Consider the following 57,671-nt stretch of genomic DNA (forward strand, 5'->3'; position numbering starts at 1 on the left):
ATTAAAATTGTGCGAAGTCGTAATATTCCCTACTGCCCCACTTGGAAATTTGAATTGTGCCGTAATAGTCTCGTCGGTATCCTTAAAATAGTCAGGTCTCGTACTAAATTCCTGAGCGGCCACCGAAATCGGATTTTCACCTGTACCATAAATGGTACTTTGCACGGCATAAACGCCCATGTTCATTAAAGCACCACCTCCTGACATTTCTTTGTTCAATCGCCACTGGTCTGGATTGCCCGTTGAGCGGTAGGCCGCATCAGCAGAAACGAAGAGAATATCCCCAAAGGTTTTTTCTTTTACATATTCCTTTACCTGCTGGGTGTAGGGTTCGGAATGTAAGCGATAGCCCATCCCCAATTTTACCCCGGCTTCATTGCACGCTTCGATTATGGCTGTACACTCCTCAACACTTATTCCCATAGGTTTTTCGCAGATCACATGCTTGCCCGCTTTTGCGGCACGAATACTGAATTCGGCATGCATACTATTGGGAAGCACCACGTACACTACATCGATATCCTCATTATTGGCGATATCATCAAAATTTTGATAATTGTAGATATTCTTCTCCGGGATTCCGTATTTATCAGCCCATATCTTCTCCTTTTCAGGCGTTCCGGTCACAATTCCGGCCAAATAGCAATATTGGGTATCCTGCAAGGCTGGCGCCAACTGGTAGGTGCTATAACTCCCCAATCCCACTAAGGCTATCCCAAGTTTCTTTTTATCCTGATTTGCTCCCATGGCACAGGCGAAAGGAGCAGATGACAATAAAGCTGCTCCGCCAAGTCCTTTTGCGGTGAGACTATTAAAATTTCTTCGAGAAATGATTTTCATAGCTTATGGATTTAGTATTGGAACTAAATTTAATAAATATAGCTCAAATACAGGTTTTACGATTGTTTTAACAAGGCAGGAACTTTCAAATTCCCTATTTTTATGCACTAGACTAATTCAACCAAATAATAATGAAAAAACTCTTCCTTTTAGGTATGGCGTTGTGTGCGTCATTGACCTTTGCCCAAGAACGAAAAATTCCTGTTGACACAACTGTTGCCACGCAACATGCAGTGACTATCGGCGGAAATCGTATCAACTACACTGCTACCACAGGCACACAGCCCGTTTGGGACGAAATGGGTGAGCCCATTGCAACCCTTCACTACACGTATTACACCAAGAACGATGTAAAAGATAGAGCCTCTAGGCCCCTTTTGATTTCATTTAACGGAGGTCCAGGTTCTGGTTCTGTATGGATGCACTTGGCCTACACAGGTCCACGTATCCTTAAAATTGATGATGAAGGATATCCTGTCCAGCCCTATGGTGTTAAGGAGAATCCATACTCTGTATTGGATGTGACCGATATTGTTTACGTAAACCCTGTGAATACTGGTTATTCCCGAACTATTCCTGAAACAGGAAAAGATGTAGATCGTGATAAGTTCTTCGGAATCAATGCGGACACCAAGTATTTGGCCGAATGGTTGAACACCTTCGTATCCCGAAACAATCGTTGGAACTCACCAAAATATATTGTGGGTGAAAGCTATGGAGGAACCCGCGTTATGGGCCTTTCGTTAGCGTTACAAAATCAACAATGGATGTATTTGAACGGCGTGATCATGGTTTCCCCTGCCGATTATAAGGTATTCCGAGACAACGACCCTGTTTCAAGTGCACTCAATATGCCATATTTTGCCGCAACTGCTTGGCATCACAAAGCATTGCCTTCGGACTTACAAAGCAAAGACTTATTGGACGTATTGCCAGAGGTAGAGGAATTTACCATTAACGAACTATTGCCTGCCATTGCAAAAGGTGGTTTTATTGCTGATTCCGAACGTAAATCAATTGCCGATAAAATGGCACGTTACTCAGGTTTGGATGTTCAGGATATTTTAGACCATAATTTAGATGTACCTACGCAGTTCTTTTGGAAAGCTTTGCTAAGAGAAAAAGGAGGATACACTATCGGGCGTTTGGATAGTCGTTATTTGGGAATCGATAAAATGTTGGCCGGAACCCGACCAGATTATTCTCCAGAGCTGACCTCGTGGTTGCACAGCTTCACCCCTGCCATAAATTATTACTTGCAGGAAGAGTTGGATTTCAAAACCGACATCAAATACAACATGTTTGGACCGGTTCACCCTTGGAACAACGACGACGACAGTGTTCGTGACGACTTGCGCCAAGCCATGGCACAGAACCCTTACCTGAATGTTTTGGTTCAATCTGGGTATTATGATGGTGCTTGTACTTATTTTGCAGCCAAATACACCATGTCACAAGTTGACCCTAGTGGTAAAATGAAAGACCGGTTCGATTGGAAAGGTTACCGCTCTGGACACATGATGTACCTGAGAAAAGAAGACCTAAAAACAGCCAACGATGACATTAGGGATTTTATCATTAGGACTCAGGCCAATGGAAAAAGTGCGAAATACTAATTCACAGCACATAAAATAATTAAAGCGGTATGACTTTATAAGTTGTACCGCTTTTTTATTCAACTAGGTTTGGTTGAATTTTTATACTTTTAACAAAAACCGCACATAGTGAAAAAACAAACTGTACTTTGGTTCATGATATCGTTTCTAGGATTATCTATCACCTCAAAAGTAAACGCCCAAGATTGGCCTAATTTGGAAAAGTATAAAATGGCAAATGCAGAACTGGAAGCTCCCGCAGACGGTGAAAACCGTGTAGTGTTCATGGGGAATTCCATCACCGAAATGTGGATTGGGACCCATCCCGAGTTCTTCTCCGAAAATCCTTATGTAAATCGTGGAATCGGTGGACAGACCACACCACAAATGCTGCTGCGTTTTCGTCAGGATGTGATTGACCTCGACCCCAAAGTTGTTGTTATTTTGGCAGGAACCAACGATATAGCTGGAAACACAGGCCCAGTGACATTAGAACAGATTCATGATAATATTTTATCAATGGTCGAATTGGCAAAAGCAAACGGAATCAAACCTATTGTTTGTTCGGTTCTTCCCGCTTATGATTACCCATGGCGTCCCGGATTGAACCCAAATATTAAAATCCCGAAGCTCAACAAAATGCTCAAAGATATGGCCAAAGCCCAGAACGTAATGTACTTGGACTATTTCTCCGAAATGGCCGATGACAGAAATGGAATGCAGTCCAAATTAACCACGGACGAGGTGCACGTCACCAAAGCCGGATACGATGTTATGGAAAAAATGGTCACGGAAGCCATTGCAAAAGCATTAAAAAGTTAAGTTATCTCCCTATCCCGGTACCAAATCATCCGCCTGAACCTGAATAATTAATGGTATGCAAAACGACAAGGTTAGCATCATCATTCCCTTCAAGGATACGGCAGATTTTTTACCAGAATGCCTGGATTCCATTGTAAACCAAACTTATATCGATTGGGAAGTATTGGCTGTAAACGACCACTCTACCGATACAAGCCTTGAGCTCCTCTCCTCCTATTCCCAGAGAGATAAACGCATTAAGGTATTTCAAAATAACGGAAATGGAATAATTCCTGCGCTTCAAACAGCATTTGCACAAAGTAGTGGAGGATTTGTGACGCGAATGGATTCGGATGACATTATGGAACCAAATCGTTTGGAAGTCATGGTCAATTCTTTGATAAAATATGGAAAAGAACATGTTGCCGTAGGAAAGGTGAAATATTTTTCGAACAGAGGCATCAGCAATGGTTATCAACGTTATGAAGAATGGCTGAATCAATTAACATCCACCGGAAACAATTTTGAAGAGATTTATAAAGAATGCGTCATCCCCTCACCCTGTTGGATGGTCTATCGAAGCGATTTTGAACAATCCAAAGGGTTTGAACCAAAACGATACCCCGAAGATTACGATCTAACATTTCGATTTTACGAACATGGCTTCAAAATTATTCCCTGCGACCAAGTATTGCATCTCTGGCGTGATTACGACACCCGAACTTCACGCACCCACGAGCACTACGCCCAAAACTATTTTTTGGACATCAAACTGCACTATTTTCTAAAACTAGATTATGATAAAAACCGCCCTTTAGTGGTTTGGGGCGCAGGATTCAAAGGGAAAAAGATTGCCAAAGGATTAAAAAAACAGGGGTTGGATTTTATCTGGTTGTGCGACAACACAAAAAAAATAGGCAAAAAAATCTACGGAAAAGAACTTGTCCATTTTGAAGCTTTGCAGAGTTTGAAGAACCCGCAGAGCATCATAACGGTGGCCAACGAGAATGCACAGCACGAAATCCGCAGTTATTTTTCAGAATTGGGCCAACTCCCAATGCAAGATTACTTCTTCTTTTGTTAGACTTTGCGTGTCCAATGATTGCTGAAGTTTGAAATCAGAATGTTTTAATGCCTATCTTTGACCAAGAAATGTTGGGAATGCAGTTTAAACATCCAGAAATTCTTTGGGCACTTTTTCTTCTAGTCATACCCATTTTAATCCATTTATTTCAGTTACGGCGCTTTACCAAAACCCCGTTTACCAATGTGGCCATGTTGCAAAAGGTGGTTTCGGAATCCAGAAAAAGTAATACCCTGAAAAAGTGGTTGTTGCTGATTACCAGATTGTTGTTGTTTGCTGCCATCATTATAGCATTTGCCCAACCTTTTATCGCCACAAACACTGCGCTTCAGAAAAAGGAGACCGTAGTGTATCTCGACGATTCCTTTAGTATGCAGGCCAAAAACAATGGTATTTCACTTTTGGAAAAAGCTGTACAGGACTTCATTAAAAATATTGGAGCAGATACAGAATTCAGTCTGTTTACCAACGAAAAAACCTTTAGCAATGTAAGGGTTTCCGATATCCAGAACTCATTGTTATCATTGACTTTCTCGCACAAGCAATTGAATCTGAACGAAATTGGTCTTAAGGCCAATACTTTATTTTCACAAAATCAGGGTACGGTAAAAAACCTGATTGTAATCTCCGATTTTCAAGAAAGAATATCCGTAGCAAACCCCGAATTGGATTCTAGGCTGCAAGTTCATTTTGTTCCTCTGCAAGCGCGGGAGCTCCAAAATATATCCATTGATTCCGTTTTTGTTGATGATGCCCTGAACGACCAATCCACATTAAAGGTATTTTTAACGGGTGGTAACGAGGATGAGGCCCTGCCCATTTCTCTTTATAATGACGATGAACTGATTGCTAAAACGGCAGCAAAATTTAAATCGAACGGGGACGGTGAAGTCGAATTTACCATTCCAACCAATGAGGCGCTGAACGGACGCTTGAGTATTATTGATAATTCTTTGGGGTACGACAATCGTTTTTATTTTAATATCAATTCCAAAGAGAAAATAAAAGTGCTGGCCATCAGCGCATCGGATAGTGATTATTTGAACCGCTTATTCCGTGGCAATGAGTTCGATTTCCAGAAATATCGACTGAATCAATTGGACTATAGTAGTTTGGGAGATCAGAATGTAGTGATTTTAGATGCTCAATTGTCAATCCCGACCAGTCTTCAGAATATACTGCGTACATTTAAAAATGATGGGGGTACTTTGATTATTGTTCCATCAAAAAACAGTGACATTTCATCGTACAACAGTTTATTGTCAAGTTTATCCAGCACGCAATTTCAAGAAAAAGTAGTGGCCGATGTGCAATTGACCTCGATAACCTTTGAACATCCATTGTACCGCAATGTTTTTGAGAAGGAAGTTACCAATTTTCAATACCCATCGGTAAAGGAATATTTCAAAATACAGACCAGTCTACCTACTGCGTTGTCCTTGAGCGGTGGAGATTCATTTTTGGTCGGGAACAATGGATTGTATGTGTTTACAGTGCCGTTGGAGTTAGAAAATTCAAATTTTATCAACTCACCATTGATTGTGCCCACCTTTTACAATATGGCACAATCCAGTTTGCAAATGCCACAGACATATCAAACCCTTGGCAAACCCAACACAGTGGATATTTCGGCGGAAATCGGAAACGATGACATCTTGAAGGTAGCTAAAGATGGTTATGAGTTTATCCCTCTGCAGCAGACATTCCCACATCGGGTCCGTGTTTCTTTTGATCAAAACCCTACGGAAGATGGAATTTACTCCGTACTCCAAAATCAACAAGTTTTACAAAATATAAGTTTTAATTATCCACGGACGGAAAGCCAGCTCAAATATCTGGATATCGGTTCGTTGGAAAATATGAATTCCATGGATTCCATTCCGGAGCTGTTCGAATATCTAGAAGCGGAGAACAACATTACAGCTTATTGGAAATGGTTTGTTATTTTAGCGTTGCTTCTGGCGCTGATAGAGGTACTCATTCAAAAAATTGTTACATGAACATTCTGCTGAAGTCTGCAAAAATTGTATGCCCAGAGAACAAGGACCTACACTTAAAAAAACGCGATATCCTTATAAAAAAAGGAGTAATCGATAAAATTGGTGCTACTATTGAAGCCCCTGGCAGTGTAAAAGTGTTGGAAAAGGAGAACCTTCACGTCTCATTGGGTTGGTTCGATAGCAGTGTGGCGTTCGGTGAGCCGGGTTTTGAAGAAAGGGAGACCATTACCAACGGATTGTTTACAGCGGGCAAAAGTGGTTTTACAGATATTGTGCTCAACCCCAATACGCATCCCGTCCCCGATACAAGCTCTGACGTTGTGTTTTTTAAAGAACGTGGACAGGGTAAGGCAACCAAAATCCACCCATTGGGAACTCTGACCAAAAATGCAGAGGGGATTGATTTGGCCGAGCTTTTTGATATGAGAAACGCTGGTGCAGTTGCTTTCTTTGATTTCAAAAAACAAATCTCGAATCCCAATTTGCTCAAAATAGCTTTGCTATATGCCCAAAACTTTGATGGGTTGGTCTATTCGTTCCCACAAGATGGTGACATCAAAGGAAAAGGTGTGGCCAATGAAGGGGAAGTGTCCACAAAACTTGGCTTAAAGGGAATTCCTGCATTAGCGGAGGAATTACAGATTGCACGTGACCTTTTTATCCTAGAATATACTGGGGGAAAACTGCATATCCCTACAATTTCGTCGGCAGGTTCGGTAAAACTTATTGCCGAAGCCAAGAAAAAAGGGCTGGACGTTTCTTGTAGTGTAGCGGTACACAATCTATTTTTTTCAGATGAAACTTTAGTGGAGTTTGATACGCATTTTAAGGTTTCCCCCCCCCTGCGCACAAAATCAGATTGCAAAGCTTTGATCAAAGGGGTGAAGAATGGAACTATAGATTTTGTGACTTCGGACCACACACCTATTGATGTAGAGCACAAACGCGTAGAATTTGACAACGCAAAAAATGGTAGCCTAGGTCTGGAGTCTGCATTTGGTTGTTTGAATACCATTTTTGAACTGGACGAAACCATCACATTGTTGACCAAGGGAAGGTCTCGATATCAAATAGAGTCTCCAAAACTGGAAGAAGGCGCCAAGGCTTGCTTAACACTCTTCAATCCGGAGGGAGAACATCTTTTTGGAACAGGGGACATTCTTTCTACATCAAAAAACAGTATGTTCGTAGGTGCTACCTTAAAGGGTAAGGTTTACGGAATCATCAATAACGACCTAAGTACTTTGTAATGAGCGACCCATCTGCCCCAGGGAAAACTGCTGCCGTAGTAGCTTATATTACCATTGTTGGCTGCTTGATTGCCATCACCATGAACATTGAAGAAAAAAATGAATATGCCCGTTTCCATATTCGGCAAGCATTTGGCATACATGTCCTTTTTCATGCCCTGGCCATTTTAATGACCTATGCGGGCTATGCATATTTGGCCATACCGGTTTATCTTTTTTATTTTGTGATTTGGATTTTTGGCTTTTTACAAGCCCTTAACGATAAACTTAAACCATTGCCAATAGTGGGTAAGTATTTTCAAAAGTGGTTCACATTCATATCCTAAACTAACATCATGTCCCTTAAAACCCTATCACTAGAATATCTGCTAAGACCTTCGGCCAAAGTTTCTGGTAAAATTCCGGCACTTTTTATGTTCCATGGTTACGGCAGCAACGAAGAGGACCTATTCTCTTTCGCCTCTGAACTTCCAGAGGAATTAATGGTGATTTCGGTTAGGGCACCATATAACCTTGAACCTTTTGGACACGCGTGGTATGCCATCAATTTTGATGCTGAACAGGGTAAGTGGAGCGATGATGAGCAGGCCAAGGAATCTAGGGGAAAAATTGTTCAATTTATAGATGAGGCCATTGAAGCTTACAACCTTGATAAAGAAAATATAACCCTTTTAGGATTCAGCCAAGGAACCATTTTGAGTTATTCCGTAGCATTGTCCTACCCTGAAAAGGTGAAAAATGTTATCGCGTTGAGCGGATACATCAATGAAAATATTTTGGTTGATGATTATGCCAAAAAAGACCATAGCAAGTTGAATTTTTATGCTTCACACGGTCAGGTGGACCAAGTAATTCCTTTGGAATGGGCCCAAAAATCACCAGATTTCTTGAAAAAATTGAATATTTCAACAACTTATGAGGAGTTTCCTGTGGGACATGGTGTTTCCCAGCAGAATTTTTTCTCGTTCAAAAAATGGTTGGAGGGACATATTTAAAAGTGAATCCTCTAAATCTAATATTCCTGCGGGGCGTAGAGCAAATGCTCTGCCAACGTAAAGTCTACGCTCAAATCATCCTTTAGTTCATACTTAATAATAAGGTCTCCCCAATATTTACCATCGGAAAAATCGGCCAGAATCCATTTGTGGTTCAATACTTTGATTTTGTTGATTTTAAAATCACTTTCCATGCCTTCGTAAGGAATCAAAGGATTGTCGCCTTTTCGTTCGTTGGTTTCCAATAACTTATCCTGGATATAGAGTGAAGGGTTTTCCAGGTTCAGGTGGTCATAATACGCCAAAGCATCGTCATTGTTCTCCAAGGTAAAGTATTGCATGTCCAATACCTTTAAATGCATGGTCTGCAAAGAATCCTCTAGCTTCACCACCTCTTGTTCTAGTTGTTTTACATCTGATATCAATGCTTTTTGCATATTATTTCCCGTCACAAACTGGAAAAGTGCCAATAATGCGGCGAAAACGAATAGGTATAGGAATATATTTCTCTTCATCAAATCTAAATTTTGATCTTTAGGTTATCGTAGGCCAAATGTATGTTTTTGGGGAGACTTTTTTCTACTTCTTCATGAAATCCCAACAAAGCGCTTATGTGCGTAAAATAGGTCTGCTCCGCCCCTACTTTTTTGGCAAAATCCAAAGCTTCTTCCAAATTAAAATGAGAATGATGTGGCTCGATACGCAGTGCGTTTATTACCAATACTTTGGCTCCCTTCATTTTTTTTATCTCCTCCTCTTCTACCCGTTTCACATCCGTCATATAGATAAATTCTCCAAAACGGTAACCAAAAACCTGTAGTCTGTTGTGAAAGGCTTCAATGGGCACCACATCCAAATTCCCTAATGGGATTTTCATATTTTTATCGACTTCATTTACCTGAACAGCTGGAGCACCGGGATATCGGTCTTCGTCCGCAAAAATATAGTCGAACCGTTTTTTTAAGGATTGAATTACCCTAGGATGGGCATAAATTGGAATATCTCCCTGTCTAAAGAAAAAAGGACGTATATCATCCATACCTGCCGTATGGTCCGCATGTTCATGGGTGAACAGAATGCCATCCAACTGATCTATGGGATTGGCAAGCATTTGTTGTCTAAAATCCGGCCCGCAATCAATTACATAATTGTAGTTGTTCCATGAAATCAATACAGAAACACGTAGTCTTTTATCCCTCGGGTCCTTGCTCAGGCATACGGGATGATTGCTCCCGATTACAGGAATCCCCTGCGAAGTTCCCGTACCCAAAAAAGTAATGGTCATCTGATCATCCATTAATTTCAAAATTATAACTTATTTATTTAATAGATTGATTGAAGAGTGTAACTTTGTTTCATCTTAAAATTTGGATATGCCTACCGTACCAAGCAAAGAAAATGCTTTTGAAAATATTCCTTCCATAAAGGCCAAAACCCTTAGGATAAACTTAAATCGTGATATTTACGGAACCTTTGCCGAAATTGGTGCAGGACAGGAAACCGCTAGGCATTTTTTTAGGGCCGGTGGAGCCTCTGGGACCATTGCAAAAGCGATGAGTGCTTACGACAAATCCTTTAGTGATGCTATTTACGGTATTGAGGAAGACGGGCGCTACGTGACCCAATCCCGATTAAAGAAAATGCTGGACCACGAAATGCGTTTGGTCGAGGAACGGATAAGCAGGGACAGCAATCCGGATTATCTATTTTTTAGCTACGCCAATACGGTAGCCACCATAGATTTTTCCAAGAGATATAAAGGACATGGATGGGTTGGACTACGTTTTCAATTAGACCCCGACCAAAAGGAGTATGATGAGATTGTACTCCATATCCGTTTTAAGCAAAATGAAGCAAGATTACAGCAAGAAACACTTGGAATACTTGGTGTTAACCTGATTTATGGGGCATTTTTCAAATTCCACAAACCAAGAAAACTTTTAAAATACCTATATGATCATATTGACCAAGATACGTTGGAAATTGATATGATCAACTTTACCGGGCCCAATTTTGCCGATGTCGATAACCGTTTGATGAGCCTTCAGCTTATTAAAAACGATATGACGGATGCTGTAATGTTTGGACCTGATGGCAACAACTTGTTGCCAGCTGCCGTCCTTTACAAGAAAAATATCTTGGCCCTTCGCGGTAGTTTCAGGCCTGTTACCAAGGTGAATATGGATATGTTCCAGAAATCGTACGATATTTTCATCAGGGAACAAACGGTGGACATGGAAAATGCCATCGTTGTGTTTGAGATAACATTATCCAACCTCAAGGCCTCGGGCGAAATTGACGAACAAGATTTTATGGATCGGGCCGAACTGCTCTGCTCCCTTGGCCATACCGTATTGATATCCAAGTTCCAGGAATACTATAAACTTGTAGAATACTTTAATAACTACACCAAGGCTAAAATTGGTTTAACAATGGGCGTCAATAACTTGGTGGATGTATTCGATGAAAAATATTACCGTCACTTGAGTGGTGGTATTTTGGAGGCATTCGGTAAATTGTTCTTCAAGGATTTGAAGGTTTACCTATACCCAATGAAGGATCCCGAAACTGGACAAGTGTTGACCAGTAACAACGTAAAGGTCCACCCAAGGATGAAGGAATTATACAAGTTCTTCAAGTACAACGGTAAGGTGATGGATATTATCGACTACGATCCTGATGTGTTGCATATTTTCTCAAGGGATGTTCTCAAGAAAATCATCAATAAAGATGAAGGCTGGGAAAAGGAATTACCGGAGGGTATTGCTGAAATAATAAAAGAAAAGAACCTATTCACTAGAAAAGTTCTGGAAGAGAAAGAATAAGAAAAGGCGCTAATGTAGCGCCTTTTTAGTTTTTAAAATATGAATTCGAGCGCAGTCGAAAATTTTAAATTTTCTGTTTCAAGACATCTCGACTGCGCTCGATGTGACAGATGGTTCGTTTTTTAGGCCAATATCTGTGCTGCGTGATCTTTGGTCTTCACTTTTTCGATAACATTTTCCACCACACCCTCTCCATCAATAACAAAAGTGGTTCGGTGAATGCCATCATATTCCCTACCCATAAATTTTTTGGGACCCCAAACACCAAAGGTGTTGATCACGGTATGGTCCTCATCGGCCAATAACGGGAAGGGAAATTCGTACTTGTTCTTAAAATTGGATTGTTTCTTTTCCGAATCTGCGCTTACACCCAAGAGTTCATAGCCTTGTGCTTGTAATTCCTTATAATTGTCACGGAGATTACAGGCTTCTGCCGTACAACCAGGAGTGTTTGCTTTGGGGTAGAAAAAAACGACCAATTTTTTTCCTTTGTAATCACTTAGATTAATTGTGTTGCCATCTTGGTCTTTTGCTGAAAAATCAGGTACTTTATCTCCTACTTTTAACATATTCATGTGCGTTGCTCTTGAATTAATTGTTTAATATTTACACAATCAAAGTTAAACAAATATGACCAAACAAGAAAAGGTTGATTTTACCATTAAAACCTTGGATGATTTATATCCTACCATTCCCATTCCCTTAGATCATAAAGACCCTTATACTCTATTGATTGCTGTATTGTTATCTGCCCAAAGCACTGATGTTCGGGTCAATCAAATCACACCCTTATTGTTTGAAAGAGCGGATAACCCCTTTGACATGGTAAAACTTTCAGAGGAGGAAATCAGGGAAATCATCAAGCCAGTAGGCCTGTCCCCTATGAAATCAAAGGGAATTTATGGACTTTCCAAAATTTTGATAGAAAAGTATAATGGTGAAGTTCCAAGGAATATTTCCCTATTGGAAGAATTGCCTGCCGTGGGACATAAGACCGCCAGTGTTGTGGTATCCCAAGCCTTTGGAATTCCTGCCTTTCCTGTAGACACCCATATTCATAGGTTGATGTACCGTTGGGGGTTCAGTAATGGAAAAAATGTGGTCCAAACAGAGCGCGATGCCAAGCGATTGTTCCCGGAGGAAATCTGGAACAGATTGCACCTTCAAATAATTTGGTACGGCCGTGAATACTCGCCTGCCAGGGGTTGGGATTTGGAAAAGGACATTATCACCAAGACGATTGGGAGAAAAACCGTGATCAACGAATATTACAAAAACAAAAAGAGCCGCTAATTGCGGCTCTTTTCGTCAGTTTGATCCTTAAATTAATTCAATGTTACTTCAAACTGGTGTTTTTTGTAGTCAACTACATGAATCGATTTTGAAAAGCTAAGCAAGAAATCAACAGTTTTCTGGCTCGCTTTTACCGTTTTTACGGATTTTTGTTCTTCAGAGTAAATGTTTTCCATATTCTAGCGTAAGTAATTGTTTCCATTATATAACGGCGCTAGATTGGAATTATTGCGGACTTCGACGTAATGCTCGATTAATTCGTTAAAACGATATTCTTGCGCTCAACAATCTTTCTTAGGTTGATAAGGGCATATCGCATTCTTCCCAAAGCTGTATTGATGCTTACGTTGGTGTTCTCGGATATTTCCTTAAAGCTCATATCCTTGTAAATACGCATGATCAATACCTCTCTTTGGTCATCTGGCAACTCATCTATCAAAAGGGTAAGATCGCTTTCTATTTGATCTTTGATGATTTGCTTTTCGGCGTTCAACTTCTCATCGTGTATAACCGAAAAGATATTGAAATCGTCGCTGCCCTCGAATTTGGGCATTCTTTTGTTTTTACGGAAGTGGTCTATCACCAAATTGTGTGCAATACGCATCACCCAAGGTAAAAATTTACCTTCCTCGCTATATCTTCCTTTCTTCAAGGTTTTGATAACCTTTATAAAGGTGTCCTGGAAGATGTCCTCTGCGACATCTCTGTCCAAAACTTTGCTATAAATAAAGCTGGTGATTCTTTGGTTGTGCCTGTTGATAAGAATTTCAAGAGCCTTCTCGTCTCCGTCAATGTAGTTCTTTACTAAAATCGAGTCATTAATCTGTAGCTGTTCCATACAAATTACTTTTTTTGGGTTAAAATCACAGTCCTCCCTTTACCAAGAAAGACATTAGTTATTCAGTTTTTAATCTTTAAAAAAGTAATTATTCTGTATAGGCCTATCAGGATTTTAATTACACTTCAAATATAGATAAATAGCTAGGCGATCTAAAAATCTATGTTGTGAGTTGACGATTTTTATATGTTAACTGATGCAATATACGTATTAAGTGTGGCGTATCGTATCTTTGAGACCCTAATTTTAACGAATGGCAATCAATATAAACGTAGATCCCAAGCAGAATATTATCATAAAGGGTGCCAAACTGCATAACCTTAAAAACATAGATGTGGTCATCCCAAGGAATAAATTGGTGGTTATCACAGGTTTATCAGGTTCAGGGAAGTCCAGTTTAGCTTTTGATACTTTGTATGCCGAAGGCCAGCGTAGGTACGTGGAGAGTCTTTCCTCCTATGCTCGCCAGTTTTTGGGCAAACTGGATAAACCGAAGGTAGACTATATTAAAGGTATAGCCCCCGCCATTGCCATTGAACAAAAAGTAAACTCCACCAATCCAAGGTCTACTGTTGGGACGACTACCGAAATATACGACTACTTAAAGTTGTTGTATGCAAGAATCGGGAAGACCATATCCCCTATTTCTGGCAAGGAAGTAAAAAAACATACCGTTACCGATGTCATTAATTATATAAAGGAACTTAACGAAAGGGACAAACTCCTATTGTTGGCGCCTATCGTTATTACTGAAGAACGGGAACCTTTGAAATCGTTGGAGCTGTTCTCCAAGCAAGGATATGCGCGTATCAAATACAACGGAGAAGTTATTAGAATCGACCAAGTTCCCGAAGATATCGGTAGGGAATTCGACCTTGTTGTGGATCGTATTATTGTAAAGGATGATGAAGACTTTTACAACCGTTTGGCCAATGCAGTTGACAATGCCTTTTTTGAAGGAAAGGGCCAGTGCGCCATTGAAAACCTTCAAACGGGTGAAATAAAAACGTTCAGTAACCAATTTGAGCTGGATGGAATGAAGTTTTTGGAGCCGAACGTTCATTTGTTCAGTTTCAACAATCCATACGGAGCTTGCCCCAAGTGTGAAGGATACGGTGATGTTATCGGTATTGATGAAGATTTGGTGATTCCTAACACGGCCCTATCCGTTTATGAAAATGCAATTTTTCCATGGCGTGGCGAAAGTATGGCCTGGTACCGAGATCAGTTGGTGAATGCTGCTTATAAATTTGATTTTCCAATTCACAAGCCTTGGTTTGAACTTTCCGAAGAGCAAAAACAATTGGTCTGGGACGGGAACGAACATTTTATAGGAATCACTAAATTTTTTGAGCAGCTAGAAGAAAAAAGCTATAAGATACAGAACAGGGTGATGCTTTCCCGTTACCGAGGCAAAACAAAATGTACTGTCTGTAAAGGAAAACGACTGCGCAAAGAAGCTGATTATGTTAAAGTAGGTGGCAAATCCATTTCAGATTTGATCGAACTGCCCATCAACCAGATAATGCCGTTTTTTGAAGCATTGCAGCTTTCCGAACACGATACCTCTATTGCCAAAAGATTATTGACCGAAATCACAACGCGGTTGGACTTTTTGGAGAAGGTAGGCCTCAGTTACCTTACTCTAAACAGAAAATCCAACACACTTTCAGGAGGGGAAAGCCAACGTATCAATTTGGCGACTTCTTTAGGTAGTAGCTTGGTAGGTTCCATGTATATTTTGGACGAACCCAGTATTGGATTGCACCCACGCGACACCGAAAATTTGATTGAGGTCTTAAAATCGCTTCGGGACTTGGGCAACACCGTTATTGTGGTAGAGCATGACGAGGATATAATGAAGGCTGCTGATGAAATCATCGATATTGGACCAGAAGCAGGAACCTTGGGCGGAAACGTAGTGGCCACGGGAAATTGGGAAACTATCCTTCAATCGGATTCATTAACGGCTTCCTATCTTAATGGAACCATGGAGATTCCAGTCCCTAAAGAGCGTAGGAATTCCAAACATTATATTCAGATTAAGGGTGCACGCGAAAACAACCTAAAAAATATAGATGTTACCTTTCCATTGAATGTGCTTACGGTAATCACCGGAGTATCAGGAAGCGGAAAAAGTACCTTGGTCAGAAAAATACTTTATCCTTCTATATTGAAGGAAACAGGCGGATACGGAGAAAAAGCAGGTCAATTCTCTGCAATGGAAGGCAAGTTTTCCCATATTAAACACGTGGAGTTTGTGGACCAGAATCCTATTGGCCGTTCCTCACGGTCCAACCCTGTCACCTATATCAAGGCCTACGATGACATCCGAAGTCTGTTCGCTTCACAAAAGCTAAGTAAACTACGAGGCTATCAAGCCAAACATTTCTCGTTTAATGTTGATGGTGGCCGCTGCGAAAAATGCAAGGGCGAAGGCGAGATTACAGTAGAGATGCAATTTATGGCCGATGTACACTTGGAGTGTGATGCTTGTGATGGAAAACGTTTCAAAAAGGATATCCTAGAAGTACAGTTTGAAGGAAAGAACATTGACGACATCCTTAACATGACCATTGATGATGCCGTTGAGCATTTTTCAATCCACCAACAAGACAAAATCGTAAACAAGTTAAAACCTTTGCAAGATGTCGGATTAGGTTATGTTGCTTTGGGGCAGTCCTCCTCTACCCTTTCTGGTGGTGAGGCACAGCGGATAAAACTTGCTTCGTTTTTGGTAAAAGGACACACTAAGGAAAAGGCATTGTTCATTTTTGATGAGCCAACGACCGGACTTCACTTCCACGACATTAAAAAACTACTTAAATCCTTTGATGAACTGATAGACAAAGGACATTCTGTAATTGTGATCGAACATAATATGGAACTCGTAAAATGTGCCGATTACATCATCGACCTTGGTCTTGAAGGAGGCGATAAAGGTGGAACTTTAGTGGTTGAAGGAACTCCCGAGGAAATTATAAAAAATAAAGAATCGTACACAGCTAAATATGTAAAGGAAAAGTTATAGGGATAGTTCTATTTTTTCAAAAAACATACAATCAATTCCTATCCAAAAATTGGTGTTTTATACCAAGGTGTATAAAAATCGATTAGTTCATAACGTGCATATATCAATTCATTTGGGGCATCCGTCAATTGACCTAGTAAATAATTAGGTCGATTCCTTAATATTGTGGGTTAGAACTCAACTCATATAGCCATGCTCTTTTCCAAATCATCCCCCGTAAAGAAACACGACTTCCTACTTGTGTTTTTTATTCTAGTTGGTATTATCTCGGTTTTGTTTGATAATGCAGCCAAAAAATACCAATTTCAAGAATCCACGGATTTTAAAGCAGGTATTTCGGATGAAGAATCTCTGAATACCATAACAAGGTCTTTGGGGGCTGAAAACGCCTTTGTTCCGAGAATTGCTATAACATTGGGAAGCAGCACCTTGACGCCCTACAACGATTCTCCAGGTTGTACCACCATACGATATGCGATATGAGTGTTCAATACAAGTACAAATAATGAATCCTTTGATGGAAACAATATTGTAATAGACATGGGGCCGGATATTGTTTACACGGAACAATTATATCAATGGTAAAAAGAAAAGAGGGGAAAAGAGATTGGTGAGCTTAAAAATTTACAAGGCCACCAAAAAGGATGATGGTACATAGGGCAATGTCGTGGTACTTCCCTTTAACGATGATTCTTATTCAACAGCACAACCAGCACTGAACAATGAAGAAACAAAGCTCTACTTTTCTTCCAACATGGAAGGTACTTTGGGCGGATCGGATATCTGGTATGTGGATATTCTAGAGAATGGAAGCTTATGGCAAACCAGTGAACATAGGGCCGGAAATAAATACACAAGAGCGTGAAACGTTTCCTTTTATAAGCGATAAAAATAAACTCTTCTTTTCCAGTGATGGTCATATTGAACTTAGGGGCTTGGATATTTTCATGGCATCTTTTAATGATGGGATGGGCTATTGGAACATTCAAAACCTAGGTCAATCGATAAACTCCAATTAGAATGATTTTGGATTTATTGTTCACGAAGAAGAAAAAACAGGTTACTTTTCCTCCAACAGAGGAGGTAGTGGCAGCAGTAGTTTTGATGATATAAAACTGTAAACCTGTTGTATATGGTGCCGTTACGGATGCCAAAACAGGAAAGCCTTTGGAAGGTCCAATAGTATATTTAATAGACAAGGGCAATAAAATCGTATCACAACAAATCACCGAACAGAATGGCAATTATGCATTTGAAGAAAGCATAGCTTGCGAAAATCAATATGTAGTAAGGGCTTCCAATGATGAAAAGGAATATCAACCCTTGGAAAAAGTGATAAGCACACCCTCAGGTTCAATGTCTTTACAAGTTGATCTAACCCTTGTTCCGCCCGATTGTCCTGTGAATGATCTAGGATGCAGATTGGATCTACAACCTATTTATTTTGACTTTGACAAACACAATATAGGTTCAGATGCTGAGGTAGAATTGGCCAAAATACTGCAGGCCATGAAACAATATACTCAATTAAAGATGCACATAGAATCACATACTGATTCGAGGGGCGATGACAGTTACAACATGCAACTGTCGGAAAGAAGGGCAAAATCTACTCTTGAATGGTATGTAGAAAAGGGTATTGACCGAAATAGATTGACTTCAAAGGGATATGGGTAAAACACAACTGATCAATGAATGCGACAATGACGCAAATTGTACGCAAGAGGCACACCAATTAAACCGAAGGTCAATGTTTATTATTCAGAAATAAGTCTTAATACACTAATTTTTTACTGATAATCAGCATGTTACATTTTTTGGCACGCTGATTGCTTTATACAGGGTGGATGTAAATAGTTGCATCTAGAACTTAAAACCTTGTAGTATGAAAAAGTTAGTACTCATTATAGCAGCAGTGGTTTTCGGAATACCAAGTATTCAAGCAGAAACAACCAATTCAATGGTTGATGCCACAAATTACAATTATGGAAACTCCTTCATTTTTGTGGAAGATGGTGTTACATTTTCCGTATACCCAGATGGTGAGTTTGATTTTTATATCGACAACAGGGTTAATGTAGGGGTTGGAGCCCAGATTGGAAATGTTGGAATCACCTTCAATTCAGGATACAACTATAACCCATTTGTACAGTACGATGATTATGGGGCCGTAATCCAAGTAGAGAACACACCTATTTTTTATGATTATTATGGACGTGTATCTCAAATCGGAAACGTAGATATCTGGTATAACAATGGTAGGGTTCGCAGAATCGGTGGATTGCATGTTTACTACAATGGTGGCGTTTTTAGTCACTATACAGGATATATCAACATTTACAACAGAGGATATGTGTACAGACCGTTCCATAGATATTTTGCAAGACCTTCAATAGGGTTCTGTAATGTATATGCAAGGCCCTATAGAAGATATTATAGACCTGTTAGATATACCTATTATGCTCCGTACAGACATAACACAAGACGTGCTTATGCCAGATTGGGTAAGGTTTACAGAAAGAATAATACCTATAGAAGGGAAAATATCTATAGAAATGACAGAAGAGTTGCTGTTAGGGACAACAGCGTTAGAAGAGCTGATTACGGTAGAAGCAATGCTACGGTTTCCAATAATTCTTCTTGGAGAGGAAATAGCAATGTGAATCGCTCCAGTAATTCTGTGCAGAGACAAAAAGTTGCCACTAGAGATTCTAGGAGCAATGCAAATAGAAAGTCGAATAATGTAACAAGATCATCTGGAAGAACAACGGCTTCCAATAATAAAGCTACAAGAGCGTCCAATAATAGGAGCTCAAGTGCAAGAAAGGTAACCTCTGGTACAAGCAGTAGAACCGTGAATCGTTCTGCCCAGAGTACTTATAGAAAGCCTCAGACCACATCGAGAACACCAAATAGGTCTGAGATTAGCAGAGGGAACTCTTCTTCAAGGAAAGCCGTTTCCAGAAGTTCCAGCCCTAGTGTTAGAAAAAGCTCTGTAAGTAGAAAGAGCAGCTCTAGGCCCAGTGTGAGCAGAAGTTCAAGTGCAAGGAAAAGTAGTGCGAGAACAAGTAGCTCCAGAGGTTCTTCCAGAAGAAACAATTAAAAATAAGTTTTTAGGTTGGTTAGTTGTTTACCCCGTAGTTGAATTTATTCGCTACGGGGTATTTTTTTTGAGCCATTTGGATAGGAAGCCCGTCACATCTTCAGAAATATTGAAGCGATACAAAATACCTACGTACATAACCACCACAAGTAGTGATTTTAAACCGATATTGATAACGGGGTGAAATTGAAACTGCACCAAATCGAACAACACCGCCAAAAGCACCAAGGTTGCAAAAACTTTGAACGTAGCCGATGTAAACGGCATTATACCAAACTTCATTTTCACAAAAACCAGCTTTACCAGATTGAATATGAAAATGGAGACAAAACTTGCCAAGGCCGCTCCTTCCAAACCTAACTTTGGAATCAGCAAATAATTCAGAAGAATGGTTAAAGCTGCCAAACACACTCCAAATACGAGTACCGTTTTGTAATAATCGGAATTGTACAGAATAGAATTAATGTTTCCCAAAATGGAATCCATCACTTTGGCCAAACCAATCAAAAACACAATGGTAAAACCGTTTCTGTAATTCTCCGGCAACATTAAATAGAGGTCGTTCAGGTTAAGAATAATGAGCACAAACAATATCCCAGAAGCAATAAAGAGTGTCAGCGAACTTTTCTGATATAACTTCTCCAATTCCGATTGATTCCCAAGGTTCATGAGTTCGGCGGTGAGTGGATATGTAATCTGGTGCATCGCACGGGAGGGCACAATGATCACCGTTGCAATATAAACCGACACCCCATAATACGCTACATTTTCAATACTGATGAATTGGTTCAGCATCACCTTGTCAATTTCCAAAAGAATGAGCGCAGCGGAACCACCTAGAATAATCAAAAAGGAATAGGATAAAATTTCTTTGGTAAAGGGTGGAAGATTAAAATCCAGTTTGGGCATCCGAAGGGTAAACGCATAAATTTTGATGATGATGGTTCGCAAAAGATACAGCCCCACCAAACACTTAAAGAAAACGTCCAATGAAATTACATCAAAATAAAAAAGGAGAAGTAAAATAGATACCCCTATCCTTGCGAAAACCTCTTTCATAAAGTTTCCAAAAACCGATTTAAGGTATACCCGGCACCACGAATAGAACACCTCAAAATATGCCATGGCCAATCCCACAAAAAACACGTACCAAAGATAATCCTTCACCATAGGGTTTACTTGTGAAACCCAATTACCTATTGGCTCGTACCAAATCAAACCCACCAAAGTAACGGGAAGTATTCCCAACAAAGGAATCAACAACATCAAAGTGAAAAAACCATCCTTTTCACCCTCTTGATGGTTACTGTAGAACTTTACCAAGGTATTATGCACCCCAAAAGCCATCAATGGCATCAAAATGGCGCCCGAAGCCAAAATAAAAGTCACAAGACCGTAGTATTCATCAGGGAGAATCTTGGTATACAAAAACAACGTATTGATGGCCCCAAAAAAGAACCCCAAATACGTAACCACAGTATTTTGTATGGATTGTTTTAGAACAACGCCCATTAGATAAATTTAGCCAAAGATTCCGTTAATGCCTTTCTGTGGTACTGCTCCACTCCTTCTGAATCACAGGACAAAGTACCATTTTGATATTCTTGAAATGCATTCAAAAGTACATTTTTTAAGGTCGCAACATCGGTATGCAAGCACATATTTCCAGCGTGGTGCCGTTCCACCATTTCACCTGCCTCCCATCCTTCGGGGCCGATGGCCAGAATAGGCCTCCTGGCGTTCAAATACTCAAACAGTTTTCCTGGGATGATGCCTTGGGTCTCTTTGGAATCAATTTCCAATAAGAGAAGTATCTGTGATTTCTGCTGGGTTTCCAAGACCTTATCGTGCGAGAGATAGCCTAATTGCTCCACATAATCCGAAAGTCCAAATTCTTTGATGGATTGCAGTACTTCCTCCCCTACTACACCCGCCAATTGTATTTTTAACGCCTGCTTGAGATCTTCGCTCTCTGATATCAATTGCTGTAGCGCTTCCCATAAACCCAAAGGGTTTCTTCCTGTCAATAGCGAACCTATATGCGACATGGTAAATTTGGAATCTAGGGCTATGGGTTGCAATTCATCATCAAAACCATTGGTGACTACCTTTATGGGTTTTGGAGTAATGGCTTCAAATTCCGTTTTAGTAGTGTGGCTGGTAACCACAATCTTATCCGCTTTCACCAAAACTCCTTTTTCCAAAGCTTTGTGTTTTGCTTTTGATGATTCCGTCAATCTTAAGTTTTTATGGTAGCCTATCGAAGTCCAAGGGTCACGAAAATCAGCAATCCATTGAATGTTGTATTTCTTTTTAAGACCAAGTCCTATCAAATGCAAACTATGTGGTGGTCCCGTAGTAACAATCGTTTCAATTCCCTCGTCCGCAATTACTTTTGCCAAAAAGGAAATAGATGGTTTCACCCAAAATTTCCTCGCATCCGGAATAAAAAGATTACCACGAATCCATAGCAACACCTTCTCGATTATCGACGGGTCTTTTTCTTTGATGATTCCCGAACTAATGGTCTTCGTCTTTTTTTTGGAAAGCAATGAAGCCCAACCATATGGCTCCTTAATGGGCTGTTTTAGGATTTTGATGGATGATGGAACTTCATCAATCAATTTTTCGTCCATTAAAGGATAGCTGGGGTTTTCGGGAACATACACAATAGGTTCAATACCAAAATCGGGCAAATATTTAACGAACTTCAGCCAGCGCTGTACCCCTGGTCCCCCGGCAGGAGGCCAATAGTACGCTATGACCAAAATTTTTCGCATTAGGATTCTTCCTTTTTACCACGGAATAGCGTGAAGCCCAATCCCCCAACAATGATCAATCCCAATAAAATATTGGCTGCCAAGGTAATCTGGCTTCCTGTTTCCACCACTTCGGGCTCGAACTTGAACTCGATTTCGTGCTGACCGGCAGGCACTTTCATACCACGAAGTGCATAATCCACTTTGTAATGGTCCTGTGGTTTCCCATCGATAAAGGCATTCCAACCCGATGGGTAATGCATCTCGGAGAATACGGCAAAACCGTCATTGGAATTGTTGGAGCTGTATTTTAGATAATCGGGGCGGTAATCCACCAAATCGATACTTGCAGTAGAATCGACCATATATCGAAGTTTGGTCAATTCCGGATATTCCTTGGTATTCACCACTGCCTGCGTTTTGGAATTGAAGTCCTTGAGCTTTAAAATTTCTTCATTGGCAGACGAAACAGGCACTAATTGATCTACAAACCACGCGTTTCCATTGGCATCGGGGTTAACGGCAGGGTAACTGTTTCCTTCATCATCTTGCTGAATTACATATTTAACATTCAACATATTCATTACCTGAAGATTGTTCTGGTACAAATGGTATTCGAACAGGTTCTGAAGCGCTCTAGGTTTTGCCGCATGATACCCTCCAACGGATTTATGGAAATAGGAAGTCCTTGCTCCATTGAGTCCTTCTTGCGGGTCAAAAACCCGGTAGATGGAGTCATCCTGCTGAATCATCTGGTCCAGTTGACTGGCTTGGAAAGGTTCGTTCACCTGACGCTGGCGTACAAAATCATCCTCGTTCACATACCTGAGGTCCACTCCTACCAAATCAAACAGGATCAGTGCGCCCAAGGCGAACACCAATATATTTTTATTGATTTTATCTTTGATAAAGAACCAAAGCGCCGCGGCTGCCAAAGCCACATAAATCAAAGAGCGGATAGTGTCGTTGATATAGACAGCTTCACGATCGCGCTGAATCATTGTCATTACTTCATCGCCAAAATATCCACGATACGTTTCGTCCCTCATCCCTTCAAAATCGAAGAAACCTTTTAATAAGAAAATCACAATGCCCAATCCCAAAGAGATAAAGAAGCTCAGCTTTAAAGCCTTTAGTTTTTCTTTTTGTTCCACGGATGATTTGAACAATTCCCTAATTCCCAAAACTCCCAGTAAAGGCAAACAAAGTTCCAATACCACTTGAATAGAAGAAACTGCCCTGAATTTGTTGTACATCGGGAAGTAATCAATCATAAAGTTGGTGAGCAGCGGAAAATTACGTCCCCATGAAAGTAGAAGTGACAAAATAGCACCTGACAACAACCACCATTTCTTTTTGCCATCCACCAGAAATACACCCAATAAAAACAAGAAGAACACAATGGCCCCTACGTAGGCAGGTGCAGCCACAATGGGCTGATTTCCCCAATATAAAGGTAAGCTGCTAGAAAATTCCATGGCCCTGGTTGGAGAAAGACCTTGATTGGTCAAATATTCGTAAGCTTTTGAATCCTTACCTAAATCCTCCCCTCCTGAACCTCCGAACAATCGAGGAGCAAATAGATTGAGTGATTCTGCAATTCCGTAGCTGTATTGTGTGATGTATTCCCTGTCCAGCCCAGTGGAGATTTCCTTTTCGCTTCCATCCGGGTTTATGGTCAATTCGGATTTGCCCCGGGTACTCCAATCGGCATACTCCTTGGTGGCCATTAGGCTCGTAGCATTGGTGAAAATGGAAAGTGCCACGGCCAATATCAAAATACCGACAGAGGCAAAAAAATGTTTAAGTTCCTTTTCTTTGATGGCATAAATAAGATAGACCAACCCCATCACCAGTACCAAAAGCATAAAATAATAGGTCATCTGGTAGTGGTTGGCATTTATCTCCAAGGCCATGGCCAATGCCGTGAGGATAAACCCTAGAATGTATTTTTTTCGAAAAACGAGAACGATTCCACCCAAGACCATGGGAATATATCCCAGCGCATGGGCTTTGGCATTGTGCCCCACCCCAAGAATAATGATCATGTAGGTAGAGAACCCGAAAGCTACCGCTCCCAGGGCTGCCAACCTAAAATCAACCTTTAAACATAACAGCAGAATGTAAAAACCTATCAAATAGAGAAAAAGATAATCGGCAGGTCTTGGTAAAAACCGAATCAAACGGTCCAGTTCCTTTACATAGTTGTGTGGATAGTTCGCCCCCAATTGGTAGGTGGGCATGCCGCCAAAAGCACTATTGGTCCAATACGATTCTTCGCCCGTTGCTTCTTTGTACGCGTCCCGTTCTTGTGCCATTCCCTTGTACTGGGCTATGTCCGACTGATAAATGGCCTTTCCCTGCAAAACCGGGTAAAAATAGACCAGCGAAGCAAGAATGAATAAAGCAATAACACAAATATGGGTGATAATGGCTTTTGGAGAAAAGTTCATGGATAGGTTTTGATAGCGCAAATATTAATCAATTTCCTCAAAATCTATGTATTCTCCAACTTTTTTTGAGGGATTGGATCTGCGCGGCGGTTTTCTGGAAATGGTGGTCTCCCCTTCATGGTGTTGTCGACCATCAAAATCTTGATGGTTTCCGAATTGTTGTCCAAATCGCTCGCTTGTCTTTTTAACCGCATAATTCAACAGCTTCGGGGCTAGCCACTTCAAAAGTAATTTGAACCCGTAATATACTAATATGACAATTAAAATCGTTTGTAGTAAAACCATATAACCTTAGTTATTGTATCAAATTTACACTGTTAGTCCCGTAAAGCCATCAAACGTATCTTAAAATAGTATTAAAAACCCAGTTATATGGATAATTCCATGATCAAAAAGTTATTATTTCTTTTCGTTCTGTTCCCAACTTTTACTTTCGCCCAATATACCGACGTGATCAATTCCAACCGACCGGGAAGGGCTGCCAGTGCCTACGCTGTTGGAAAAAATGTGGTACAGGCCGAGATAGGAATGTTGTACGAACAGCAGGATAATGCAGATTTAAATTCGGACTCCAACATTTTCGGGGCCGATTATGCTTTTAGGTACGGTCTACTTTTTGAAGAACTGGAAGTGATTGCCGAGGGCTCCTTTATTACGCAGAGCATCACTTATCCAGATTTGGGGATTGAAGGTAATTTGACCAATTTTTCCAGGAACCGGGTCGGGCTAAAATATTTGGTCTTCGACCCTTTTAAAAATCCCGAACACAACAAGCCCAACTTGTACAGTTGGCGGGCCAATAATTTGTTCCAATGGAAAAACTTGATTCCTGCGGTATCGGTGTACGGCGGTGCCAATTTTGTGGTGGGAGATAATCCCTTTCACCCTGGGGAACCTACGGTTTCTTATCGTGGGGGCATACAGACACAGAGCAGGCTTTCCCCTAGGTTTGTATTGATTTCCAATATTGCCTATGATCGCATTACCACCGATTTCCCTGAATGGCGCTATGCACTTTCTGTAACGCATGCTTTTCGTGACCCTAGATGGAGCGTATTTTTTGAAGGCCAGGGAATTTCTGGGGACCGCTATTCCGATATTATTCTTAGAACAGGTGTTGCTCGCTTGATCAATCCGAATTTTCAGGCCGATTTTCATTTAGGTTCTAATTTTCAGAGCGATCCTTCGCGTATTTTCGTGGTACTCGGCTTTTCTTACCGTTTGGATTTTCACAAGGATGAACTCATTCCTATCAACGAACAACAATCGGGCATGAACGGAAAAATCAAGAAGAACTCCAATAAAAAATCAAAAAGGCGTAACAAAAAGAATGGTGGGGTTATAGATTTTTAAGTTTTCCGTCAACTTCATTTTTCTACTGCAAGTAATATTCCTAATATTGGGCATTAATTTGTATATATGGTTTCCGTTAAGCAGGTTCAGTCCAAGTCCGACCTTAAGCGTTTTGTAAAATTTCCTTTTTCGCTATATAAGGACTCCCCTTATTGGGTTCCGCCTATCATTAAAGATGAAATGGCTTCTTTTGATAAAGATGAAAACCCTGTTTTTAAGACGGCGGAGGCGCAGTTCTTTTTGGCGTACAGGGACAACAAAATCGTGGGGCGCATAGCGGCTATCATCAATTGGTTGGAAGTAAAGGAACAAGGGCTCAAAAAAATGCGGTTCGGTTGGTTCGATTTTGTGGACGACCTTGAGGTTTCCAAAGCTTTGTTGGACAAAGTCCAAGAGATTGGCAACAAAAACCAGCTCGAGTATATGGAAGGTCCCGTAGGGTTTTCCAATCTGGATAAGGTGGGCGTTCTTACCGAAGGTTTTGACCACATCGGGAACATGATTACGTGGTACAATCATCCATATTACCAATCGCACTACGAAAAACACGGCTTTTCCGTTGAAAAAAAATATAGTGAGAGCAAATTTTTGGCCGCAAATGCGGACCCCAAACTGTTTTATAAAGCCAATTTGTTGATCAAAAAGCGTTACGGTCTTCGGGAATTGAACTTTGAAAAAAGCGCGGACATTATGCCGTGGGTGGACAAGATGTTCGACCTTTTTAACGACTCCTACGCCAAACTATCTTCTTTTGTGAAGATTACGGACATTCAAAAAGAATATTTCAAGAAAAAATATATCAGCTTCATCAATCCCGAATACATCAAGTTTGTGATTGATGAGAATGATAACCTAGTCGCTTTCGCCATTGTAATGCCTTCTTTTTCGGAAGCTTTGCAGAAGGCGAACGGGAAGCTGTTCCCTTTTGGTGTTTTTCACCTACTGAGTGCAAGAAAAAACAGCAAGGATGCCATATTCTACTTGATCGGTATTCATCCCAAATACCAGAACAAGGGGGTGACTTCCATTATTTTTAATGAGTACTACCATACTTTTAAAAAACGTGGCGTAGTGAACTGCATCCGTACACCGGAATTGGAAGATAACATTGCCATACACCAAATGTGGAAGCATTTCGACCCGAAGGTCATCAAACGTAGGCGCACCTATGTGAGGAATCTGTAGGTCTCCCAGGCCATTTGAACCGCCGAACAAGACCAAACGGCTATCTTTGCCCCCTGCTGACCCGTTTCACCAAGAAGAATTAATAAGGTTCCGGCGTTGGCTCGAAGAAAAAAGGATTAGTCCCCATACGGTAAACACCTATGTGGAAGTGACCCGTTTTTTTATGCGGTATTCCATCCTTAAAAAATCGAAAAGCTATACAAAGCGCGAGTATTACCTAAGCATAGCCTTCCATTTTTGAGGTATATGAGGAAGAAAGTTCGGTATATAAACAAGTTGTGATGCATTTTAAAATGAGCATATTCAAAAAACATAGAACCCTTGATTTTTCGGATGAAAACATCAAATCTCTTTCGGAAAGCATAGTGAATTTAAAGAGTATATTAAGTAAAGTTGGAACAAGTATTGGCTCACAACAATTGAATAATGTGCTCGCTTCTGCGATGAGAAAAGACTCTGAATCTTTTAAAAAAAATACACTGACAAATGCATTATTTGGTGGAGCGGGTGCTCTTTGGGAATTATATTGTGGAGATGATGATTTACAAAACGAGTTTGATAAAGAATTTAAAAAATTCTGCTTGGAGTTGAAAAAAATTGGAATAAATAATGGTCGTGTAAATCAAGTTCTGGACGGACTAAAATAAAAAACGACACCACAACACTGGCTATAATTCATTGTTCCCTCCTACCCTGAACTAAATTCCCTACTTTTAAGAAAACTAATAATAACTGGAATGCTTTCGTTACGCGGCTATGGCTCGCTGGAAAATCGCACCGGCCCACGCCGTCGCTCACCAGCCGCCAACCACAACGAAATCGAGCCGAGACGTTGGCGGTCATTTAAAATAACATCACGAAACTGATGGAATACATAGAAACAAAACCATATAAAGAATTAGAACCCTTTATTCATTCCTATTGGGAACTTAAAGGAGAAGACTCGGACAGACAATGGGAGCGAAATTTTCCAGATGGCTGTGCCGGTTTAGTAATGAACATAGGAGAAACCTGTTTGACCAATAATGGTTCTTTATCTATGGAATTCGGAAAAACCTATGTAGTTGGTGCAATGACTTCATTTAAAGACAGTTTTATCAACAGTAACACACATCTATTAGGAGTTTGCCTTAAACCTGCAACTTTTACGAATTTTTATAATTATGTAGCCCAGGATGAACTGACCGATAACACCATCGAATTTGAAAAACCCAATTCATTTAATATTGATAAAATTCTTGCGAACAGTTCCAATTATCTAAACCAATATTTTTTAGACAGAATTAAAAGCAAAGAGAACCAGCTACAATCTATAATCAGCGATATTCATTCTTCAAATGGAAAATTGAGCATTTCAGAGCTTTCAAAGCGAAATCATATAACTGTGCGGCAATTAGAAAGAAAGTTTAAATCACAAATAGGGCTTTCACCAAAAGAATATTCAAACATTATTCGCTTTCAAAATGCTTTGAACATAATTAAAAACTCAAATGAAAATCGCAGCTTATTAGATATTGCATTTGAGTGCGGTTATTATGACCATTCACATCTTAATAATGATATCAAGCGAAATACAGGACTTTCACCAACACTACTTTAAAATGTCGCATTTATACAAAGCGTATGTGGTTGTCGAAAATTAATTTTGCAAAAACATTAAAATTTAACCCAGATGCGAAAAATATCACTTTTCATTGCCACAAGCTTAGACGGTTACATTGCAAAATCTAATGACGACTTGAGTTTCTTAAAACTCGTAGATAAAGAAGGTGAAGACTATGGTTATAAAGAATTTACGGATTCCATAGATACATTTATTATTGGTAGAAAAACCTATGATTACGTTCTTAAGGAAATTGGCTCGTCATTTTACGACAATGGACAAAGAGACATATATGTGATAACAAGAACCCAAAGACCAAGTGTTGGTAGAACAACTTTTTACACAGGTAAAATGACTGATTTGGTAGAACAACTCAAATCTGAAAACGGGAAAAACATCTATTGCGACGGTGGTGCAGAAGTAATTAATGAACTATTAAAAAATGATTTAATTGATGAATTTATTATTTCAATAGTTCCTATTTTGTTAGGGAATGGTACAAGATTATTTAAAGAAGGGCGACCTGAACAAATACTCGAATTTGTAAAAGCAAAAACATTTGAAACAGGCTTGACGCAGCTCCATTACAAACGGAAAAAGTAAAAAACGAACCGCCAACATTGTGTATAAGCAATAGCAGATTAAGTGCTAATTTGAAACATACAATTATAAATCGAAGGTCGGTGCTATCTGCAGTTTAGTGGCTTAAAATCCGCTACTGCCCATACACTTGACCTTTGGCAATCATTTAAAATCACTATCAACAAAAAATAATTATGGATGCAGAGTTTGAAGCAGGAATTAACATTGCAATAAAGATTCCCAAAAATAAATATGAGAAAACCGTTGCTTTTTACAGAGATATATTGAAGTTGGATGTGGAAGAAAAACCAATTACCAATCCAACCGTTTCAAGAACCCATGAAGTTAAATTTGGAAAAAATGTAATTTGGTTGGACTGCGTGGATAATTATACACATTCAGAAACTTGGCTACAACTTACAGTCCCCAATGTAGAACAAGCCACAAGCTATTTGGAATCGAAAGGAGTGGAAACCTGTGATGAGCTTGAAGAACTTCCAGAAAATATGCACTGGATTCAAGACCCTGCAGGAACAGTATTCAATCTACAAAAGAGAGAAAAATAACAGTTTTGACCAAAAACAATCCATTGGCGGTAATGTGAACAAGATGACATTCTATCAAAAAGAAATAAATCGGATAAAAGGGATTTGCTACTCAAATAAAGATCAAATTCAAATCGCAATCGGAACGAGAAACTATATGGAGAACAACTTCGATAGAAAATTGAATCTGGATTTGCTCTCACACATCAGATTTACTTCAAAATTCCATCTTTTGCGCCTTTTTAAAAAGTACTACGGACAAACACCAAAACAGTACCTAATCGACAAAAGGATTGGGCAATCAAAAAGCTATTTAAAAAAGGGAATGTCTGTATCAGAAACTTGTTACACTGTGGGATTTGAAAGTCCAAGTTCATTCAGTACACTTTTCAAAAAAAAGATTGGACGAACGCCAACTGATTTTCAAATTGAGCAATTTTCACAAAGTCAATCGAAAAACGATTTTTGAAATTTGGGTGTTAAATTTAAAAATCAAAACAATGAAAGTAAAAGTATTAAGTATTCCTGTCCAAGACCAAGAAAAAGCATTGAAATTTTATACTGAAACATTGGGTTTTGTGAAAAAAATGGACGTTCCATTGAGTGAACAAAATAGATGGCTAACCGTGGTAAACAAGGAAGAACAAGACGGAACGGAAATTTTATTGGAGCCTTCGCCCAACCATTTTGAACCTGCAAAAGTTTATCAAAAAGCGCTCATGGACGCAGGTATACCATACACCCAATTTAATGTTGAAAACACACAAACAGAATATGACAGACTTAAAAGCCTTGGGGTTGAATTTAGTGTAAACCCAACTGAAATGGGAACTGTAAAAATTGCCGTGTTTAACGACACTTGCGGCAACAACATACAAATAGTAGAAATGTTATGAAAATGAAAAGCGGCTTTGTGCATTGACTCATTTAACTACTGTAAAAAACAGCTAATGGCAACTTTTGGGACATTGGAAAAAATAATACTGGACTTTCCGGAAATTACGGTAGAACCCCATTTTGAAAAAATATCGTTTCGGGTTAAAAATAAAATTTTTGCAACGTATGACGAAAAAAACAATCGCGTTACGGTTAAACTATCTGAATGCGAACAAGATAACTTTTCATCATTAGATTCCCAAATTTACCCAGTAGACAACAAATGGGGAAAACAAGGCTGGACATTCATAGATTTGAGTGAAGTCAATCAAGATTTGCTGACCAAGATATTGATAGTGGCATATTGTGAAGTTGCACCCAGAAGCTTTGGGAACAGATAAGAAATAACTAAAAATAAAAACGAACCGCCAAAATGGGGGATAGTTAATAAAAATAACTACAACTAATACTGGCTATTTCATTGTTCCCTCCAGCCTTAAACTAAATTTCCTACATTTAAGACAACAAATACGTGGAGAAATATGAATAGAATAACTGTCAAAGTTTCTGTTAAAGCTGACATTGACAAAGTTTGGAATTGTTGGACAGATCCAGAGCATATTACGAATTGGAATTTTGCAACGGACGAATGGTGTTGCCCAAAAGCTGAAAACAATCTTCGACCGAATGAAAAATTTTCGTGGAGAATGGAAGCTAAAGATGGTAGTGTGGGGTTTGATTTTGAGGGAACATATAATGAAATTGCTGAAAAAGAATGGATTTCGTATAAGATGTCAGACGGACGAAAAGTTGACATTGAATTCACTCAAAACGGAAATGAAATTCAAGTTAGCGAAACCTTTGATGCAGAGGGAACGAATTCCGACGAACTGCAACGTGCAGGCTGGCAAGCTATACTAGGGAATTTTAAAAAATACGTTGAATCATAATAAGAAAAGGTACTATAGTTCATTGCTGCCTCCTACCCTAAACTAAACAACATGAACGATTTAGTGCTGCAATAGCCCACCAACCACAACTTTATCAAAACCAAATCCGTTGTATTCAATTAAAAATAGACGATAATGGGATATCAAATACACATATTTAGACCTAAAGAGGCTAATGTAATCTCATATGAGGAACTGAAAAAATTGATTGATTCGGACGATAGCTTACTACTATCTGAAAGCAATATAAACGAAATTTTATGGGTCAATCATCCATTGGGTGGAATAGATGGACATACTCCAGTATTATATTTTGAAGAAAAACGAATTTCAAGTAGACATCCAGACGAGTTTGTAACAAAGAAAATGTTTGATATGGCGCAACAAATAAATGCTGCGTTGGGGGATGATGAAGAGGCGTTCGATGACAATTATCGACTAGAAATAGATAAAAGTTGTGAGAATATTTTGCGTAGAAATAATAGAAAATCAAATAAGCCAAAATGGAAATTTTGGTAGCAAGCCTTTCTGTAAAAAGTAAAATGCCGCGAAACTATCGCAAGCCATAGGGAGAAAATCCTTCTCTATTGCTTTTTCCTATCTTTAAACTCTAAACATTAGTGCGTAAAATCCGCTATGACCAATAAGCGATACGTTGCCCATGATTATGAAAAAAAAGAGAATACAACTAACATTTCTTATGCTGCTCACAGTAACAATTAACGGATCTGCTCAAGAAACAACCTTCTTTAATGCAGATGGATTCTTTTCAATAGGAACGCAATCAAACCGAACCGCATCAATAACCTTGTTTGACATTGACAAAGACGGGGATTTGGATGCACTCGTTGCAAATGGTAGACATTGGGCAGAACAGAACTATATTTATTACAATGACGGAAAAGGAGGCTTTAAGGTGGCTCAACCCCTCGGAAAATTTCTTGATGCTTCCTATGCCATCAAAAGTGCCGACTTCAACAATGATGGATTTATGGACATTGCTGTCGCCAATGACAACGTTCCCAATAAAATTTATTTTGGTTCGGACAATCAAAACTTTGATTATGCAACCTCTTTTGGTTCCATATCGCCTTCAAGAAATCTTGAAATAGCAGATATTGACAACGATGGAGACTTTGACTTAATCCTATCGAATAGAAAGGCTGAAAACGAAATTTGTTTAAATGATGGAAAGGGAAATTTTGGAAATACAATCGCTTTCGGCCATAAATCCGACCAGACAATACAAACTAAAGTGGTAGACATTAATAAAGATGGTTTTTTGGACCTGATAACGGCAGAAAGACAGAACAAAAATCGAGTTTATATTAATGACGGGAAACAGAATTTTATAAAAATCATAGAATTTGGCAATGAAGAAGATGAAACTCGTTCAATCGATATTGGGGATTTTGATAAAGATGGATTCTTGGACATTGCAACTGGAAATTTAGGTTCTAAAAACAGTATTTACTTCGGTGATAAAAGCTTGGCTTTCAATCGCGTTTTTGATTTTAAATCAGAACGTAATACTTCCTCGATTAAGATATCTGATTTAAATCAAGATGGATATTTGGACATCGTTGAGGGAAATTCGGAAGAAAGAAACTATGTTCATTTGGGACAAAAAAATGGAACGTTTAATGAAATTGGGTTGAGGGAAGATTTAATGGACGATACCTATAACATAGAAATAGGAGATTTGAACGGCGATGGCTTTCCAGACATTGTAGAATCGAATTCCGGAACTTGGAACTTATACTATAGAACACAAAAAAAATAGCTTTGGGCACAATGGTTCGAAACAAAATAAAGAAAAGGACTGTACTGAAATGAAAAAAATAGGATTGGTAGGCGGATTAAGTTGGACTTCCACTTTGGACTATTATAAATATATAAACCAAAGCATCAACGAAAAATTAGGAGGACTAAACTCCGCCGAATGCATACTATATTCCCTGAATTTTTCTGATATCCAAAATAGAGGATGGACAAACTCTTACGATTTGATCCTTAATGCTTGCAAGAGTTTAAAGTCAAACAATGTGGATTTTATTGCCCTTTGTGCCAATACGGCTCATTTATTTGCTGACGAAATTCAATCAACACTTGGAATTCCCATCATTCATATAGCATCTGCCACAGCAGAGGAAATACAACGACAAAAACTATTTAAGGTTGGATTATTAGGCACAAAATTTACAATGGAGATGGATTTTTATCGAAATAAACTGAAGGAATATAAAATTGAAGCTATAGTTCCATCAGAAAAAAAAGATATTGAAGAAATACAGGATATTGTAAAAAACGAACTTGGAAAAGGAATTATAAATCAAGCATCTAAACAAAAATTTATACGGTATACCAATGAATTGAGAGAAAGAGGAGTTGAAGGACTTATTTTGGGATGTACAGAGATCCCTTTGTTAATTGGACAAATCGATTTTGAATTTCCTGTATTCGACACAACAAGAATTCATGTTGAAAGTATTGTAAATTTTGCACTGGATAAATAAAAGCTTCAAGGCTGAAAACATCGGTTATAATTCATTGCTACTTTCTTATTAACTTTAATCCAACAACTTATGAGGCCCCAAACCTCCGTGAAAAGCTCAAACCGATAGTATGACAAAAATTGTATCGACCCCCAATTGTGGAAATTCCCCAAAAATGGAGTTTTTAAAAAATTTCAATATTGCATTTGCCAAAGGAGATCTAGCGTTTCTTGAGCAGAGTGTAACGGAGGATATTGTTTGGAACATAATTGGAGATAAAAAAATTGAAGGTCAACAACAGTTTATCGTTGAACTGGAAAAAATGAAAGAAGAGAAAACTTCTGAATTAATTCTTCATCAAATAATGTCCCACGGTAAAGAAGGGGCAGTAAATGGAATCATTACCACAGAAAGCAACCACAAGTATGCCTTCTCGGATTTTTATATGTTCAAAGGGGCCAAAGGAGCCAAAATAAAATCCATAACTTCATACGTTATACAGGTTTAATTATACAACCATGCTCATAAAAGAAGAAATCCAAGCATATAACAATGGGCTAAACCCTTCGGAAAAAGAGACTTGTGACCTACTCGAAGCCATTATTGACAGTGAGCTTCCCCATGCTGAAAACAAAATTTGGCATGGCCATCCTGTATGGTTTTTAGATGGCAATCCCATTGTCGGTTACAGCAAGCAAAAAAAAGGAGTGCGTTTAATGTTTTGGAGCGGGGCTGACTTTAACGAAGATGAATTGTCTGTTCGGGGGGAAAAATTTAAGGATGCATCCATATTCTATAATTCGGTTGTCGAGATCAACACAGAGAACCTTAAACGTTGGTTAAAGAAATCCGAGGAAATACAATGGGATTATAAAAACATTGTGAAACGGAAAGGAAAATTGGAAAGACTTAAGTAATATGAAGACCACACCGGAACATGATCAGCGAGTGGCAAAACTAACTTTTGCATCGGTATATCCGCACTATGTTACCAAGATTATAAAGAAAGGGAGAACCGTGGAAGAGCTCCATGAAGTGATAACATGGTTGACAGGTTTTGACAAGAAAAAAATGGAAGAACTGATCGCCGAAAAGGCCACGTTTGAAACCTTTTTTAATTTAGCGGAATTGAACCCTAATGCAGAACAGATAAAAGGCGTAATTTGCGGCTATCGCATTGAGAAAATTGAAAATCCCATCACTAGGCAAATCAGATATTTGGATAAATTGGTAGATGAACTGGCCAAGGGTAAAAAGATGGAGAAAATTCTTAGGACAGGTAATTAATTGACGCATAAATTCTACAGCAAAACCAAAAAAGAGCAAAGCCGGATTCTGATTTGGATTCTTCTGTTGGCCCTGCTTGTCATAATTCTATCCTGTTGGTTGGCTTGGGTAATCCAATTTTATTTTTTCGGCATCATCATGTTTTTGGCGGTAATTACCCTAGTGGCCCCCTTCATTGATGTCCCTTCCATGAAAAAAAGTGGCAAACTTCATTATCATTCATTATTGATGCTCTCTGAAAAACCCAAGGACGGTGTTATCAAAATTCATGGAGGCACATTGTTCGACTATGTTTTTGTGATAGATAAAGAAATGACCGGGAATCAGCGGAAAACCTTTATCATTCAGCAATATGTGGAGGGATTGTTGAATCTACTTAAAAATACTGACTTGGAATCAAGTACCACGATACAGGGAACAAGCTATATCATCAATAAAAGAACAGCACAGCGAATAGGTTTTGAAGTGGTGCCTACAGACCATCTCCAAAAATTTATTCTCGCCTACAATTATTTAAATGTACTGGTCACCTACTCTATCGCCAAAGGAAAACTATCGTTCCCCAAAATAAACAAGACCATAACGTTCGAGGCAAACCTTAAAGATATTGGGCAAAAAAAAGATTTTTTAGTTACCTTGAATAAAAAGTTGAAAAGTGAACAAGTTTTTTAAAAAGCCCTACATTTCTTTTTGGGTTACGATACCTGTATTGCTTTTAATTGGATTTTTAAAGCGTTCCGAGGTTGTTTCACTAAATATTCATGATATTTATTTGATAATCAACTTCTTTCACTTTACTGTTTTGATTTCCATATTCTTTGGATTGGTGGGTTTAGGCTACTGGATGATGTATTTAAGAAGAAAAAGACTTTCCATTTGGCTAAATTTTTCACACATGGTCATAACAATCCTTGGACTTGGTATCATTTGGTTGCTTTCTCACCTTATTAAGGATGAGGCAACTCATACTTCAATGGAAACTTTTAATTATAATAGAGCCCTGCAAACCATTATACAACCCATGGTGTTGTTAGTTATTATTGGGCAATTCGTTTATTTTTTTAACTTAATTCGTGGACTTGTACTAAATCAAAGAAAACGACCTTAAATTTTTCATAGAACCAACCCTATTCAATCCTTGGAAAAATCCCATCAACAATACCTCGAAGCCTACCTCCAATTATTTGCATATTTATCATCCGAAGAAAGGACGCTCTTTCGCTCACAATTATCCATAAAAGAATATACTAAAAAGAATTTCTTTTTTAAGAGCGGGGAAATTCAAAAAAAAATGGGGTTTGTTTGCAAGGGATTGTTAAGGCGATACTACATCAACGAAAAAGGGAAAACCATTACCACAGGGTTTGTGAAAGAAAATGAATATACCACGGACTATCCGGCCTTTATACAGCAACGTCCGAGCAAATATTATATGGAATGTCTGGAGCCCTGCACCATTATAGAACTTGCCTATGACGATATCCAAGAGGGGTATACCAACTTTAAGAGTCACGAAAGGTATGGCCGTCTTATTGCCGAAAAGGTACTGACAATTCAAACTGACCGGGTGGAAAGCTTCCTTTTTGATACTGCTGAACAGCGCTATTTAAACTTTATAAAAGACAACCCTGGGTTGATAAATCGTATAAGTCTGACACATTTGTCGTCGTTTTTGGGTATCGAAAGACAATCCTTGAGCAGAATACGAAGTAAAATCGCCAAAAAATAAGATTGTCACATATGTGTCAGGTAGCACCGAATATTAGTTTTCATCTTTGTTGCATCAAACAAAATAAAATTATAATCATGCTGAAGACACCATCTAACACATTAACTATATTTTTCTTCCTTTTGGTAACCATTTCATCGTTTGGTCAAAATGGTATTACACCTATCCACACAGAAATTCAACAACATACCGAACAAATTTTTGATAGTTTGGTCAAAATAAGAAGGGACTTCCACATGTACCCTGAAGTAGGTGGAGAGGAAAAAAGGACATCGACAAAAATTGCCGCATACTTAACAGAACTTGGACTGGAGGTAAAAACAGGAATTGGCGGTTATGGCGTTGTTGGCATTCTAAAAGGTGCAAAACCTGGTAAAAAGATTGCTTGGCGGGCCGATATTGATGCAATGCCATCCAAAGCTCCCGACGTAGTGGACTTTCCATCAAAACATGAAGGGGTTAGGCACATTTGTGGGCACGATGTACACACAGCGGTCGCCCTTGGCATTGCAAATGTTTTAGTACAGCAAAAAGAAGATTTAGAGGGAACTATATATTTTGTATTTCAGCCATCCGAAGAAAATATAAAAGGTGCTCTGGCCATGATGGACGATGGCCTTTTCGATATGATTCAGCCTGAGGAAATGTACGCCATGCACGTTACGCCATTCCCCGCAGGCACTATAGCCGCTAAACCTGAAGAAATGTTTTCAGATTACAAAAAAGTGGACCTTCTTTTTAAGAAAGGTAATAATAAGGATGCGTTGTTCGAATTTGCAAAGCAAGCAATGCTATCCCTTGAAAATGTCTCTCCCGAAAGCAAATTCTGGAACATGCAGAACATGGGCGACCCAGAAATAGGAATCGCTGGAACAAAGTCTATCTACAAAAATTATACTACGGTAGACAAGAATAATTTTTCAATTAGGGACACCGATGATGGTGTAAAAATCAGTGGTTTTATAAGTTTTAGTGACAAAAGACAACGCGATGCTGCCATACCATCTCTAAAAAAGAAGATAGCCGATTCAGAATTTGCGGAAGATTTTAGCACCGCCGAACTTGTAAACGTCTTCCCTACCCTTGACAACAATGAAAGATTGATCAATGAAAGTTTGGACCAATTATCGGATATCTATGGGGAGAACAGAGTGCTTCGCCTACATGGGGTTGTTGCAGATGGCCGTAGTGATGATTTTGCGTTTTTCCTGCCCAAAGTGCCAAGTGTATACTTTTTTATGGGAGGTTCCAATTATGAAAAGGGGATTATAGCCCAGACTCACTCACCTAATTTTGCCGTTGACGAAAGTTGTATCAAGACCGGTGTCAATCTTTTTTCGTCCTTGATTGTCGAAAGATTGAACCCATAACCATAAATATTGCCTCAAATAGCGCTGGACATCTAATAATATTGTAGGTCAGCCCTCTTTTTGATAGATTTATTGTAGCAACCCACTAACTATGAAAAAGTTTACGCTGACCTTGACTGTTACAATGCTATCGATATTTAGTTGTTTTGGACAAAGTTCAGACTTTGTCGGGACTTTTGTTAATGGGTCAAATAGCATTTCAATCCAGTTTAAACGTGTTGGTGATGAATATCATGGTTTGCTCGCTGCAGTAGGTGCAAGCTTTGCCATTAGGGCCACAGGGTCGTTCAATAAATTAAATGGTGAAATATATGGATTAGAGGGGCCCGTGGGCTTCGAGGCCACATTGACCGGTACCAAAATGAAAGTGCGCGCAACCGGATATAACGGGCCATTTTATAAATACTCGGACCTACATAATCTAGGTGGTTTTGATTTGACATCTTACATGAAGGACAACAGTGGACCAGCGAATAATGTCAACACTCAATTAACCGAAATATCCCCTACCCAGATTGTAAATGACCAATATCCAGAATTGGACAATCAAGGTTTACTGAACATAATTTCTGGAAGTCAGTTAGTGTTTTATCAGCGAACTTCCAATGTAAACGATAGCATGGCCAGTTCTATTACCTATGTAAATTTTTGTGACAATGGCACTTTTTCCTTGAACACGGATGGTTCGTTCATTGTAGAAAGTGATTATGGCGCAAATGCCCAAGGAGCTTCCTACGGAAACAGTTCAGGAACTTGGCAACTGGTATCGTACCAAGGATCCCCCGCAGTTTATCTACAATATTATAATGGTGATACCAGCTTAAATCCTTTTAATGAAAACGAGGTCCGGCAAGGAAGATGGCGACGTGGTAACACCCAATACGCATTGCAGCGGAACAAAGTCCGCTGCAATTAATATTTTATCGTAAAATTGAGTTTTTGGATTATTCACCCATTGCCGCAGCTACAGCTGCAGAAAGTCTTTTGTAAGTTCCGTTCTGTAAACGCTCCCTAATAGAAGAGAATGCATCAAGGGTCTCCTCGATATCCTTCATTGTGTGGGTTGCCGTTGGAATCAAACGAAGCAAAATCAAACCTTTAGGAATCACCGGGTATACCACTATGGAACAGAAAATCCCATGATTTTCGCGCAAATCCTTCACCAAGGCCATTGCTTCTGGAATACTACCGTTCAGATAAACAGGAGTTACACAACTGGTAGTGGTTCCTATGTCAAAACCTCTCTCTTTCAATCCATTTTGAAGCGCATTCACGTTTTCCCAAAGCTTGGCCTTAAGCTCTGGCATGGTACGCAACATATCAAGTCTTTTCAAAGCACCTTTAACATATACCATTGGCAACGATTTGGCGAACATTTGAGACCTTAGGTTATATTTTAAATACTCGATAATTTCTTTGTCCGCAGCAACAAAAGCCCCTATACTGGCCATAGATTTGGCGAATGTGGCCAAATATACATCAATCTCGTCCTGGACGCCTTGCTCCTCTCCTGCTCCTGCCCCTGTTTTACCAAGGGTTCCGAATCCGTGGGCATCGTCTACCAAAAGTCTAAATTGAAACTTTTTCTTGAGGGCAACAATTTCTTTTAAAATTCCTTGCTCACCACGCATACCAAAAACACCTTCGGAAATCACTAAGATTCCCCCACCTGTTTCATTGGCCAATTTAGTGGCACGCTCCAAGTTTTTTTCCAGACTGTCGGGGTCGTTATGCTTGAAGGTAAAACGTTTGCCCATGTGCAGGCGAACACCATCTATAATACAAGCGTGGCAATCCACATCGTACACAATAATATCATCTTTGGAGACCAAAGCATCGATTACCGACATAAAGCCTTGATATCCAAAATTTAATAGGTAAGAAGCCTCCTTTTTTACGAATTCTGCCAATTCGTTCTGTAGTTGTTCGTGGAAATCGGTGTGGCCGCTCATCATACGGGCGCCCATTGGGTAAGCAGCTCCATGTTCCATGGCTGCTTCTCCATCCACTTTTTTGATTTCGGGCAAGTTAGCGAGACCCAGATAGTCATTGATACTCCACGTTATTACGTCCTTTCCTTGGAATTTCATTCTGTTGGAAATAGGTCCTTCCAATTTCGGAAAAACAAAATAGCCTTCTGCCTGTGAAGCCCATTTTCCCAAAGGTCCTTTGTTCTCAATGATTCTATCAAATAAATCTCTCATCTACCTTAATATTAATTCATCTGCAAAAGTATATATTTTTATGAACCTTCCATAAAGAATTATGAACATAAAAAAACGGCAATGTTTTTCATTGCCGTTCATGAGGTATTATAGGGTACTGGTTTATTTAATGTACTTGATTTCTTCGGGAACCTCGGCATTTTGAATATCAAAAAAGCCTTGGTTTTCCATCCATTCGTTGCTATATACCTTGCTCATATATCTTGAGCCATGGTCTGGAAACACAACAACTACGTTGCTGTCCTCGGTAAATTCCCCTTCTGTATTCAATTGATATAATGCCTGAGTGGCGGCACCACTGGTATAACCTGCAAAAATACCTTCGGTATGGGCCAATTTACGGGCCATGTGAGCACTTTCGCCATCGGTTACCTTTACATATCTATCAATTGCATTGAAATCTGTAGCTGCTGGAATCAAGTTCTTGCCCAAACCTTCAATTCGGTAGGGATATACTTCATTATGATCAAACTCACCAGTTTCATGATATTTTTTCAAAACGGAACCATAGGCATCAACCCCTAAAATCTTTATGTTAGGATTCTGCTCCTTAAGATAGCGAGCAATTCCGGAAATTGTTCCACCTGTTCCGCTACAAGCCACTAAATGGGTAATCTGACCATTGGTCTGTTCCCAAATTTCCGGTCCTGTACTGGAATAATGTGCATCTATGTTCAACTCGTTAAAATACTGGTTGATATAGATGGAATTTGGTGTTTCGCTATGCAAGCGTTTGGCCACTTCGTAGTATGAACGCGGGTCGTCTGCACTAACATGCGCTGGACAAACATATACATTTGCTCCCATGGAACGCAACATATCTATTTTATCCGGTGATGATTTTGAACTTACGGCCAAAATACATTTGTATCCTTTGACAATACTCACCATAGCTATGCTAAAGCCAGTATTACCGGATGTGGTCTCGATAATCGTACTACCCGGCTTAAGAATACCTTTACGCTCGGCTTCTTCTATAATATGAATCGCGATTCTATCTTTTGAAGAGTGTCCAGGGTTAAAGCATTCCAGTTTAGCATAAAAATTTCCTGTAAGTGGGGCGGTAATTTTGTTAAGCTTGACTAAGGGGGTACTTCCAATTAGGTCTAGAATATTGCTGTGCGCATTTATCTGTTTCTTCATAACTGGTATTAGGTAGGGAACAATACTTATTTATTTAATAGAGTTATTGTTCTGTGCAAATGTAACAATTTTTTTTAAAGGGCTTTTCCTTCGAGGTCTAAAATGAAGGCATATTCCTTTGCTGTTTCCTTTAAGGCTTCAAATCTTCCCGAAGCTCCACCGTGCCCTGCTTCCATATTGGTGTCCAAGAACAAAAGGTTATCACCTGTTTTATAATCTCTTAATTTGGCCACCCACTTGGCTGGCTCCCAATATTGCACCTGGGAATCGTGTAAACCTGTCGACACATATAAATGTGGATAATTTTTGGCCTCTACATTGTCATATGGGGAGTAAGACTTAATGTAATCGTAATATTCCTTTTCGTTCGGATTGCCCCATTCATCATACTCACCTGTTGTCAACGGAATGGTATCATCCAGCATCGTTGTAACCACATCCACAAAGGGCACAGAGGCAATTACACCATGGTAGAGTTCAGGTTCCATATTAATGATAGCCCCCATCAGCAATCCACCCGCGGAGCCTCCCATAGCGTATAAGTGTTCCGAACTGGTATATTTTTGGTCTATCAAGAACTTGGAAACATCAATAAAATCGGTAAAGGTGTTCTTTTTGTGCAACAATTTGCCATCTTCATACCAAGGCCTTCCCAAATACTCACCCCCTCGTATATGTGCTATGGCATAGATAAAGCCTCTATCCAACAAGCTCAATCGAATCGAAGAAAAATAAGGGTCTATGGTAGCACCATAGGATCCATAGCCATATTGCAACAACGGACTGGTGCCATCCAACGGCGTATCTTTATGATAGATTATAGAAATGGGCACTTTTTTTCCGTCCCTTGCGGTCGCCCACAAACGTTCTGTTTTGTAGTTGCCCTTATCAAACTTTCCTCCCAAAACCTCTTGCTGCTTCATAACGGTTTTGGTTTGGGTTTCCATGTCAAAATCGATAATGGCATAAGGCTCCCCCATTTCATTGTAATAATAACGTAGTACTTTGGTGTCAAAATCCAAGTTGACGGAAGGGCCTGCCACATAGGTCTCACTGTCAAAGGGAAGGTAATAACTATCGGAACCATCCCATTTGGCAATTTTCATTTGGTTGAGGCCATTGTTACGCTCGGTTACCACGTAATAGTCACGGAAAATTTCTACATCTTCCAACAAAACGTCTTCTTGATGGGGTATAAATTCAGTCCAATGCTCTGATGATGTGCTCTCCTCGCTTGTTTTCATCAACTTAAAGTTAGTGGCACCGTCCTTGTTGGTCAACACATAAAAATCTCCTTCAAAATGAGAGATAGAATACTCCACTCCTTTTTCTCGCGGTGAAAATATTTTAAATTCCCCTTCGGGATCATCAGCATTCAAAATCCTGTATTCGGAAGTCAATGTGCTCCCTGAACCGATTACAATATATTTTCGAGACTTGGTCTTGTATACAAACGTGTTGTAGGTTGAATCCTTTTCGTGAAAAACCAATTCGTCTTCCTCGGAAGAAGTCCCCAAAACATGCTTAAAAATTTTATCTGAACGCAAGGTTACCGGGTCTTTCTTGGTGTAAAAAAGCGTCTTGTTATCGTTGGTCCATACAGAGCTTCCCGTTGTATTTTCAATAATATCCGGATATATTTCCCCCGATTCAAGATTTTTAATCTGGATATTGTACTGTCTTCTAGAAATGGTATCCGTACCAAAAGCAGCCATGGTATTATCGGGGCTGATGGAAACACCTCTTAAGTTGAAAAACTCGTGCCCCTCTGCCATGTGGTTACAATCGAACAACAATTCTTCAGCTGCATCCAAGCTTTCCTTTTTTCTAGAGTAAATCGGGTACTCTTTGCCTTCTTCGTATCGGGTAATGTACCAGTAACCATCCAGTTTATAAGGAACCGAAGAATCATCTTCTTTGATCCTGCCCTTCATTTCCTTAAAAAGTTCCTCTTGAAATTTCTCGGTATGGGCGGTCATTTTATGGAAATACTCGTTCTCAGCGTTCAGGTAATCAAGAACCTGCTGGTCTTCCCTATTGTTCATCCAATAGTAATCATCGATTCGCACATCGCCGTGCTTTTCAAGTTGCGTTGGATGTTTGGGGGCCACAGGGGGTGTTATGTTCATGGATTCGTCTTTGTTGTTTTTGCAAGCGGTCGCAAAAATAAGGCATAAAACCAGAATAGAAATTCTTGAATTGATTAGTTTCATGGGATAGTGTTTTAGCCAATTTACTACTTTTGAGCTTACCTTTTGCAATCTTTAATGTTTTGAGTCATCCTGAGCGCAGTCGAAGGGTGAATGTCTCAACTTCGGTCGACATGACAGCTGCATTGAAAAAAATATGAAAACTAAAAATTGAAACTATGTTTGGAGATTTAATGGGAATGATGGGTAAGATAAAAGAAACCCAAAAGAAGGTTGAAGCAACCAAGGAACGATTGAACACCGTGATGATCGATGAGACATCATCGGACGGACTCCTTAAAGTGACCTTGACTGCAAATCGTGAAATAAAATCCATCTCAATAGATGATTCCCTCTTGGAAGATAAAGAGCAGTTGGAAGATTATTTGGTGCTCACACTAAATAAAGCCATTGAAAAAGCTACCAAAGTAAACGAAGCGGAATTGGCAGCCGTCGCAAAAGAGGGTATGCCGAATATTCCCGGTATGGATGCTTTTATGAAGTAATTTGTCAGACCGAGCACAGTCGAGGCCTTTTTGACTTCCCGACTGCGTTTGAAGTGACACATTTTTACCCTATATTTTTCAAAACGTTTAGGAAATGTTGGTGCATGGCATCGGTATAGTCCAAATGGGTAACGATGCGCAATTTACCCTGTCCCATTCCGATAATGGAGACTTGATTGTTGTTCAATTGATCCAAAAATGCTTCGGACGACATTTTAGCCTCATTTATTTCAAATATGATGATGTTGGTCTCGATGGGTTCCACTTTTTTGATGAAATCCAACGATTGGAGCACTTCACCTATTTCAGCGGCCTTTTTGTGATCTTCTGCCAATCGTCCTACATTGTTTTCCAGGGCATAAATGCCCGCCGCAGCCAAATACCCTGATTGACGCATTCCTCCACCAAACACTTTTCGAATACGCAAAGCTTTATCTATATCTGATTTGCTTCCCACCAAAACAGAGCCTACCGGACATCCCATGCCCTTGCTCAAACATACGCTGATGGTATCGAACAACTTGCCGTATGCCTTTGGAGCCTCACCTTTTTTTACCAAAGCATTCCAAAGTCGTGCGCCATCCAGGTGATATTTTAGATTGTGCTCATCGCAGACTCTTCTGATTTTTTTTAGTTCCTCAAAATCCCAACAGGCTCCACCTCCTTTGTTCGTTGTGTTTTCGATACAGACCAAAGTTGTTAACGGACTGTGGTAAAAATCGGGCGGGTTTATAGAGGCCTCCACCTGCTCGGCGGTCATCATCCCTCGGTCTCCATCTACCAATCTACAGGAAACTCCGCTATTGAAGCTCACTCCCCCACCTTCGTAATTGTAAACATGGGCGTATTTATCACATATCAGTTGATCCCCGGGTTGGGTGTGTATCTTTATTGCCGTTTGATTGGTCATGGTGCCGCTTGGAAAAAATAGGGCCGCTTCCATACCAAAGTACTCGGCAACTTTGGCTTCCAATTCATTTACCGTAGGATCGTTTTTGAATACATCGTCCCCTACTTTTGCATTCATCATGGCCTCCAACATCCCGGCTGAAGGTCTAGTGACCGTGTCACTTATCAAATTTATCTCCATATAATTATTTAGTCCATGCAATCCATTCCAATGGGTGAACCATCTGGAATTGTAGAAACTGGAATAAGTTTGAATTCCGATGGCTTTTCCATAAACGCATCAATTCTTTTCACCATTTCCGCAGAGATCGTGTTTTTACCATCTGTCAACAATTGGGTTTTTAAATTATTGAGCACCTCATTGGCGATAGCGTTCACTTGTGGATGCACGTCATTATGCGCGGCAAGGTTCATGATATGGTATAGCACCCTAAAATTGATGGTGTTCTGTACCTCTTCCTCATAATCATCACGATGAGAAAGGTCGAATGTACCATTTATGGTTTCGTCCAGAACCTCTTTAAGCCCCATTTGATTTTTATCCAAACTTTTTTGCTGAATCAAACGGGAGGCTCGCTCAGGATGAAGCAATAGTTCCAAGGTCATATCAGCAGCGGTTTCGGCAACGGAGAGCGCATCAAAACTTACGCCGGTCCTACCTTTGAAGGATTCCCTGGAGCGACCAAAACCAATGGCTCTTGGAGGAAAAAGGTCCAGCTTTTCCTTGGGAACTGAAATCACTTCGGCATCCAATGTCTTTAAAATGGATTCCATTGCCTTTTCTTGTACTGTTGCATTAACGGGCTTCACCGGTATTTGTCCGCCATCTTTTACAGCATAATTGTAGTCCAGTCCCCCGATAACTTTAGAGACTGCCTCGGTCTGATATCTATGGAAGAAATATATTGGTACAAAAACATCTTCCAAAACGGAATAGGCTTCACCTGTTCTTATATTGTCCACTGAAAAGTTCTTGATGGCCTTTTCACGGATCTCCAACATACTTTCCAATTCCTGGCTGGCACTTTTACCGTTGTCCCATAAATGTGCCAGTGCATGTGCTCCTCCCTTTGGGCGTGCATCACTATCTGATATGTAGCGAAGACCATCGTCTTGTGCTTTCTTTAAAATGGCATTCAATGCTTCTTGTTCGTTGGTTCCGCTTGGAAAATCCGAGTAGGCATAGGCCACAATAACCTTGTCCCACTCTCCTATTCCTGTATCGTAAGCATTTTTAAAACTGATTTCCCCACCTTCCAACACAAATTGTGGGTGCGGATAGTCCATAACCGAGGCCCTGTCATTGGTGCTGGCCGCAAAGTTGTGTGTAAACCCTAACGTATGTCCGATTTCGTGCGCGGAAAGTTGGCGTATTCTTGCCAAGGCCAGTTCTAACATGGGCTGATAGTTATCGTCCCTTTCTTCGAAAGGTTTGTTCATCAAGGCTTGTGCTATCATAAAATCTTGACGAATCCTCAAACTTCCCAAACTCACATGCCCTTTTAATATTTCTCCTGTCCGTGGGTCCACAACACTGGCCCCGTAACTCCATCCCCGGGTTGAGCGATGCACCCATTGCACCACGTTATATCTGATGTCCAGTGGGTCTGCATCATCGGGCAGAATTTTCATTTGAAAGGCATTTTTGTAACCTGCTGCTTCAAAAGCCTGGTTCCACCATTTGCCGCCGTCCATCAATGCAGAACGGATAGGTTCCGGGGTCCCATTGTCTAAATAATAGATGATTGGCTCTACTGCTTCGCTTACTTCGGCATTAGGGTCTTTCTTTTGCAAACGATGTCTTCTGATAAACCGCTTTACCAATGATTCCTGTACAGGGGTGGCATAGTCATAATAAGAGAATGGGTATCCGCCGCTTCGGGGATCGTACAATCTCTTTTCATAATTTTCATCAGGTAGTTCAATCAGCGAATGATGCTGAGCCACGGTAACCAGACTTGGCGTGGGGGTCACGGAACGAATCCAAGCTCCTTCCGGTTCTCCCTTAAAAGTTAAGGCGACATCAAACTCGACATTTTTAGGGAACGCCTTGGTACGATCAAAGGCCCAAGCGCTTTTGCCCTTATCCAAAGTATACGAGCCTTGCTTGGAGCGTTTCAGGCGATTGGAAACTCCGTGGGCGTCTCGCATTAAAAAATCGGTAATATCTATCAAATAACTGCCTTTGGACTCCTCAACTATCTCAAAACCTTCCAAAATGGATTTTGCAAAGGCTTGCTCCACCGATTTACGTTCCAATTCGTTATCGGTTATGGCCCGATACTCCAAATTGGGCTGAACCAATAACAGTTTTTTGCCCGCTTTGCGGAAGAACACCACTTGTTCGTTTCCCAACTGTCCACGATCCAGACCAATATCGTTGCTGCCTATACCACTGCTCAACGAATAGACGTATAAAAAATCCTTTTCCAGATTATCTACTTGCAGATAGATTTTATCAGTAGAATCATCATAGAAAAAATTGAAATATCCACTGAATTTTTGAAAATCCTTTGCCTTTTCGAACGTCTGTGCTCCCAAAGAAAGGCAAGCAAAGTAAAATAATGCGATCAGAGTAGTTGTGTTCTTCATAATTTGGTTGAAATATTGCTTAAAAATATGGAAATCATTTTTAAAAAACGTTACCCTAAATCTTTAACTGACCGTAAAATAGAAATTGATAAAATTGAGTACAGAATTTTACATATTTCCATTTTTGTATCCATTGTTTGCTGTTGAGATTTTAATTACAGTATTCCATATTCGGTAAGGTCATGTGAAGAAAGAAACTTATTTTTACCCCAAAATATATTAGATGGTAACTACAGATCAACAAAAAGATCTTATTGAGCGCCTTGGTGCGTTAAGGAGGTATCTTTGACATCGATGCTAAACTTATTGAAATAGAGAACGAGGAAGAAAAAACCCTTGCTCCGGGCTTTTGGGACAATCCACAAGAGGCCCAATTACAAATGCAGTCGATAAAATCCAAAAAGAAATGGGTAGAGGATTTTGAGGAAGCCAAAACATTGGTAGGCGACCTTGAGGTTCTTATGGAATTTCAGCAAGCGGGTGAGGTATCCGAAGACGAGGTTACCCAGCAGTTTGAAAAAGCCATCTCGGCCATTGAAAAATTGGAGTTCCGTAATATGCTCTCAGATGAGGGCGATGAACTTACCGCCGTTCTCCAAATAACAGCAGGTGCAGGAGGTACAGAAAGTTGTGATTGGGCATCCATGCTGATGCGCATGTATATGATGTGGGCCGAAAAGAACGGTTACAAGATCAAAGAGCTCAACTACCAAGATGGCGATGTGGCCGGTATTAAGACGGTAACCTTGGAGATTGAAGGAGAATATGCCTTTGGTTGGCTCAAGGGCGAGAATGGTGTACACCGTTTGGTGCGCATCTCCCCTTTCGACAGCAATGCAAAAAGGCATACTTCGTTTGCATCGGTTTATGTGTACCCTTTGGTTGATGATACCATTGAAATCGAAGTGAATCCTTCGGATATTGAGATTACAACAGCACGTTCCAGCGGTGCAGGAGGACAAAATGTGAACAAGGTGGAAACCAAGGTTCAATTGGTTCATAAACCTACGGGAATCCAAATATCATGTTCAGATTCCCGCTCACAGCACGACAACAGGGCCACGGCAATGAAAATGTTGAAATCCCAACTGTACGAAATCGAGCTTCGAAAAAAGCAAGAGGCCCGCGCCGAAATCGAATCATCCAAAATGAAGATTGAATGGGGTTCACAGATCCGAAACTATGTGATGCACCCATACAAATTGATAAAGGATGTACGGACAGGTGAGGAAACAGGAAATGTGGATGCCGTAATGGACGGTGACCTGGATGCATTTTTAAAAGCCTACCTAATGATGATGGGGCAAAAAGAAGAACAAGATTAAATAGCTATTCATGATCAAAATATATCATAACCCTAGATGCAGAAAATCTCGAGAGGGATTGGCCATTTTGGAAAAATCGGGAAAGGATTTCGAAGTTGTAAAATACTTGGACGATGTCCCCAGCAAGAAAGAAATAAAAACGCTGGTGAAATTTTTGGGCATTGCCCCGATTGATTTGGTCCGGAAGACCGAAGCCATCTGGAAAGAAAAATTCAAAGGTAGGACCTTAAGTGATGATGAGGTTATTACGGCACTCTCGGAGAACCCAAAATTGATTGAGCGACCCGTCGTTGTAAATGGTGAAAAAGCAGTCGTGGGGAGACCTCCAGAGAACATAATGGGTCTGCTATAATTCTGATAACCAATTATATTTAACACAGGTTGCACGGATAAATACAACCTAAATAGTATCTTTACCTCCATGAAAAGTAAACAAACACTCTTCCTAATAACCTTATTTATTGGCCTACTGGCCATGAACGATGTTGTTGCCCAATACGGCTATGGCTCTCCATACGGCTATGGCAGATATGGCAGAGGACGAAGTTATGTTCCCCAGGCGGGCCCTGTTGAAAGTCAAAAAGAGGAGACACCACCTACAGCCGAAGAACTTGTGGACGAACAAATGCCATCCATCACCGAGGCCATTGATTTAGATCCTTTTGAGCAGGCGGTCGTACGTACTTCATTGGTGACCTCTGTTCAACAACGAATAGAGCTTCAAATTCTTGGGTTGGAACCTCTAAAAATGAAAGAAGAGGTCGAAAAAATCAAAAGACGGCAAGATGCCGAGTTAAAGGCCGGTCTACCAGAGGATAAGTACGAAGCCTTTATGGAACTTCAAGAAAACCAGTTCAAGGCCAAGAAGAAAAAGAAAAAGAAGAAAAAGAACAAGGGTTAACAATTCTTTAAGGTCATTCGCAGGTTCAATTACGTTGTTGGGGGATTTATATTTCGCATCCACTTTTTTTACTTCAATTTTTGCAGCGTAAAAATCAAACTATGCAAAGGATATTTATCCCATTGCTACTAATCTTATTGACCACATTTCAAGGATTAGCCCAGCAAAACCAAAAACCCATTACAATTTCAGGAAAGGTAACCGATTCAGAATCAGGTCAACCTTTGGAATATGCGACCTTCGTGCTGCAAAAAACAGATAGTCCAGATCAAGTAACCGGAGGAATTACGGACCTCGATGGTAACTTTGAAATAGAGACTGCTCCAGGAACTTACAACATCAGGGTCGAATTTATCTCTTATAAAACGTATTCCAAACAAGGACAAACCTTTAATTCCGACACCAATCTGGGTTCAATTACCTTATCCCCGGATGTTGCCCAGTTAGCCGAAGTTGAAGTAGTAGGAGAAAAGACCACCGTGGAGGTTAGGCTGGACAAGAAAATCTATAATATCGGAAAAGATCTTACTACAAGTGGTGCAACCATTAGTGATGCCTTGAGCAATGTACCTTCCGTAAATGTTGATATTGATGGTGCCATCAGTCTTCGTGGAAACGAAAATGTTCGTATTCTAATCAATGGCAAACCCTCTGCATTGGCAGGTTTTGGTTCTACCGAAGCGCTTCAGCAGTTGCCAGCAGATGCCATAGAAAAAGTGGAGGTTATCACCAGTCCCTCCGCTAGGTATGATGCCGAAGGCACTGCTGGTATTTTAAATATTGTTCTAAAAAGAGAAAAAACACTCGGGTTCAATGGATCCGTCAATTTGTATGGAGGCCATCCGACCAATGGTGGCATCACGGCCAATGCGAACCTTAGGACCAACAAGTTTAATTTTTTCACTACAGTTGGTTACCGCTATAGAGAAGGGCCTGGCAACGGATTTTTTGATACCAGATATTTCGACCCAAGACAGGATGCATTTTTGGACAGTATCGCTTACGACAGAAATATAGAGGATAGGGATATCAGCAGGATCAATCGTGGAGTCAATGCAAATTTTGGCATGGAGTATTTCTTCAATGAACAATCCTCCATTACAGGTTCTTATTTCTACAGAACAGGGAGCGATGAAGATCTTACCACAAACATAAACGATTACTTTTTAAACAATGATCCACAGGTAGGTACCACAAGAAGCGAACTGGAAACAGAAAAAGACAATACCCACCAAGTTTCGCTTAATTACATCAATAGATTTGATAAGGATGGACATGTATTGACGGCAGATTTGCAATATTCTGTGGATGAAGAAGTACAAAATGGGTTTATAGCCGAACCTGTTCGTTATAACAATACAAACAATAACGATATAGCTATTCCAATGGAAGAGACCTCTACCCTAGAGGACCAAACAGAATACTTGGTACAGAGTGATTATGTGCTCCCATTTGGTGAAGATTCACAATTTGAAGCAGGATATCGTGGGACTTTTGAAAACGAGGTAACAGATTACCGACTACTACAAGAAAATGCAGGGGGAGTTCTTGAAGTCAACGTGAATCAAACCAATGTTTTTGATTTTACCCAGAATGTCCATGCACTATATTCCCAATATGGTTCAAAATTTGGGGACTTTAATTTTCTCTTGGGACTTAGAATGGAGAGTACCCAATTAAAGGGTAAAATTGAATCCGAACTTACCGAAGAGGAACTACAGGAAGAATTTTCGTTCCCAATAGATACAGATTTTGATAATAACTATACAGGTCTCTTTCCTACGGTAAACTTGATTTACGAATTCACCGAAAGAGAGAATGTTTCTTTGGGATACAATAGAAGAATCAATCGTCCATGGAGCTGGTTTTTGAATCCATTCCCATCAAGAAGCAGTAGAACCAATATTTTTCAGGGTAACCCTAACCTTCGACCAGCATTTTCAAATGCATTTGACCTTGGGTACTTAAAACGATGGGATAAACTGACCTTGACTTCATCTGTTTATTATCAAAGAGAGACCGATGCATTTCAGAGAGTTCAGGAACAGGTGTTTATTACCGGACCAGGTGGTTCGCAAGTTGAGGTAATCAGGAACATTCCTTTTAACTTGGCAACAAACGATAGAACAGGTGCAGAAGTGGGAATGTTATATAATCCTACAAAGTGGCTGCGACTAAATGGTAGTGTCAACTTCTTTAGATTCAGTCTTGATGGAGAATTCAATGGAGTCGATTATAGCCAATCCAACAATAGCTGGTTTGGTCGCTTTAGTTCCAAAGTTACATTGCCTTGGAAAATTGACTGGCAAACCAATGCATTCTACCGAGGTGCATCCGATGATATACAAGGGCGGTCTGATGGTATTTTATCAATTGACCTAGCGTTTAGTAAAGATCTCTTAAATGATAATGCCACTATTTCTTTGAACGTACAAGATCTTTTGAACTCAAGAAAACGAAGCTCTTTCACTACAACGGATTTTTTCGAGCAAGACAGTGACTTTCAATGGAGGCAGCGGCAGTTAAGGGTTTCGTTCATTTATCGTATCAACGAACAGAAAAAACGTGGACGACCCGAAAGGCAAGATGATTTTGAAGAAGGACAGTTTTAGAAAAAATAGTTTCCCCGAAACTCAAACCTAAAAGCAGCCGTTTGGCTGCTTTTTTTATACTCTTCTTATAAGGAAACATCCTTAAAACAATTGCAAAAAAAAAATAGTCTTCAAAAACAATGAAAACTATTTTAGGAAACAGCTTAAACAAAAAAAGAAGCCAAAAGGCTTCTTTTCATATACATTATTCTTCCACTTGGGCGCGCTTGGCCTCTTTTCTTTCTTTATACATTTCCCTTAGGTTGCCAATCAACCAGTAAGGTACTACAAAGGTCAACAAGAATATCATCAACCAAAAACCGATTGTCAAAATTGTTAGAAAAGCTAGAAAACCTAAATATTGGTCAAAATCAAACATCTTTATTCCTTTTGTTTTAACAAAGATACTTTCTTCTTATCAAAAAATGCAAATAGATGTACAAAAAAAGTGTATTTATCTAGATCAATTACCATATAAATCCCCTATATCCTACCTTTGTGCGACAAAATTTTAAACTATGAGTTTCAGGATTGAAAAAGACACCATGGGCGAGGTAAAAGTACCCGCCGATAAGTATTGGGGCGCCCAAACCGAACGTTCCCGAAACAACTTTAAAATTGGTGCACCGGCATCTATGCCCTTGGATGTGGTATACGGATTTGCATATTTAAAAAAGGCTGCTGCCTACACGAACCACGAACTTGGGGTGCTCAGCCAAGAAAAAAGAGATTTGATCGCACAGGTTTGCGATGAAATTCTCGAGGGCAAGCACGATGACCAATTTCCTTTGGTCATTTGGCAAACAGGCTCAGGAACCCAAAGCAACATGAACGTGAACGAAGTGATCGCCAACAGGGCTCACGAAATCGCGGGCAAAAAAATAGGGGAAGGCGAGAAAACCATCCAGCCCAACGACGATGTGAACAAGAGCCAATCCTCCAACGATACTTTCCCCACGGGAATGCACATTGCTGCCTATAAAAAGATTGTGGAGGTTACCATTCCCGGTGTTGAACAATTACGAGATACTTTGGAGAAAAAATCCAAAGAATTCAAGGATGTTGTGAAGATAGGTAGGACGCACCTTATGGATGCCACTCCCCTAACCTTGGGCCAAGAATTTTCCGGCTACGTTTCGCAATTGAACCATGGTTTAAAAGCATTGAAGAATACGTTGCCACACCTTAGCGAGCTTGCCTTGGGTGGAACGGCCGTAGGTACCGGCTTGAATACTCCAAAGGGTTACGATGTTCTTGTGGCCAAATATATTGCCGAGTTTACCGGGAAACCTTTTGTTACTGCAGAAAACAAGTTCGAGGCACTTGCCTCCCACGATGCCATTGTTGAAAGCCATGGAGCTTTGAAACAATTGGCGGTTTCTTTGAACAAGATTGCGAACGATATCCGTATGATGGCCTCCGGTCCACGTTCTGGTATCGGGGAGATTATAATCCCTGCCAACGAACCGGGAAGTTCCATAATGCCCGGCAAGGTAAACCCTACCCAGTGTGAGGCCATAACCATGGTATGTGCCCAAGTTATGGGGAATGATGTGACCATTAGCGTCGGTGGAACGCAAGGCCATTATGAACTAAACGTTTTTAAACCGGTTATGGCGGCCAATATTCTACAATCTGCCCAACTTATTGGGGATGCATGTGTTAGTTTTGATGAAAACTGTGCTGTTGGAATTGAGCCAAACCACGCTACCATAAAGACGTTGTTGAACAATTCGTTGATGCTGGTTACCGCTTTGAACACCAAAATTGGTTATTACAAGGCTGCAGAAATTGCCAATACAGCTCATAAAAATGGCACCACATTGAAAGAAGAGGCCATTAATCTTGGGTATGTTACCGCTGAAGAATATGATGAGTGGGTAAAACCTGAAGATATGGTGGGAAGCTTAAAATAAGTTTCTTTTCACTGAAGATATAAAAAATGCCCGTCCAAAAGTGGACGGGCATTTTTAGTTATGGTGATAGTGTGTGTTTATTATTTCAGCTCAAAGCTGGAAGTACCCAACAATTTCAATTTGTTATCGTAAACATTTACCATGTAGTTTCCGTCTTGGAAATCACCACTAGGCTTGTTTATATAATCACAAACATCCAAAGCATCGTTCTCGTAGTAGAAGTTGGTTCCTTTACTATAAGTTAGGGAATTACCTTCTTCGGTAGTTTTTGTCAAACCTTCACCCAACACATTACCTTGTGGCCCAAGAACTTCGATATAGAATTCTCTGTCACCAGCTTCGGCGATTACGTTATCGGCAATGGTAAAACAAACTTTGAATTTATCAGTGGCTCTAGCTCTGGAAGTAGATACCAATTTACCACTGTTTCTCTCCTTAATGGCATCAACGCTTATAGTACTAAGGTTAAGTGCAGATCCTTTTTCAACGGCGTCTGCCAATTGAGTGTTCTGGATGATCAAAGAATCGTTGAATACGGTTTGTTGTTCCAATTCAGCAAAAGTGCTGTCTCTTTGCATAGCCAACAAGCTGTTGGATTGCGTCAAGGAATCAACTTGTTTCAATAATTCTTCTCTTTCTGCTTTAAGTACGCTTACTTGTCTTCTATAACGGGAAAGTGTAGCGATATCAGCTTTCATGTTGCTTACAGAATCAATGTATTTTGCGATGTTGTCCCTAGCAGCAACCAACTCTTCGTTAGTGGCGTTGCTTTCCAAAATAGCTTTATCGTACTCGGACTTTAAATTGTTCAAATCCTCTACGACCAATTCTTTCTCTTGAGTAAGTGCATCTGTTGTAGCTTTTTTATCTTGATAAAGACTAACCGTGTAAATAATGGTTCCCAAAAGAACTACCCCTAACAGACCTGCTATTACTTTCAATCCGTTATTGTTATTTTTTATTTCAGTCATAACTTTTTGTTTTAATTGATTCTACGTTTAAGGTTTTTTAATCAATCGTGTTTGGTTTATATACGCACCAGATTTACATTTGGATTATTTGGATGAAAATAATCTTCACAAAAAATTACAATTCTGCCTATAATCCCTTATTTTTAGGAGGATAAAAAAGAATCCATTATGAAAAAAAATATATTTGTAACCATTGGTGCGCTAGCACTTTTTATGGTTTCCTGTAAGCAAAAAGAGCAAAAACAAGAAGAAACAGCGGATGTAGAAGAAACCGCAATCGAGGTTGAAGCACCTGCTGCTGCCAAAATAACCCCTATTGAACATGCTACCGCCGTAATCGAATGGGATGACAATACCATATATATAGATCCTGTTGGTGGGAAAGCTGCTTTTGAAGGCCAAAAATCACCTGATATCATTTTTATTACGGATATACATGGAGACCATTTTAATCCGGAAACTTTAAACGAATTGGATTTGGAAGGGGTCCAAATAATTGCTCCCGATGCCGTGGTTTTACAAATGGAAGAAAACCTTTCCTCCAAAACAACCACTATGAAAAATGGGGAAAGCAAAGAGATTGCCGGTTTTCAAGTAAAAGCCATACCCATGTACAACTTACGGGAAGAAGCTAAAGACTTTCATGTAAAAGGAAGAGGAAATGGCTATGTGTTCACCTTTGGTGATGAACGTATCTATTTCTCCGGAGATACTGAAGACATTCCTGAAATGCGTGCTTTGGAAAATATAGATAAAGCATTCATTTGTATGAACCTTCCGTATACCATGACAGTGGAAAGTGCAGCCGATGCCGTTTTGGAATTTAAACCTGCCCAAGTTTATCCATACCACTTTAGAGGCAGACCCGACGTAAGTGATGTGGACAAGTTCAAAACCTTGGTGAACAAGGGTGATTCTGACATTGAAGTTGTACAATTGGATTGGTATCCAACAGAAGATTACTAAAAAATGAAATAATATTGTAGTTTAGCCGTTAGAAAACAAACTTAGTAACCTAAATCAAATACTCGAATATGGCTCCCAAATCCCATGTTTTTGTAGTGTTGGCACTTCTTTTTGCCATACAAACTACCTACTCCAATCAATGTGATAATTTTTATGCTAAAGTTACCTATGCGCTGAGTCATGGCAAAAAAGCTATGGAAGCCACCAACTTTGAGCACCAAATGTACTACGCCGAAAGAGCCCTTACCGCTTTGGAAAGCGGGCAAAGTTTTATGGAAGAATGCAGTTGTAATAAGGCCAAGAACAAGACCTTGGATGCAATGGAAACCTTGGACAAGGCCATAGAGCCAGCTGACTGGGAAGCTGGAAGGTTCTTTACCAAAAAAGCTATCGGCGAAATCAACGAACTTATCACCATTATAGATGAGTGCACTCTTGGAACGTCCCCATCGGTCGTTTCTGAAGAAATTTACACTGATGACGGAACCTCCGTTGCAGAAAGTACTGAAACCGCTTCCGTACAGTCCATGGAATTGGAAATGATAAAAGTTTTTGAAAAACATGCAGGTGATAAACTCCATTCCGCGGAACAGGC

58 protein-coding genes (2 of these 58 cut by a window edge) are annotated in these 57,671 nt (G+C 39.9%); 43 read left to right on the forward strand and 15 right to left on the reverse strand.

Annotated features, from left to right (window positions below; genetic code table 11):
• Positions 1 to 840, reverse strand: the 5' portion of a protein-coding gene (locus J0656_RS03970; RefSeq protein ID WP_207031714.1) for a Gfo/Idh/MocA family protein. 300 nt of this gene lie to the left of the window's left edge; only the first 840 of its 1,140 coding nucleotides appear in the window; the start codon lies at positions 838 to 840; its stop codon lies off the left edge, out of view.
• 131 nt (positions 841 to 971) lie between these two features.
• Here J0656_RS03970 and J0656_RS03975 point away from each other — a divergent pair, with 131 nt between their 5' ends.
• The 7 genes from J0656_RS03975 to J0656_RS04005 all read left to right on the forward strand — a co-directional run bounded on the left by J0656_RS03975 (position 972) and on the right by J0656_RS04005 (position 8,565).
• Positions 972 to 2,456 carry a S10 family peptidase gene (locus J0656_RS03975; RefSeq protein ID WP_207031715.1) on the forward strand — a complete coding sequence of 495 codons (1,485 nt, stop codon included), beginning with the start codon at positions 972 to 974 and terminating at the stop codon, positions 2,454 to 2,456.
• Between the two features lie 108 nt (positions 2,457 to 2,564).
• Positions 2,565 to 3,257, forward strand: a complete 693-nt coding sequence (locus tag J0656_RS03980) for an SGNH/GDSL hydrolase family protein (protein ID WP_313790176.1) — start codon at positions 2,565 to 2,567, stop codon at positions 3,255 to 3,257.
• A 55-nt stretch (positions 3,258 to 3,312) separates the two neighbouring features.
• Complete coding sequence (locus tag J0656_RS03985) at positions 3,313 to 4,320, forward strand: glycosyltransferase family 2 protein (protein ID WP_207031716.1); 1,008 nt, start codon at positions 3,313 to 3,315, stop codon at positions 4,318 to 4,320.
• 47 nt (positions 4,321 to 4,367) lie between these two features.
• Complete coding sequence (locus J0656_RS03990; RefSeq protein ID WP_207031717.1) at positions 4,368 to 6,320, forward strand: BatA domain-containing protein; 1,953 nt, start codon at positions 4,368 to 4,370, stop codon at positions 6,318 to 6,320.
• Positions 6,317 to 7,570 carry a dihydroorotase gene (locus tag J0656_RS03995; RefSeq protein ID WP_207031718.1) on the forward strand — a complete coding sequence of 418 codons (1,254 nt, stop codon included), beginning with the start codon at positions 6,317 to 6,319 and terminating at the stop codon, positions 7,568 to 7,570. Before J0656_RS03990 ends, J0656_RS03995 begins: the two co-directional genes overlap by 4 nt.
• The gene (locus J0656_RS04000) at positions 7,570 to 7,896 is read left to right on the forward strand and encodes a hypothetical protein (protein WP_207031719.1); all 327 of its coding nucleotides are present in this window, start codon (positions 7,570 to 7,572) and stop codon (positions 7,894 to 7,896) included. The genes J0656_RS03995 and J0656_RS04000 overlap by 1 nt, the downstream gene beginning before the upstream one ends.
• Positions 7,897 to 7,905: 9 nt before the next feature.
• The gene (locus J0656_RS04005) at positions 7,906 to 8,565 is read left to right on the forward strand and encodes an alpha/beta hydrolase (protein WP_207031720.1); all 660 of its coding nucleotides are present in this window, start codon (positions 7,906 to 7,908) and stop codon (positions 8,563 to 8,565) included.
• Positions 8,566 to 8,582: 17 nt separating this feature from the next.
• Here the strand turns inward: J0656_RS04005 and J0656_RS04010 are convergent, their stop codons facing one another.
• The gene (locus J0656_RS04010; protein ID WP_207031721.1) at positions 8,583 to 9,080 is read right to left on the reverse strand and encodes a hydrolase; all 498 of its coding nucleotides are present in this window, start codon (positions 9,078 to 9,080) and stop codon (positions 8,583 to 8,585) included.
• Between the two features lie 5 nt (positions 9,081 to 9,085).
• A complete protein-coding gene (locus J0656_RS04015; RefSeq protein WP_207032217.1) occupies positions 9,086 to 9,850 on the reverse strand; it encodes an MBL fold metallo-hydrolase in 765 nt (254 codons plus the stop codon).
• A gap of 88 nt (positions 9,851 to 9,938) precedes the next feature.
• Here J0656_RS04015 and J0656_RS04020 point away from each other — a divergent pair, with 88 nt between their 5' ends.
• A complete protein-coding gene (locus J0656_RS04020) occupies positions 9,939 to 11,390 on the forward strand; it encodes a TonB-dependent receptor (protein ID WP_207031723.1) in 1,452 nt (483 codons plus the stop codon).
• Between the two features lie 122 nt (positions 11,391 to 11,512).
• Here J0656_RS04020 and bcp read toward each other — a convergent pair whose 3' ends face one another.
• On the reverse strand, positions 11,513 to 11,965 hold the full coding sequence (bcp, locus tag J0656_RS04025; RefSeq protein WP_207031725.1) for a thioredoxin-dependent thiol peroxidase: 453 nt from the start codon (positions 11,963 to 11,965) through the stop codon (positions 11,513 to 11,515).
• Between the two features lie 55 nt (positions 11,966 to 12,020).
• Here bcp and J0656_RS04030 point away from each other — a divergent pair, with 55 nt between their 5' ends.
• Positions 12,021 to 12,683 (forward strand): endonuclease III domain-containing protein, encoded by a 663-nt coding sequence (locus J0656_RS04030; protein ID WP_207031726.1) that lies wholly within the window; start codon positions 12,021 to 12,023, stop codon positions 12,681 to 12,683.
• A 253-nt stretch (positions 12,684 to 12,936) separates the two neighbouring features.
• Here J0656_RS04030 and J0656_RS04035 read toward each other — a convergent pair whose 3' ends face one another.
• Positions 12,937 to 13,521: an RNA polymerase sigma factor gene (locus J0656_RS04035; RefSeq protein ID WP_108246137.1), complete on the reverse strand. Its 585-nt coding sequence runs from the start codon at positions 13,519 to 13,521 to the stop codon at positions 12,937 to 12,939.
• A 253-nt stretch (positions 13,522 to 13,774) separates the two neighbouring features.
• Between J0656_RS04035 and uvrA the strand changes: the two genes are divergently transcribed.
• From uvrA to J0656_RS04060, 5 genes are all read left to right on the forward strand, one after another.
• A complete protein-coding gene (gene uvrA, locus J0656_RS04040) occupies positions 13,775 to 16,552 on the forward strand; it encodes an excinuclease ABC subunit UvrA (RefSeq protein WP_207031727.1) in 2,778 nt (925 codons plus the stop codon).
• Between the two features lie 192 nt (positions 16,553 to 16,744).
• Positions 16,745 to 17,035, forward strand: coding sequence for a hypothetical protein (locus J0656_RS04045; protein WP_207031728.1), 291 nt, complete (start codon positions 16,745 to 16,747; stop codon positions 17,033 to 17,035).
• 184 nt (positions 17,036 to 17,219) lie between these two features.
• Positions 17,220 to 17,417 carry a hypothetical protein gene (locus J0656_RS04050; protein WP_207031729.1) on the forward strand — a complete coding sequence of 66 codons (198 nt, stop codon included), beginning with the start codon at positions 17,220 to 17,222 and terminating at the stop codon, positions 17,415 to 17,417.
• A gap of 302 nt (positions 17,418 to 17,719) precedes the next feature.
• Positions 17,720 to 18,229 (forward strand): OmpA family protein, encoded by a 510-nt coding sequence (locus tag J0656_RS04055; RefSeq protein WP_207031730.1) that lies wholly within the window; start codon positions 17,720 to 17,722, stop codon positions 18,227 to 18,229.
• A gap of 208 nt (positions 18,230 to 18,437) precedes the next feature.
• On the forward strand, positions 18,438 to 19,655 hold the full coding sequence (locus J0656_RS04060; RefSeq protein ID WP_207031731.1) for a hypothetical protein: 1,218 nt from the start codon (positions 18,438 to 18,440) through the stop codon (positions 19,653 to 19,655).
• 51 nt (positions 19,656 to 19,706) lie between these two features.
• Here J0656_RS04060 and J0656_RS04065 read toward each other — a convergent pair whose 3' ends face one another.
• From J0656_RS04065 to J0656_RS04080, 4 genes are read right to left on the reverse strand one after another with little or no spacing between them, the layout of a single operon-like run.
• Positions 19,707 to 21,167 (reverse strand): lipopolysaccharide biosynthesis protein, encoded by a 1,461-nt coding sequence (locus J0656_RS04065; RefSeq protein WP_207031732.1) that lies wholly within the window; start codon positions 21,165 to 21,167, stop codon positions 19,707 to 19,709.
• Positions 21,167 to 22,435 (reverse strand): glycosyltransferase, encoded by a 1,269-nt coding sequence (locus tag J0656_RS04070; RefSeq protein WP_207031733.1) that lies wholly within the window; start codon positions 22,433 to 22,435, stop codon positions 21,167 to 21,169. Before J0656_RS04070 ends, J0656_RS04065 begins: the two co-directional genes overlap by 1 nt.
• The gene (locus J0656_RS04075; protein ID WP_207031735.1) at positions 22,435 to 24,867 is read right to left on the reverse strand and encodes a YfhO family protein; all 2,433 of its coding nucleotides are present in this window, start codon (positions 24,865 to 24,867) and stop codon (positions 22,435 to 22,437) included. Before J0656_RS04075 ends, J0656_RS04070 begins: the two co-directional genes overlap by 1 nt.
• Before the next feature lie 24 nt (positions 24,868 to 24,891).
• A complete protein-coding gene (locus J0656_RS04080) occupies positions 24,892 to 25,152 on the reverse strand; it encodes a DUF4834 family protein (protein ID WP_207031737.1) in 261 nt (86 codons plus the stop codon).
• Positions 25,153 to 25,239: 87 nt separating this feature from the next.
• On the opposite strand from J0656_RS04080, the gene J0656_RS04085 reads away from it, so the two are divergent.
• From J0656_RS04085 to J0656_RS04185, 21 genes are all read left to right on the forward strand, one after another.
• Positions 25,240 to 26,220 carry a transporter gene (locus J0656_RS04085; RefSeq protein WP_207031738.1) on the forward strand — a complete coding sequence of 327 codons (981 nt, stop codon included), beginning with the start codon at positions 25,240 to 25,242 and terminating at the stop codon, positions 26,218 to 26,220.
• A gap of 66 nt (positions 26,221 to 26,286) precedes the next feature.
• The gene (locus tag J0656_RS04090) at positions 26,287 to 27,405 is read left to right on the forward strand and encodes a GNAT family N-acetyltransferase (RefSeq protein WP_207031739.1); all 1,119 of its coding nucleotides are present in this window, start codon (positions 26,287 to 26,289) and stop codon (positions 27,403 to 27,405) included.
• 293 nt (positions 27,406 to 27,698) lie between these two features.
• Positions 27,699 to 28,052 (forward strand): hypothetical protein, encoded by a 354-nt coding sequence (locus J0656_RS04095; protein WP_207031740.1) that lies wholly within the window; start codon positions 27,699 to 27,701, stop codon positions 28,050 to 28,052.
• A 218-nt stretch (positions 28,053 to 28,270) separates the two neighbouring features.
• On the forward strand, positions 28,271 to 29,005 hold the full coding sequence (locus J0656_RS04100) for a helix-turn-helix transcriptional regulator (protein ID WP_207031741.1): 735 nt from the start codon (positions 28,271 to 28,273) through the stop codon (positions 29,003 to 29,005).
• Between the two features lie 72 nt (positions 29,006 to 29,077).
• Positions 29,078 to 29,611 carry a dihydrofolate reductase family protein gene (locus J0656_RS04105; RefSeq protein WP_207031742.1) on the forward strand — a complete coding sequence of 178 codons (534 nt, stop codon included), beginning with the start codon at positions 29,078 to 29,080 and terminating at the stop codon, positions 29,609 to 29,611.
• Between the two features lie 173 nt (positions 29,612 to 29,784).
• Entirely contained in the window at positions 29,785 to 30,156 is a 372-nt protein-coding gene (locus tag J0656_RS04110; protein WP_207031743.1) for a VOC family protein, read from the forward strand.
• Positions 30,157 to 30,292: 136 nt separating this feature from the next.
• Positions 30,293 to 30,604: a helix-turn-helix domain-containing protein gene (locus tag J0656_RS20415; protein ID WP_417946499.1), complete on the forward strand. Its 312-nt coding sequence runs from the start codon at positions 30,293 to 30,295 to the stop codon at positions 30,602 to 30,604.
• A 31-nt stretch (positions 30,605 to 30,635) separates the two neighbouring features.
• Entirely contained in the window at positions 30,636 to 31,031 is a 396-nt protein-coding gene (locus tag J0656_RS04120) for a VOC family protein (RefSeq protein ID WP_207031746.1), read from the forward strand.
• Positions 31,032 to 31,085: 54 nt separating this feature from the next.
• On the forward strand, positions 31,086 to 31,412 hold the full coding sequence (locus J0656_RS04125; protein ID WP_207031747.1) for an MmcQ/YjbR family DNA-binding protein: 327 nt from the start codon (positions 31,086 to 31,088) through the stop codon (positions 31,410 to 31,412).
• A gap of 141 nt (positions 31,413 to 31,553) precedes the next feature.
• Entirely contained in the window at positions 31,554 to 31,961 is a 408-nt protein-coding gene (locus J0656_RS04130) for an SRPBCC family protein (protein ID WP_207031748.1), read from the forward strand.
• Between the two features lie 135 nt (positions 31,962 to 32,096).
• A complete protein-coding gene (locus tag J0656_RS04135) occupies positions 32,097 to 32,480 on the forward strand; it encodes a hypothetical protein (protein ID WP_207031749.1) in 384 nt (127 codons plus the stop codon).
• Between the two features lie 181 nt (positions 32,481 to 32,661).
• On the forward strand, positions 32,662 to 33,744 hold the full coding sequence (locus J0656_RS04140) for an FG-GAP repeat domain-containing protein (RefSeq protein ID WP_207031750.1): 1,083 nt from the start codon (positions 32,662 to 32,664) through the stop codon (positions 33,742 to 33,744).
• A 49-nt stretch (positions 33,745 to 33,793) separates the two neighbouring features.
• Positions 33,794 to 34,477 (forward strand): aspartate/glutamate racemase family protein, encoded by a 684-nt coding sequence (locus J0656_RS04145; RefSeq protein ID WP_207031751.1) that lies wholly within the window; start codon positions 33,794 to 33,796, stop codon positions 34,475 to 34,477.
• Positions 34,478 to 34,586: 109 nt separating this feature from the next.
• A complete protein-coding gene (locus J0656_RS04150; protein ID WP_207031752.1) occupies positions 34,587 to 34,964 on the forward strand; it encodes a nuclear transport factor 2-like protein in 378 nt (125 codons plus the stop codon).
• Between the two features lie 10 nt (positions 34,965 to 34,974).
• A complete protein-coding gene (locus J0656_RS04155; RefSeq protein ID WP_207031754.1) occupies positions 34,975 to 35,373 on the forward strand; it encodes a DUF1801 domain-containing protein in 399 nt (132 codons plus the stop codon).
• Position 35,374: 1 nt separating this feature from the next.
• Positions 35,375 to 35,743: a DUF2200 domain-containing protein gene (locus tag J0656_RS04160; protein WP_207031756.1), complete on the forward strand. Its 369-nt coding sequence runs from the start codon at positions 35,375 to 35,377 to the stop codon at positions 35,741 to 35,743.
• A gap of 138 nt (positions 35,744 to 35,881) precedes the next feature.
• The gene (locus tag J0656_RS04165) at positions 35,882 to 36,415 is read left to right on the forward strand and encodes a hypothetical protein (protein ID WP_237688843.1); all 534 of its coding nucleotides are present in this window, start codon (positions 35,882 to 35,884) and stop codon (positions 36,413 to 36,415) included.
• Positions 36,399 to 36,851, forward strand: coding sequence for a hypothetical protein (locus J0656_RS04170; RefSeq protein WP_207031760.1), 453 nt, complete (start codon positions 36,399 to 36,401; stop codon positions 36,849 to 36,851). The genes J0656_RS04165 and J0656_RS04170 overlap by 17 nt, the downstream gene beginning before the upstream one ends.
• 30 nt (positions 36,852 to 36,881) lie before the next feature.
• Complete coding sequence (locus J0656_RS04175; RefSeq protein ID WP_207031761.1) at positions 36,882 to 37,472, forward strand: Crp/Fnr family transcriptional regulator; 591 nt, start codon at positions 36,882 to 36,884, stop codon at positions 37,470 to 37,472.
• Between the two features lie 77 nt (positions 37,473 to 37,549).
• Positions 37,550 to 38,842 (forward strand): M20 metallopeptidase family protein, encoded by a 1,293-nt coding sequence (locus tag J0656_RS04180; RefSeq protein WP_207031763.1) that lies wholly within the window; start codon positions 37,550 to 37,552, stop codon positions 38,840 to 38,842.
• 91 nt (positions 38,843 to 38,933) lie between these two features.
• Positions 38,934 to 39,758 (forward strand): hypothetical protein, encoded by an 825-nt coding sequence (locus tag J0656_RS04185; protein WP_207031764.1) that lies wholly within the window; start codon positions 38,934 to 38,936, stop codon positions 39,756 to 39,758.
• Positions 39,759 to 39,786: 28 nt separating this feature from the next.
• On the opposite strand, the gene J0656_RS04190 is transcribed toward J0656_RS04185, so the two are convergent.
• The 3 genes from J0656_RS04190 to J0656_RS04200 all read right to left on the reverse strand — a co-directional run bounded on the left by J0656_RS04190 (position 39,787) and on the right by J0656_RS04200 (position 44,423).
• On the reverse strand, positions 39,787 to 41,046 hold the full coding sequence (locus J0656_RS04190; RefSeq protein WP_207031765.1) for a cysteate-C-fatty acyltransferase: 1,260 nt from the start codon (positions 41,044 to 41,046) through the stop codon (positions 39,787 to 39,789).
• 123 nt (positions 41,047 to 41,169) lie between these two features.
• Positions 41,170 to 42,210, reverse strand: a complete 1,041-nt coding sequence (locus J0656_RS04195) for a cysteate synthase (RefSeq protein WP_207031766.1) — start codon at positions 42,208 to 42,210, stop codon at positions 41,170 to 41,172.
• Between the two features lie 74 nt (positions 42,211 to 42,284).
• Positions 42,285 to 44,423: a S9 family peptidase gene (locus J0656_RS04200; RefSeq protein ID WP_207031767.1), complete on the reverse strand. Its 2,139-nt coding sequence runs from the start codon at positions 44,421 to 44,423 to the stop codon at positions 42,285 to 42,287.
• A gap of 155 nt (positions 44,424 to 44,578) precedes the next feature.
• On the opposite strand from J0656_RS04200, the gene J0656_RS04205 reads away from it, so the two are divergent.
• Positions 44,579 to 44,905, forward strand: a complete 327-nt coding sequence (locus tag J0656_RS04205) for a YbaB/EbfC family nucleoid-associated protein (protein ID WP_207031768.1) — start codon at positions 44,579 to 44,581, stop codon at positions 44,903 to 44,905.
• A gap of 64 nt (positions 44,906 to 44,969) precedes the next feature.
• On the opposite strand, the gene J0656_RS04210 is transcribed toward J0656_RS04205, so the two are convergent.
• Together J0656_RS04210 and J0656_RS04215 are read right to left on the reverse strand one after the other, a co-directional pair.
• Positions 44,970 to 45,995, reverse strand: a complete 1,026-nt coding sequence (locus J0656_RS04210) for a threonine aldolase family protein (RefSeq protein WP_207031769.1) — start codon at positions 45,993 to 45,995, stop codon at positions 44,970 to 44,972.
• Between the two features lie 8 nt (positions 45,996 to 46,003).
• Positions 46,004 to 48,406, reverse strand: coding sequence for a zinc-dependent metalloprotease (locus tag J0656_RS04215; protein ID WP_207031770.1), 2,403 nt, complete (start codon positions 48,404 to 48,406; stop codon positions 46,004 to 46,006).
• Between the two features lie 223 nt (positions 48,407 to 48,629).
• Between J0656_RS04215 and prfB the strand changes: the two genes are divergently transcribed.
• From prfB to fumC, 5 genes are all read left to right on the forward strand, one after another.
• Positions 48,630 to 49,731, forward strand: a protein-coding gene (gene prfB / locus J0656_RS04220; protein WP_207031772.1) for a peptide chain release factor 2 whose coding sequence is annotated in 2 segments (ribosomal slippage) — positions 48,630 to 48,692 and positions 48,694 to 49,731 — 1,101 coding nt in all. Because the reading frame shifts where the segments join, the coding sequence is not laid out codon by codon here.
• A gap of 10 nt (positions 49,732 to 49,741) precedes the next feature.
• Positions 49,742 to 50,083 (forward strand): arsenate reductase (glutaredoxin), encoded by a 342-nt coding sequence (gene arsC, locus J0656_RS04225; protein ID WP_207031773.1) that lies wholly within the window; start codon positions 49,742 to 49,744, stop codon positions 50,081 to 50,083.
• A gap of 69 nt (positions 50,084 to 50,152) precedes the next feature.
• Complete coding sequence (locus J0656_RS04230; protein ID WP_207031774.1) at positions 50,153 to 50,632, forward strand: hypothetical protein; 480 nt, start codon at positions 50,153 to 50,155, stop codon at positions 50,630 to 50,632.
• Positions 50,633 to 50,733: 101 nt separating this feature from the next.
• Entirely contained in the window at positions 50,734 to 53,244 is a 2,511-nt protein-coding gene (locus J0656_RS04235; RefSeq protein WP_207031776.1) for a TonB-dependent receptor, read from the forward strand.
• A gap of 497 nt (positions 53,245 to 53,741) precedes the next feature.
• A complete protein-coding gene (gene fumC / locus J0656_RS04240; RefSeq protein WP_207031778.1) occupies positions 53,742 to 55,139 on the forward strand; it encodes a class II fumarate hydratase in 1,398 nt (465 codons plus the stop codon).
• An 80-nt stretch (positions 55,140 to 55,219) separates the two neighbouring features.
• Here fumC and J0656_RS04245 read toward each other — a convergent pair whose 3' ends face one another.
• Positions 55,220 to 56,110 (reverse strand): DUF8428 domain-containing protein, encoded by an 891-nt coding sequence (locus tag J0656_RS04245; RefSeq protein WP_207031779.1) that lies wholly within the window; start codon positions 56,108 to 56,110, stop codon positions 55,220 to 55,222.
• A 168-nt stretch (positions 56,111 to 56,278) separates the two neighbouring features.
• Between J0656_RS04245 and J0656_RS04250 the strand changes: the two genes are divergently transcribed.
• Complete coding sequence (locus J0656_RS04250) at positions 56,279 to 57,076, forward strand: MBL fold metallo-hydrolase (RefSeq protein WP_207031781.1); 798 nt, start codon at positions 56,279 to 56,281, stop codon at positions 57,074 to 57,076.
• Positions 57,077 to 57,144: 68 nt separating this feature from the next.
• A protein-coding gene (locus J0656_RS04255; protein WP_207031782.1) for a hypothetical protein crosses the window boundary here: on the forward strand, positions 57,145 to 57,671 show its 5' portion. It continues 154 nt past the right edge of the window; 527 of the gene's 681 nt are visible here — the first part of the coding sequence; it begins with the start codon at positions 57,145 to 57,147; its stop codon lies off the right edge, out of view.

The sequence above is a fragment of the Flagellimonas aurea genome (assembly GCF_017313785.1).
In the GTDB taxonomy this organism is placed as follows: Bacteria; Bacteroidota; Bacteroidia; order Flavobacteriales; family Flavobacteriaceae; genus Flagellimonas; species Flagellimonas aurea.

Coding starts and splice junctions, on each gene's coding strand:
- J0656_RS03975 (WP_207031715.1), top strand. CDS start 972: ATGAAAAAACTCTTCCTTTTAGGTATGGCGTTGTGTGCGTCATTGACC.
- J0656_RS03985 (WP_207031716.1), top strand. CDS start 3,313: ATGCAAAACGACAAGGTTAGCATCATCATTCCCTTCAAGGATACGGCA.
- J0656_RS03990 (WP_207031717.1), top strand. CDS start 4,368: ATGCCTATCTTTGACCAAGAAATGTTGGGAATGCAGTTTAAACATCCA.
- J0656_RS03995 (WP_207031718.1), top strand. CDS start 6,317: ATGAACATTCTGCTGAAGTCTGCAAAAATTGTATGCCCAGAGAACAAG.
- J0656_RS04000 (WP_207031719.1), top strand. CDS start 7,570: ATGAGCGACCCATCTGCCCCAGGGAAAACTGCTGCCGTAGTAGCTTAT.
- J0656_RS04005 (WP_207031720.1), top strand. CDS start 7,906: ATGTCCCTTAAAACCCTATCACTAGAATATCTGCTAAGACCTTCGGCC.
- J0656_RS04010 (WP_207031721.1), bottom strand. CDS start 9,080: ATGAAGAGAAATATATTCCTATACCTATTCGTTTTCGCCGCATTATTG.
- J0656_RS04015 (WP_207032217.1), bottom strand. CDS start 9,850: ATGACCATTACTTTTTTGGGTACGGGAACTTCGCAGGGGATTCCTGTA.
- J0656_RS04020 (WP_207031723.1), top strand. CDS start 9,939: ATGCCTACCGTACCAAGCAAAGAAAATGCTTTTGAAAATATTCCTTCC.
- bcp (WP_207031725.1), bottom strand. CDS start 11,965: ATGAATATGTTAAAAGTAGGAGATAAAGTACCTGATTTTTCAGCAAAA.
- J0656_RS04030 (WP_207031726.1), top strand. CDS start 12,021: ATGACCAAACAAGAAAAGGTTGATTTTACCATTAAAACCTTGGATGAT.
- J0656_RS04035 (WP_108246137.1), bottom strand. CDS start 13,521: ATGGAACAGCTACAGATTAATGACTCGATTTTAGTAAAGAACTACATT.
- uvrA (WP_207031727.1), top strand. CDS start 13,775: ATGGCAATCAATATAAACGTAGATCCCAAGCAGAATATTATCATAAAG.
- J0656_RS04045 (WP_207031728.1), top strand. CDS start 16,745: ATGCTCTTTTCCAAATCATCCCCCGTAAAGAAACACGACTTCCTACTT.
- J0656_RS04060 (WP_207031731.1), top strand. CDS start 18,438: ATGAAAAAGTTAGTACTCATTATAGCAGCAGTGGTTTTCGGAATACCA.
- J0656_RS04065 (WP_207031732.1), bottom strand. CDS start 21,167: ATGGGCGTTGTTCTAAAACAATCCATACAAAATACTGTGGTTACGTAT.
- J0656_RS04070 (WP_207031733.1), bottom strand. CDS start 22,435: ATGCGAAAAATTTTGGTCATAGCGTACTATTGGCCTCCTGCCGGGGGA.
- J0656_RS04075 (WP_207031735.1), bottom strand. CDS start 24,867: ATGAACTTTTCTCCAAAAGCCATTATCACCCATATTTGTGTTATTGCT.
- J0656_RS04080 (WP_207031737.1), bottom strand. CDS start 25,152: ATGGTTTTACTACAAACGATTTTAATTGTCATATTAGTATATTACGGG.
- J0656_RS04085 (WP_207031738.1), top strand. CDS start 25,240: ATGGATAATTCCATGATCAAAAAGTTATTATTTCTTTTCGTTCTGTTC.
- J0656_RS04090 (WP_207031739.1), top strand. CDS start 26,287: ATGGTTTCCGTTAAGCAGGTTCAGTCCAAGTCCGACCTTAAGCGTTTT.
- J0656_RS04095 (WP_207031740.1), top strand. CDS start 27,699: ATGAGCATATTCAAAAAACATAGAACCCTTGATTTTTCGGATGAAAAC.
- J0656_RS04100 (WP_207031741.1), top strand. CDS start 28,271: ATGGAATACATAGAAACAAAACCATATAAAGAATTAGAACCCTTTATT.
- J0656_RS04105 (WP_207031742.1), top strand. CDS start 29,078: ATGCGAAAAATATCACTTTTCATTGCCACAAGCTTAGACGGTTACATT.
- J0656_RS04110 (WP_207031743.1), top strand. CDS start 29,785: ATGGATGCAGAGTTTGAAGCAGGAATTAACATTGCAATAAAGATTCCC.
- J0656_RS20415 (WP_417946499.1), top strand. CDS start 30,293: ATGGAGAACAACTTCGATAGAAAATTGAATCTGGATTTGCTCTCACAC.
- J0656_RS04120 (WP_207031746.1), top strand. CDS start 30,636: ATGAAAGTAAAAGTATTAAGTATTCCTGTCCAAGACCAAGAAAAAGCA.
- J0656_RS04125 (WP_207031747.1), top strand. CDS start 31,086: ATGGCAACTTTTGGGACATTGGAAAAAATAATACTGGACTTTCCGGAA.
- J0656_RS04130 (WP_207031748.1), top strand. CDS start 31,554: ATGAATAGAATAACTGTCAAAGTTTCTGTTAAAGCTGACATTGACAAA.
- J0656_RS04135 (WP_207031749.1), top strand. CDS start 32,097: ATGGGATATCAAATACACATATTTAGACCTAAAGAGGCTAATGTAATC.
- J0656_RS04140 (WP_207031750.1), top strand. CDS start 32,662: ATGCTGCTCACAGTAACAATTAACGGATCTGCTCAAGAAACAACCTTC.
- J0656_RS04145 (WP_207031751.1), top strand. CDS start 33,794: ATGAAAAAAATAGGATTGGTAGGCGGATTAAGTTGGACTTCCACTTTG.
- J0656_RS04150 (WP_207031752.1), top strand. CDS start 34,587: ATGACAAAAATTGTATCGACCCCCAATTGTGGAAATTCCCCAAAAATG.
- J0656_RS04155 (WP_207031754.1), top strand. CDS start 34,975: ATGCTCATAAAAGAAGAAATCCAAGCATATAACAATGGGCTAAACCCT.
- J0656_RS04160 (WP_207031756.1), top strand. CDS start 35,375: ATGAAGACCACACCGGAACATGATCAGCGAGTGGCAAAACTAACTTTT.
- J0656_RS04165 (WP_237688843.1), top strand. CDS start 35,882: ATGTTTTTGGCGGTAATTACCCTAGTGGCCCCCTTCATTGATGTCCCT.
- J0656_RS04180 (WP_207031763.1), top strand. CDS start 37,550: ATGCTGAAGACACCATCTAACACATTAACTATATTTTTCTTCCTTTTG.
- J0656_RS04185 (WP_207031764.1), top strand. CDS start 38,934: ATGAAAAAGTTTACGCTGACCTTGACTGTTACAATGCTATCGATATTT.
- J0656_RS04190 (WP_207031765.1), bottom strand. CDS start 41,046: ATGAGAGATTTATTTGATAGAATCATTGAGAACAAAGGACCTTTGGGA.
- J0656_RS04195 (WP_207031766.1), bottom strand. CDS start 42,210: ATGAAGAAACAGATAAATGCGCACAGCAATATTCTAGACCTAATTGGA.
- J0656_RS04200 (WP_207031767.1), bottom strand. CDS start 44,423: ATGAAACTAATCAATTCAAGAATTTCTATTCTGGTTTTATGCCTTATT.
- J0656_RS04205 (WP_207031768.1), top strand. CDS start 44,579: ATGTTTGGAGATTTAATGGGAATGATGGGTAAGATAAAAGAAACCCAA.
- J0656_RS04210 (WP_207031769.1), bottom strand. CDS start 45,995: ATGGAGATAAATTTGATAAGTGACACGGTCACTAGACCTTCAGCCGGG.
- J0656_RS04215 (WP_207031770.1), bottom strand. CDS start 48,406: ATGAAGAACACAACTACTCTGATCGCATTATTTTACTTTGCTTGCCTT.
- arsC (WP_207031773.1), top strand. CDS start 49,742: ATGATCAAAATATATCATAACCCTAGATGCAGAAAATCTCGAGAGGGA.
- J0656_RS04230 (WP_207031774.1), top strand. CDS start 50,153: ATGAAAAGTAAACAAACACTCTTCCTAATAACCTTATTTATTGGCCTA.
- J0656_RS04235 (WP_207031776.1), top strand. CDS start 50,734: ATGCAAAGGATATTTATCCCATTGCTACTAATCTTATTGACCACATTT.
- fumC (WP_207031778.1), top strand. CDS start 53,742: ATGAGTTTCAGGATTGAAAAAGACACCATGGGCGAGGTAAAAGTACCC.
- J0656_RS04245 (WP_207031779.1), bottom strand. CDS start 56,110: ATGACTGAAATAAAAAATAACAATAACGGATTGAAAGTAATAGCAGGT.
- J0656_RS04250 (WP_207031781.1), top strand. CDS start 56,279: ATGAAAAAAAATATATTTGTAACCATTGGTGCGCTAGCACTTTTTATG.